This is a genomic window from Shimia thalassica, assembly GCF_001458215.1.
Taxonomy (GTDB): Bacteria; Pseudomonadota; Alphaproteobacteria; order Rhodobacterales; family Rhodobacteraceae; genus Shimia; species Shimia thalassica.
On the sequence record NZ_CYTW01000001.1, the window covers coordinates 2117638 to 2174517 of the forward strand.

The 56880-nt window shown below is 55.5% G+C and carries 52 protein-coding genes and 1 tRNA gene (1 of these 53 only partly in view); 27 read left to right on the forward strand and 26 right to left on the reverse strand.

Annotation, left to right across the window (positions count from 1 at the left end; all coding sequences use genetic code 11):
• A protein-coding gene (locus PH7735_RS09580; protein WP_058311020.1) for an indolepyruvate ferredoxin oxidoreductase family protein crosses the window boundary here: on the reverse strand, window positions 1–2403 show its 5' portion. The gene continues 1017 nt to the left of window position 1, outside the view; only the first 2403 of its 3420 coding nucleotides appear in the window; the start codon lies at window positions 2401–2403; its stop codon lies beyond the left edge, outside the window.
• 173 nt (window positions 2404–2576) lie between these two features.
• On the opposite strand from PH7735_RS09580, the gene PH7735_RS09585 reads away from it, so the two are divergent.
• From PH7735_RS09585 to PH7735_RS09620, 8 genes are all read left to right on the forward strand, one after another.
• Window positions 2577–3482: a LysR family transcriptional regulator gene (locus PH7735_RS09585; RefSeq protein WP_058311021.1), complete on the forward strand. Its 906-nt coding sequence runs from the start codon at window positions 2577–2579 to the stop codon at window positions 3480–3482.
• A 437-nt stretch (window positions 3483–3919) separates the two neighbouring features.
• Window positions 3920–6091, forward strand: coding sequence for a mechanosensitive ion channel family protein (locus PH7735_RS09590; RefSeq protein WP_233488286.1), 2172 nt, complete (start codon window positions 3920–3922; stop codon window positions 6089–6091).
• An 85-nt stretch (window positions 6092–6176) separates the two neighbouring features.
• Window positions 6177–7289: a BamA/TamA family outer membrane protein gene (locus tag PH7735_RS09595; protein ID WP_058311023.1), complete on the forward strand. Its 1113-nt coding sequence runs from the start codon at window positions 6177–6179 to the stop codon at window positions 7287–7289.
• 82 nt (window positions 7290–7371) lie between these two features.
• Window positions 7372–9531 (forward strand): phosphoribosylformylglycinamidine synthase subunit PurL, encoded by a 2160-nt coding sequence (gene purL, locus PH7735_RS09600; RefSeq protein ID WP_058311024.1) that lies wholly within the window; start codon window positions 7372–7374, stop codon window positions 9529–9531.
• Between the two features lie 230 nt (window positions 9532–9761).
• Window positions 9762–9989, forward strand: a complete 228-nt coding sequence (locus PH7735_RS09605) for a BolA/IbaG family iron-sulfur metabolism protein (protein WP_058311025.1) — start codon at window positions 9762–9764, stop codon at window positions 9987–9989.
• The gene (locus tag PH7735_RS09610; protein ID WP_058311026.1) at window positions 9989–10222 is read left to right on the forward strand and encodes a hypothetical protein; all 234 of its coding nucleotides are present in this window, start codon (window positions 9989–9991) and stop codon (window positions 10220–10222) included. Before PH7735_RS09605 ends, PH7735_RS09610 begins: the two co-directional genes overlap by 1 nt.
• Window positions 10219–10581: a Grx4 family monothiol glutaredoxin gene (gene grxD / locus PH7735_RS09615; RefSeq protein ID WP_058311027.1), complete on the forward strand. Its 363-nt coding sequence runs from the start codon at window positions 10219–10221 to the stop codon at window positions 10579–10581. The genes PH7735_RS09610 and grxD overlap by 4 nt, the downstream gene beginning before the upstream one ends.
• A 6-nt stretch (window positions 10582–10587) precedes the next feature.
• Complete coding sequence (locus PH7735_RS09620; RefSeq protein ID WP_058311028.1) at window positions 10588–11028, forward strand: hypothetical protein; 441 nt, start codon at window positions 10588–10590, stop codon at window positions 11026–11028.
• Here PH7735_RS09620 and PH7735_RS09625 read toward each other — a convergent pair.
• Genes PH7735_RS09625 through PH7735_RS09635 form a run of 3 tightly spaced genes read right to left on the reverse strand, consistent with a single transcriptional unit; the run spans window position 11025 to window position 12488 of the window.
• Window positions 11025–11363: an MliC family protein gene (locus PH7735_RS09625; RefSeq protein WP_058311029.1), complete on the reverse strand. Its 339-nt coding sequence runs from the start codon at window positions 11361–11363 to the stop codon at window positions 11025–11027. The two genes, PH7735_RS09620 and PH7735_RS09625, sit on opposite strands and share 4 nt — an antisense overlap.
• Window positions 11363–11758 (reverse strand): cell division protein ZapA, encoded by a 396-nt coding sequence (locus tag PH7735_RS09630; RefSeq protein ID WP_058311030.1) that lies wholly within the window; start codon window positions 11756–11758, stop codon window positions 11363–11365. Before PH7735_RS09630 ends, PH7735_RS09625 begins: the two co-directional genes overlap by 1 nt.
• A complete protein-coding gene (locus PH7735_RS09635) occupies window positions 11751–12488 on the reverse strand; it encodes a coiled-coil domain-containing protein (protein WP_145865291.1) in 738 nt (245 codons plus the stop codon). Before PH7735_RS09635 ends, PH7735_RS09630 begins: the two co-directional genes overlap by 8 nt.
• A gap of 269 nt (window positions 12489–12757) precedes the next feature.
• Between PH7735_RS09635 and tkt the strand changes: the two genes are divergently transcribed.
• Window positions 12758–14776: a transketolase gene (gene tkt / locus PH7735_RS09640; RefSeq protein ID WP_058311032.1), complete on the forward strand. Its 2019-nt coding sequence runs from the start codon at window positions 12758–12760 to the stop codon at window positions 14774–14776.
• Window positions 14777–14842: 66 nt separating this feature from the next.
• Window positions 14843–15388 carry a hypothetical protein gene (locus tag PH7735_RS09645; RefSeq protein ID WP_058311033.1) on the forward strand — a complete coding sequence of 182 codons (546 nt, stop codon included), beginning with the start codon at window positions 14843–14845 and terminating at the stop codon, window positions 15386–15388.
• 43 nt (window positions 15389–15431) lie between these two features.
• Here PH7735_RS09645 and PH7735_RS09650 read toward each other — a convergent pair whose 3' ends face one another.
• From PH7735_RS09650 to PH7735_RS09670, 5 genes are all read right to left on the reverse strand, one after another.
• Entirely contained in the window at window positions 15432–16235 is an 804-nt protein-coding gene (locus PH7735_RS09650; RefSeq protein WP_145865292.1) for an acyl-CoA thioesterase, read from the reverse strand.
• Window positions 16236–16334: 99 nt separating this feature from the next.
• Window positions 16335–17312: a DUF808 domain-containing protein gene (locus PH7735_RS09655; RefSeq protein WP_058311034.1), complete on the reverse strand. Its 978-nt coding sequence runs from the start codon at window positions 17310–17312 to the stop codon at window positions 16335–16337.
• A gap of 139 nt (window positions 17313–17451) precedes the next feature.
• Entirely contained in the window at window positions 17452–17943 is a 492-nt protein-coding gene (gene coaD / locus PH7735_RS09660) for a pantetheine-phosphate adenylyltransferase (RefSeq protein ID WP_058311035.1), read from the reverse strand.
• Between the two features lie 335 nt (window positions 17944–18278).
• A complete protein-coding gene (locus PH7735_RS09665) occupies window positions 18279–18713 on the reverse strand; it encodes a CBS domain-containing protein (protein ID WP_058311036.1) in 435 nt (144 codons plus the stop codon).
• A gap of 59 nt (window positions 18714–18772) precedes the next feature.
• Window positions 18773–19669 carry a LysR family transcriptional regulator gene (locus PH7735_RS09670; RefSeq protein ID WP_058311037.1) on the reverse strand — a complete coding sequence of 299 codons (897 nt, stop codon included), beginning with the start codon at window positions 19667–19669 and terminating at the stop codon, window positions 18773–18775.
• Between the two features lie 103 nt (window positions 19670–19772).
• Here PH7735_RS09670 and PH7735_RS09675 point away from each other — a divergent pair, with 103 nt between their 5' ends.
• The 3 genes from PH7735_RS09675 (at window position 19773) to PH7735_RS09685 (ending at window position 22391) form a co-directional block, all read left to right on the forward strand.
• Window positions 19773–21272, forward strand: coding sequence for a CoA-acylating methylmalonate-semialdehyde dehydrogenase (locus PH7735_RS09675; RefSeq protein WP_058311038.1), 1500 nt, complete (start codon window positions 19773–19775; stop codon window positions 21270–21272).
• Window positions 21273–21349: 77 nt separating this feature from the next.
• Window positions 21350–21766, forward strand: coding sequence for a hypothetical protein (locus PH7735_RS09680; RefSeq protein WP_058311039.1), 417 nt, complete (start codon window positions 21350–21352; stop codon window positions 21764–21766).
• 205 nt (window positions 21767–21971) lie between these two features.
• On the forward strand, window positions 21972–22391 hold the full coding sequence (locus PH7735_RS09685; protein ID WP_058311040.1) for a hypothetical protein: 420 nt from the start codon (window positions 21972–21974) through the stop codon (window positions 22389–22391).
• 43 nt (window positions 22392–22434) lie between these two features.
• On the opposite strand, the gene PH7735_RS09690 is transcribed toward PH7735_RS09685, so the two are convergent.
• Window positions 22435–22881, reverse strand: coding sequence for a DsrE family protein (locus PH7735_RS09690; protein ID WP_058311041.1), 447 nt, complete (start codon window positions 22879–22881; stop codon window positions 22435–22437).
• Between the two features lie 171 nt (window positions 22882–23052).
• Here PH7735_RS09690 and PH7735_RS09695 point away from each other — a divergent pair, with 171 nt between their 5' ends.
• The 4 genes from PH7735_RS09695 (at window position 23053) to PH7735_RS09710 (ending at window position 27930) form a co-directional block, all read left to right on the forward strand.
• On the forward strand, window positions 23053–24186 hold the full coding sequence (locus PH7735_RS09695) for a carboxylate-amine ligase (RefSeq protein WP_058311042.1): 1134 nt from the start codon (window positions 23053–23055) through the stop codon (window positions 24184–24186).
• 321 nt (window positions 24187–24507) lie between these two features.
• The gene (locus tag PH7735_RS09700) at window positions 24508–25548 is read left to right on the forward strand and encodes an enoyl-CoA hydratase/isomerase family protein (RefSeq protein ID WP_058311043.1); all 1041 of its coding nucleotides are present in this window, start codon (window positions 24508–24510) and stop codon (window positions 25546–25548) included.
• A gap of 3 nt (window positions 25549–25551) precedes the next feature.
• Entirely contained in the window at window positions 25552–26424 is an 873-nt protein-coding gene (mmsB, locus tag PH7735_RS09705; protein ID WP_058311044.1) for a 3-hydroxyisobutyrate dehydrogenase, read from the forward strand.
• 150 nt (window positions 26425–26574) lie between these two features.
• On the forward strand, window positions 26575–27930 hold the full coding sequence (locus PH7735_RS09710; protein WP_058311045.1) for an MmgE/PrpD family protein: 1356 nt from the start codon (window positions 26575–26577) through the stop codon (window positions 27928–27930).
• A gap of 11 nt (window positions 27931–27941) precedes the next feature.
• Here PH7735_RS09710 and uvrA read toward each other — a convergent pair whose 3' ends face one another.
• Window positions 27942–30800 (reverse strand): excinuclease ABC subunit UvrA, encoded by a 2859-nt coding sequence (gene uvrA, locus PH7735_RS09715; protein WP_058311046.1) that lies wholly within the window; start codon window positions 30798–30800, stop codon window positions 27942–27944.
• A 154-nt stretch (window positions 30801–30954) separates the two neighbouring features.
• Here uvrA and PH7735_RS09720 point away from each other — a divergent pair, with 154 nt between their 5' ends.
• Window positions 30955–31314, forward strand: a complete 360-nt coding sequence (locus PH7735_RS09720; RefSeq protein ID WP_058311047.1) for a rhodanese-like domain-containing protein — start codon at window positions 30955–30957, stop codon at window positions 31312–31314.
• A 6-nt stretch (window positions 31315–31320) separates the two neighbouring features.
• Here the strand turns inward: PH7735_RS09720 and PH7735_RS09725 are convergent, their stop codons facing one another.
• Entirely contained in the window at window positions 31321–31881 is a 561-nt protein-coding gene (locus PH7735_RS09725) for a methyltransferase domain-containing protein (RefSeq protein WP_058311048.1), read from the reverse strand.
• 17 nt (window positions 31882–31898) lie between these two features.
• The gene (gene lpdA, locus PH7735_RS09730; protein WP_058311049.1) at window positions 31899–33293 is read right to left on the reverse strand and encodes a dihydrolipoyl dehydrogenase; all 1395 of its coding nucleotides are present in this window, start codon (window positions 33291–33293) and stop codon (window positions 31899–31901) included.
• Between the two features lie 148 nt (window positions 33294–33441).
• On the opposite strand from lpdA, the gene PH7735_RS09735 reads away from it, so the two are divergent.
• Window positions 33442–33879: a PilN family protein gene (locus PH7735_RS09735; RefSeq protein ID WP_058311050.1), complete on the forward strand. Its 438-nt coding sequence runs from the start codon at window positions 33442–33444 to the stop codon at window positions 33877–33879.
• A 25-nt stretch (window positions 33880–33904) separates the two neighbouring features.
• Here PH7735_RS09735 and PH7735_RS09740 read toward each other — a convergent pair whose 3' ends face one another.
• The 5 genes from PH7735_RS09740 to PH7735_RS09760 form a co-directional block, all read right to left on the reverse strand.
• A complete protein-coding gene (locus PH7735_RS09740; protein ID WP_058311051.1) occupies window positions 33905–34483 on the reverse strand; it encodes a DUF924 family protein in 579 nt (192 codons plus the stop codon).
• A 188-nt stretch (window positions 34484–34671) separates the two neighbouring features.
• Complete coding sequence (locus tag PH7735_RS09745) at window positions 34672–35943, reverse strand: MFS transporter (protein ID WP_058311052.1); 1272 nt, start codon at window positions 35941–35943, stop codon at window positions 34672–34674.
• Between the two features lie 135 nt (window positions 35944–36078).
• Window positions 36079–36846, reverse strand: a complete 768-nt coding sequence (locus tag PH7735_RS09750; RefSeq protein WP_058311053.1) for a L,D-transpeptidase — start codon at window positions 36844–36846, stop codon at window positions 36079–36081.
• A 173-nt stretch (window positions 36847–37019) separates the two neighbouring features.
• Entirely contained in the window at window positions 37020–38069 is a 1050-nt protein-coding gene (gene queA, locus PH7735_RS09755; RefSeq protein ID WP_058311054.1) for a tRNA preQ1(34) S-adenosylmethionine ribosyltransferase-isomerase QueA, read from the reverse strand.
• A 9-nt stretch (window positions 38070–38078) separates the two neighbouring features.
• Window positions 38079–41396, reverse strand: a complete 3318-nt coding sequence (locus PH7735_RS09760; protein ID WP_058311055.1) for a YhdP family protein — start codon at window positions 41394–41396, stop codon at window positions 38079–38081.
• Between the two features lie 147 nt (window positions 41397–41543).
• Between PH7735_RS09760 and PH7735_RS09765 the strand changes: the two genes are divergently transcribed.
• The 5 genes from PH7735_RS09765 to PH7735_RS09785 all read left to right on the forward strand — a co-directional run bounded on the left by PH7735_RS09765 (window position 41544) and on the right by PH7735_RS09785 (window position 46890).
• The gene (locus PH7735_RS09765; protein WP_058311056.1) at window positions 41544–42005 is read left to right on the forward strand and encodes a peroxiredoxin; all 462 of its coding nucleotides are present in this window, start codon (window positions 41544–41546) and stop codon (window positions 42003–42005) included.
• Window positions 42006–42025: 20 nt separating this feature from the next.
• Window positions 42026–42838 carry a ferritin-like domain-containing protein gene (locus tag PH7735_RS09770; RefSeq protein ID WP_058311223.1) on the forward strand — a complete coding sequence of 271 codons (813 nt, stop codon included), beginning with the start codon at window positions 42026–42028 and terminating at the stop codon, window positions 42836–42838.
• A gap of 154 nt (window positions 42839–42992) precedes the next feature.
• Window positions 42993–44306, forward strand: a complete 1314-nt coding sequence (locus PH7735_RS09775) for a M23 family metallopeptidase (protein ID WP_082645170.1) — start codon at window positions 42993–42995, stop codon at window positions 44304–44306.
• The gene (locus PH7735_RS09780) at window positions 44296–44805 is read left to right on the forward strand and encodes a bactofilin family protein (RefSeq protein ID WP_058311057.1); all 510 of its coding nucleotides are present in this window, start codon (window positions 44296–44298) and stop codon (window positions 44803–44805) included. The genes PH7735_RS09775 and PH7735_RS09780 overlap by 11 nt, the downstream gene beginning before the upstream one ends.
• A gap of 162 nt (window positions 44806–44967) precedes the next feature.
• The gene (locus tag PH7735_RS09785; protein ID WP_058311058.1) at window positions 44968–46890 is read left to right on the forward strand and encodes a DUF3604 domain-containing protein; all 1923 of its coding nucleotides are present in this window, start codon (window positions 44968–44970) and stop codon (window positions 46888–46890) included.
• 70 nt (window positions 46891–46960) lie between these two features.
• Here the strand turns inward: PH7735_RS09785 and purN are convergent, their stop codons facing one another.
• Window positions 46961–47554: a phosphoribosylglycinamide formyltransferase gene (purN, locus tag PH7735_RS09790; RefSeq protein WP_082645171.1), complete on the reverse strand. Its 594-nt coding sequence runs from the start codon at window positions 47552–47554 to the stop codon at window positions 46961–46963.
• Window positions 47551–48597 (reverse strand): phosphoribosylformylglycinamidine cyclo-ligase, encoded by a 1047-nt coding sequence (gene purM, locus PH7735_RS09795; RefSeq protein WP_058311059.1) that lies wholly within the window; start codon window positions 48595–48597, stop codon window positions 47551–47553. Before purM ends, purN begins: the two co-directional genes overlap by 4 nt.
• A gap of 221 nt (window positions 48598–48818) precedes the next feature.
• Between purM and PH7735_RS09800 the strand changes: the two genes are divergently transcribed.
• Window positions 48819–48895: transfer RNA gene (locus PH7735_RS09800), tRNA-Ile, on the forward strand.
• A gap of 537 nt (window positions 48896–49432) precedes the next feature.
• Here PH7735_RS09800 and PH7735_RS09805 read toward each other — a convergent pair.
• On the reverse strand, window positions 49433–49777 hold the full coding sequence (locus PH7735_RS09805; RefSeq protein WP_158503210.1) for a hypothetical protein: 345 nt from the start codon (window positions 49775–49777) through the stop codon (window positions 49433–49435).
• 177 nt (window positions 49778–49954) lie between these two features.
• On the opposite strand from PH7735_RS09805, the gene PH7735_RS21160 reads away from it, so the two are divergent.
• Both PH7735_RS21160 and PH7735_RS09810 read left to right on the forward strand, forming a co-directional pair.
• Window positions 49955–50080, forward strand: a complete 126-nt coding sequence (locus PH7735_RS21160; protein WP_267885804.1) for a hypothetical protein — start codon at window positions 49955–49957, stop codon at window positions 50078–50080.
• Window positions 50081–50379: 299 nt separating this feature from the next.
• Window positions 50380–51213, forward strand: coding sequence for a DUF2189 domain-containing protein (locus tag PH7735_RS09810; protein ID WP_058311061.1), 834 nt, complete (start codon window positions 50380–50382; stop codon window positions 51211–51213).
• 237 nt (window positions 51214–51450) lie between these two features.
• On the opposite strand, the gene PH7735_RS09815 is transcribed toward PH7735_RS09810, so the two are convergent.
• The 5 genes from PH7735_RS09815 to PH7735_RS09835 all read right to left on the reverse strand — a co-directional run bounded on the left by PH7735_RS09815 (window position 51451) and on the right by PH7735_RS09835 (window position 56229).
• Window positions 51451–53091 (reverse strand): acyl-CoA synthetase, encoded by a 1641-nt coding sequence (locus PH7735_RS09815; RefSeq protein WP_058311062.1) that lies wholly within the window; start codon window positions 53089–53091, stop codon window positions 51451–51453.
• A gap of 3 nt (window positions 53092–53094) precedes the next feature.
• A complete protein-coding gene (locus tag PH7735_RS09820; protein ID WP_058311063.1) occupies window positions 53095–53895 on the reverse strand; it encodes an enoyl-CoA hydratase in 801 nt (266 codons plus the stop codon).
• 11 nt (window positions 53896–53906) lie between these two features.
• On the reverse strand, window positions 53907–54356 hold the full coding sequence (locus tag PH7735_RS09825; protein ID WP_058311064.1) for an OsmC family protein: 450 nt from the start codon (window positions 54354–54356) through the stop codon (window positions 53907–53909).
• 76 nt (window positions 54357–54432) lie between these two features.
• Complete coding sequence (locus PH7735_RS09830) at window positions 54433–55575, reverse strand: glycine cleavage T C-terminal barrel domain-containing protein (protein WP_058311065.1); 1143 nt, start codon at window positions 55573–55575, stop codon at window positions 54433–54435.
• A gap of 165 nt (window positions 55576–55740) precedes the next feature.
• Window positions 55741–56229 (reverse strand): Lrp/AsnC family transcriptional regulator, encoded by a 489-nt coding sequence (locus tag PH7735_RS09835; protein ID WP_058311066.1) that lies wholly within the window; start codon window positions 56227–56229, stop codon window positions 55741–55743.
• Window positions 56230–56880: the final 651 nt, after the last annotated feature.

Consider the following 56880-nt stretch of genomic DNA (forward strand, 5'->3'; position numbering starts at 1 on the left):
AAGCGTTTTGGACCCAGCACTGACCACCAGATCACCACCGATCAAGGCATCGCATTCCCCTGTCGCCACACGGATCGCGCTGATATCCTCAGGTGTTTCCGCCAAACGGCAATGAATGTGAACCGCGCCGCCTTTTTGGGCCAGACCCGCCATTTCCATCATGCCTGCAGCTTTGCCGTCGATCTGGGCCGCCTGCGCCAGAACCGCGCCGATTGTCACGACCCCTGTTCCGCCGACACCCGTGATGACCACATTGTGGGTGCCCTCAATCGGCTTGATCTCGGGATCGGGCAAATCAGGCAGATCCAGCGAGGTCGTCGCCTCTTTGCGGATAGTCGCCCCTTCAACCGTCAGGAACGACGGACAGAACCCGTTCACACAGCTGAAGTCCTTGTTACAGGACGATTGGTTGATCTTGCGTTTCCGGCCAAGCTCGGTCTCGACAGGTTCGATGGAAATACAGTTTGATTGCACACCGCAATCGCCGCATCCCTCGCAGATATCCGTATTGATAAAAACGCGACGATCCGGATCAGGGAACAGTCCCCGTTTGCGGCGGCGGCGCTTTTCGGATGCACAGGTCTGAACGTATAGAATAACAGATACACCCTTGATATCGCTACACTCTTCCTGAACAGACATCAGGTTTTCGCGCTCATGAAAGCTGATACCCGATGGGAACAGGCTTTGGTCCAACTCTTCCTTTTCGTCATACACAACGGCAAGGTTCTGGACACCCATCGCCTGTACTTCTGCAGCGATCCGCTGAGGTGACAGGTCACCGTCATTTGCCTGTCCGCCCGTCATGGCGACGGCATCATTGAACAGGATTTTGTAGGTGACATTGGTGCCCGCAGCCAAAGCCGCCCGAATGGCCTGCACGCCCGAATGATTATAAGTGCCATCGCCAAGGTTCTGGAAAACGTGGTCCCTGCTCGAGAACGGAGATTCACCGATCCAGTTTGCCCCCTCGCCGCCCATATGCGTGAAACCCGTGGTTTCGCGGTCCATCCACTGAACCATATAGTGGCATCCAATTCCGGCATAGGCGCGGCTGCCGTCTGGCAATTTGGTCGACGAATTGTGCGGACACCCCGAACAGAACCACGGGGTGCGTGTTGCAATATCTTCTGCGTTGTCGGCGCGCTGTGCCTGCGCAAGTGTTTCGAGACCCGCTTTGATCCGGTCCGTACCGCGGCCCTCGTCGATCAGGATGTCGCCCAGTTTTTGGGCGATCATGATTGGATCAAGCGCCCCGCGTGTTGGGAACAACTCTTCTCCATGCATCGATCCGGCACCACCGCCTTTGTGCCAGCCATAGACCCGGCGACCGCGGCGGTCGTCAAAAATGGCTTCCTTGATCTGCACTTCGATCAGCTTGCGTTTTTCTTCGACCACAACAACAAGATCCAACCCTTCGGCCCATTCCGAAAAGGTCTGCATATCCAGCGGGAACGTCTGCCCCACTTTATAGGTCGTGATCCCAAGACGCTCGGCCTCGGCCTCGTCAATCCCGAGAAGGTCAAGCGCATGCACAAGATCAAGCCAGTTTTTGCCAGCCGCAACAAAACCGATCTTTGCACCCGACGTGCCCCAGATGCGTTTGTCCATTTTATTGGCCCGCGAAAACGCCTCGGCCGCAAAACGTTTATAGTCGATCATCCGTGCTTCTTGAGCGTGCGGTGTATCGATCAGGCGGATATTCAAACCGCCCTCGGGCATTTCGAAATCGGGCGTCACAAAAGACAGGCGATGCGGATCACCATTCACAACCGATGTGGCCTCAATGGTGTCTTTCATCGTTTTCAGACCGACCCACACACCGGAAAAGCGTGACAAAGCAAGACCATAAAGACCATAGTCCATGATCTCTTGCACACCCGCAGGCGACACAATCGGCATATAGGCATCCACCAAAGCCCATTCGGACTGGTGCAAAACGGTCGAACTTTCGCCAGTATGGTCATCGCCCATCGCCATGAGAACACCGCCATGCGTGGATGTGCCCGCCATGTTGGCGTGGCGCATGACATCGCCGGTGCGATCCACGCCGGGGCCCTTGCCGTACCAAAGACCATAGACGCCATCAAACTTGCCTTCGCCGCGCAGTTCGGCCTGCTGGGATCCCCAGAGTGCCGTTGCCGCGAGATCTTCGTTCAGGCCCGACTGAAACAGCACGTCCGCTGCTTTCAGTTCCTTTTCCGCACGCATCATCTGGCTGTCGACCGCACCCAGAGGCGAGCCGCGATACCCGGTGACATAGCCTGCAGTGTTCAATCCCGCCTGTGTGTCACGCGCCTTTTGCATGAGCATCAGGCGGACCAACGCCTGTGTACCATTTAGAAGGACCTGTTCTTTCGTCAGGTCAAACCGATCATTTAGCGATACTTTTTGAATACTCATCAAACGCCTCCCCGCGCAGATTTTCTCTTGGCATAATTATAGGGCATTATTAGGTCATAATTTATGACCTATCAAGAAATATTTACATCACACATGCACCTTCTCCTGTTGAGACGGTTTCGTTTTGCGATGGTTTCGCCTAAACAAATCTAAGCGAAACGAAAGTTGCGAATATGGATTGGGACAAGCTTAGAATATTTCATGCGGTTGCCGACGCCGGCAGCCTGACACATGCTGGCGATACCCTGCATTTGTCGCAATCCGCAGTGTCCCGACAGGTTCGGGCACTGGAAGAAAGTCTCAACACAACCCTTTTTCACCGTCACGCACGGGGACTGATTCTCACCGAACAGGGTGAACTTCTGTTTGATGCGACCAGCGCCATGATCAAGCGACTGGATGCCGCCGCAGCGCGCATCCGCGATTCAGAAGAAGAAGTGTTCGGTGAGCTGCGCGTCACCACGACCATCGGGTTCGGAACGCTCTGGCTGGCCCCGCGCCTTCCCAAGCTCTATGAAGAATACCCCGACCTGAACATCGACCTCATGCTTGAGGAAAAGGTGCTGGACCTGCCAATGCGCGAGGCCGACGTCGCCATCCGCATGAAAGAACCCTCTCAGGCCGACCTGATCCGCAAGCGTTTGATGAGTGTGCACATGCGTCTTTACGCAACGCCTCAATATCTGGCGCGCAAAGGGACACCCGAAACGATGGGTGATCTCAATGACCACAGGCTCATTTGTCAGAACATCAACTCTGCCCAAGTGGGCGCCGGGGCAAATCTCGTCCAGACCCTGCTGAGCAACGATATCCCGTCCGTATTATACGTGAACAACTATTTCGGGGTGCTTCAGGCTGTTCTGCATGATCTCGGGATTGGTGTTCTGCCAGACTATGTGGTTCAGGATTTCCCGAATCTGGTACGCGTGCTGCCAGAAGTGGATTCGGGCGAAATTCCCGTTTTCCTCGCTTATCCAGAGGAATTACGGCAATCCAAGCGAATTGCGGCATTTCGTGACTTCGTGCAGGAAGAGATCATTTCACATCGCAAACAGTTGAGAGAACAGGGTAATCTCTGAGCTATGCGCTGAGCGCATGGCCGACATGCTGCAGGTGCGGCATTCTTTCCCTTGATCGATTCAAAACTGATGCCTATTTCATCCCTTGAAGGCGGTGATTGCTTACTAGCGCATCACCTTCACCTCCCTGTTGGACTTCGGCCGAGCTTATTGCTCGGCCTTTTTTTGCCCGACGCATAAAAAATGCGCCTATTCCGCATAGTCTCCCTATCCGAATGCATAGTGTTCTTTTCCAATTCTTCATCCTGCTCTCGGAAAAACTAATGCAAATCGGCGACCGGCTGCTAAGATGTGCGTAATATCGGAACAGTCCATATAGGTCCTTAATGACACGTTTATTTTCACTCCTCGCCTTTGCGATCTTCATATCGCTTGGGTCAGAATCCTTGGCCCAAGTGCCTCTCCCCAGTACCAGCAGCGGTTCGGACACGGCCGAAATGGCGACAACTGTCCCCGAAGACATCACAACTGACGAGATTAACTCGATGGTTGCACGCATGTCCGACGACGAAGTCCGCAACCTTCTGCTGTATCAGCTGGATGCCGTAGCCGCCAAAAACGAAACCGTTACCCCCACTCTCAGCACGAGCGAGCGGGTCGCGAAATTGTGGACCGCGTTCACAACACCCACAGTCGATGCCGTCAAGAAACTGCCGGTCGTAGGACCCAAAATCGGTGAGGCCTTCTCGAACTTCTCGGCCTCTTACGGTGGCGGCGGCGCCGTGATGACCATGCTGGGTCTGATTGCCCTTGTGATCGCAATTGCGCTGGGGGTCGAATTTGCGGTCCGAGCATGGCTTGCCCGTTCAAGCAGCGTAACCGCTCAAGACAGTACCGAAACAGGTCTGCGCGAAGCGGTGGTTTTCCTTCTTAAACGTTTCATGCGCGAAATTTTCGGGTTGGTGGTCTTCTATGTCGTGATCCGGACGCTGGGACGCACCGTCCTGTCGCCGCAACAATTGGCCTTTGCCGGTCCTTTCGTTTTGAACCTGATCTGGTTGCCACGTCTCACAGGCGCCTGCTCGCGGTTCATTCTGGCACCGCACCGGTCTGACCTCAGACTGGTGAATGTGAACGACCAGTGGGCAAAGTTCCTGCACCGCAACATCATCGGGCTGTTCTTTCTGGCCGGCTTTACCCTTTTCTTCACAGGGTTCTCGAACAGCAACGGTGTACCGACCTCCGAAACCCGAATTGGGTTCTGGCTCGACAGCCTGGTCTATGTCTACATCATCTTCATCGCCCTGACCGCACGTGAGGGATTGATCGACCTGATGCGTGGTACCGATCCGGACCGCACCGTCGCAGATGAAACCTTTGCCAAATTCTATCCCTACTTCGCAGTAGGCGTTGCCGTTGCGACATGGGTCCTTGTCAGCACCCTGATCGGCTTGCAGCAGATTTCCGCTCTGGTTCACGGCGCGCATTACCTCACAATGTTCCTGTTGCTCATGGCGCCTGTTATCGACACCGCCATTCGTGGTCTGGTACGCCATGTGGTGCCGCCGATGCGTGGTGAAGGCCCCGCAGCCGAAGGTGCCTACCTGTCGACAAAGCGCAGCCTTGTTCGGATTGGTCGCGTGATTGCGGCAGGCATCATTATCGTGATGATCGCCAATGCCTGGGACTTTAGCGTTGGTGCGCTGATGCGCGAAGGTGTCGGCATTGCTGATAACGTCTTCGGCTTCCTGATGACCGCTGTTGTGGGCTATGTCGCCTATGAAGGCGTATCGCTGTGGATCAACAGCCGTCTGGCCGCTGAGTTCACCGCACTGGGCATGAGCGAAGAAGAGGCAGACGCCGAAATGGGCGGCGCAAGCGGCTCACGCCTGTCGACCGTTCTGCCGCTCATGCTTTTGACAGCGCGTATCGCGATCATCGTTGTGTTTGGTCTTTTGGCCATCGGCAACCTTGGCATCGATATCACGCCGCTTCTTGCAGGTGCCGGTGTTATCGGTCTGGCCATCGGCTTTGGTGCCCAGAAACTTGTGTCTGATATCGTCTCGGGTGTCTTCTTCCTTGTGGACGATGCGTTCCGTACCGGCGAATACGTCGAGATTGACGGCACAATGGGCGCCGTTGAAAAGATCTCGATCCGCTCGATGCAGTTGCGCCACCACCGCGGGGCCGTTCACACCATTCCATATGGCGAGATCCCCAAGCTGACCAACTACAGCCGTGACTGGGTGATCATGAAACTCAAGTTCACCGTGCCGTTCGACACCAACCCCAACCAGATCAAAAAGATCTTCAAAAAGATCGGTCAGGAAATGCTCGAAGATCCGCTCTTCAAAGACGACTTCCTGCAACCGTTCAAATCGCAAGGTGTGTTTGACATTGATGACGTGGGTATGGTGATCCGTGGTAAGTTCATGGCGAAACCCGGCAAACAGTTCATGATCCGCAAGGAAATCTTCAACAAGATTAAGGCAGCCTTTGCCGAATCGGGTATCGACTTTGCCCGTCGTGAAGTCCGCGTTGCCTTGTCTGACACGGACACCCATGAAGACCTGTCAGAACAGCAACAGGCGGCCATCATGGGCGCTGCGGCTGCAACGGCAAGCCAACAGGAAGAAGCCCCGGCGGCGGCGCCAAAGGGCCCTGATTGATCAGGTTGACGACGTAACATCCTTGACGACACTGACTTGCCCGGGCCAAACCCCGGGCAAGTCTCTTTTTAAAAGCTGCCCTGCCATGAACCTCATCAAAGCCATCCCCTTGATTGCGTCCGGTCTCTTTTCTGGTTTTGCCACCCCTGGTCTGGCCCAAACGGCAATGGCAAAACCCGCCCAAAAGATTGAGGCCGCAACTCTTGATCACGAGTTCGGGTTTTCGGCAGGATCTGTTGTTGTAGCCCCTATCCCGTTCAACAACCCTTTGATTGGCGCAGGCCTCGCAATTGGCGCGGGCTATCTGTATCAGGCAGATGAAGACAGCAACACTTCGGTTCTCGGGCTTGGCGCGCTTCACAGTGACAATGGCACCACCGCCTATGGGCTCAGCGGTTCCTTGGCATGGGATCACAACACATGGCAGTTGTCTGCGACCATCGCAGAGGCAGACCTGAACTATGACCTTTATGTCTTGGGGCTTCCCGTACCGCTTAACCAAAAAGGGATCCTGTTTAGCGGCGAACTTTTGTACGGTGTGACGCCCGATTTGTCCTTTGGGGGCAAGCTTCGCTATCTGGACACAACGATTTCATCCGGCAGTTCCTCTGCCTTACCCATCTCGGTGTCGCCTGACGCGGATCTGGAAACGGTTAACCTGAGTTTTTTGGCGCGCTGGGACACACGCGAAAACACGCTTTACCCCGTTCAAGGCCATATCCTTGATTTCGAACTCATGGCAGGCGAGGTCCTTAACAGCGCCTCGACCCGTCAATATGGCAAGGCGGTGCTGAATTTTTCTGCCTACCGTCAAATTCAGGAAAAAACGGTTGTCGCAGCACGCGCCACAACATGCGCGGCTTCGACGGACTCGCCCTTCTTTGATTTGTGTTCGCTGGGTGGCACGGATGCATTCCGCGGCTTTTCATCCATGCAGTATCTTGGCCCGCGCAGCCTGTCTGCCCAGATTGAAGTGCGCCAGAATTTAAGTGAACGGTTTAGAGCGGTTGCCTTTGCCGGCGCAGGCATGACCGGACAAGAGTTCACCTCGCTGAGTGCAGGGGGTGTCCATGTCGCCGGAGGTCTGGGCATGCGTTTCAAACTCAGCAAAAAATTTGATGCCGATTTCTCGATCGACTTCTCTCATAACGACGAAGGGGAAAACCTGACGTATATTTATGTGGGTCAACGTTTCTAACTGCGGCGCCTTTGCCCTTTCCCTTATGGCCGGACTGACCTAAAAGCCCTGTGACATGCCATCTTTGGGGAATCTTAGGACCATGCAGGAACCGGCCATTACAACCGATCTCATCGAAGCCCACGGATTGAAGCCCGACGAATACGAGCTGATCCTCGAGATCATCGGCCGCGAGCCAACATTTACCGAACTTGGTATTTTCTCGGCGATGTGGAACGAACACTGCTCGTATAAATCGTCGAAAAAATGGTTGCGTACGCTGCCAACCGACGGCCCTCAGGTGATCTGCGGCCCCGGCGAAAATGCCGGTATCGTTGACATCGGCGACGGCGACGCCGTGGTTTTCAAAATGGAAAGCCACAACCACCCGTCTTATATCGAACCCTATCAAGGCGCGGCCACGGGCGTTGGCGGCATTCTGCGTGACGTCTTCACCATGGGGGCTCGCCCGATCGCGGCGATGAACTCTCTTTCCTTTGGCGAGACCAGCCACCACAAAACACGACAGTTGGTAAACGGTGTTGTGGAAGGTGTTGGCGGATACGGCAACTGTTTTGGTGTCCCGACCGTTGGCGGCGAAGTCCGCTTTCACCCTGCTTATAACGGCAACTGCCTTGTGAATGCCTTTGCTGCCGGGATCGCAAAAAGCGACGCAATTTTCTATTCCGCCGCATCGGGCATCGGAATGCCGGTTGTTTACCTTGGTGCGAAAACCGGCCGTGACGGTGTGGGAGGTGCAACCATGGCTTCGGCAGAGTTTGACGACACCATCGAAGAAAAGCGACCAACCGTTCAGGTGGGTGACCCCTTCACAGAAAAACGCCTGATGGAAGCCACGCTCGAACTGATGCAAACCGGCGCCGTGATCTCGATCCAAGACATGGGTGCGGCTGGTCTGACCTGTTCGGCTGTGGAAATGGGCGACAAGGGCAAACTGGGCGTCAAGCTCAACCTCGAAGATGTACCCCAGCGTGAAGACAACATGACAGCCTACGAGATGATGCTGTCAGAATCCCAAGAACGCATGCTGATGGTTCTGAACCCGGAACTCGAAGCAGAAGCCCGCGCGGTTTTCGAAAAATGGGATCTGGATTTTGCCATCGTAGGTGAAACACTGGCAGAAGACCGGTTCCTGATCCTGCACAACGGCGAGGTCAAAGCCGATCTGCCATTGTCGCCACTGTCAGGCCGCGCACCAGAATACGACCGCCCATGGATCCCCACACCCGAGGCTGAAGAACTGGCCGATGTACCACAGATCGATCCGATTGACGGTCTGAAAGGTCTGATTTCCTCGCCGAACTATGCAGGCAAACAATGGGTCTACGAACAGTATGACACCATGGTTATGGCCGACAGTGCCCGCCTGCCCGGTCAAGGCGCCGGAATCATCCGCGTGCATGGCACCGACAAAAAGCTGGCCTTCACCAGCGACGTGACCCCGCGCTATGTCAAGGCAAACCCGATTGAGGGCGGCAAACAGGCCGTTGCCGAAGCTTATCGCAACCTCACAGCCGTTGGCGCCACACCTCTGGCATCGACCGACAACCTCAACTTCGGCAACCCCGAAAAGCCCGAGATCATGGGCCAGTTTGTTGGTGCGATCAAAGGTATCGGTGAAGCCGTTGCTGCGCTGAACATGCCCATCGTGTCGGGCAACGTGTCGCTCTATAACGAAACAGACGGGTCCGGCATCCTGCCCACTCCGACAATCGGGGCCGTTGGTCTGATTGCCGCCGACGAAGAGCCGATCAACGATCTGGCCCGCGACGGCCACGTTGCACTTGTCATCGGCGAAACAACCGGACACCTGGGCCAATCCGCCCTTTTGGCCGAGGTTTTCAACCGCGAAGAAGGCGACGCGCCTGCGGTCGATCTTGACGCGGAAAAACGCAATGGTGACTTTGTCCGCGCCAACCGCGACTGGATCAAGGTGTGTACCGATCTGAGTGATGGTGGCCTTGCACTGGCGGCATTTGAAATGGCCGAAGCCGCTGGAGTCGGTGTTCAACTCGACAGCGATGATACGGCCTTCCTGTTTGGCGAAGATCAGGGCCGCTATCTGGTTGCCTGTAACTTTGATCAGGCCGAAGCCCTGATGATCAATGCCGGTCAAGCGGGTGTGACAATCACATCCGTTGGCAAGTTCACGGGTGACATGGTCTGGATGGGCAACAGTTCGGCATCTCTTGAAGAGCTGTCACAGCAGTTCCGCAGCGCTTTTGCTGATGCGGTTGCCTGATCAACAGGCCCGCAGGCTCAAAAATGACAAAGGCAGGTGCATCGCGCCTGCCTTTTGGCTTTTCCCATGTGTTTTGCCTATCCCCGTTGTCCGGCAAGCATAAATTCCAAATATGGGGGCTGGTACTCTGACAGGCTTTGCACATGCCGATTTGCTTTGTTTACCGCGATCTGCTTGCACAGGCCTCTTGTCGGCCCTAAATTCAAATGAACACCAATACGGAGATAGCAATGCTTCTTGCTTCTGATATCGAGGCCATGATCCGCGAAGGTTTCCCTGACGCCAAGATCACGGTTATGGGCGACGACGGCCAGCACTTTTCTGCTGAAGTCATCGACCAGAGCTTTACCGGCAAAAGCCGCATTCAGCAGCAGCGCGCGGTAAACGCGACGCTGAAAACCGCGATTGACAGCGGACGTTTGCATGCCCTTGCGCTGACCACCAAGGCACCAGAGTAATGAACACCGCCCTTCTGATCGTGGGCGTCGTGATCCTTTTGCTGGTTTTGGCAATTGGAAGCGAGGCTTACTTCAGAGGGCAGAAATACCGCCCCTTGTCCCAGTCCCGACCCAAGAAGGTTTCGAAACTGGTCGCCGGACAACACGCAACAGACACCTCCCTTCTTCAAGACGTTCTTGAGGAAAGAGCGCGCCAGAGCACGGCGCAGACGCATAAGGAAACGCGCAAATGAGCGATGCAAAAACGCAAATCGACGAAACCGTCAAAGCCAATGATGTTGTGCTTTTCATGAAAGGCACCAAAGACATGCCGCAGTGTGGCTTTTCAAGCCGTGTGGCTGGCGTATTGAACTACATGGGCATCGACTTTGCCGATGTGAATGTTCTGGCCGACGACGAACTCCGCCAGGGCATCAAAGACTATTCCGATTGGCCAACAATTCCGCAGCTTTACATCAAGGGCGAATTTGTCGGCGGATGTGACATCATCACCGAAATGACCCTCTCTGGCGAGCTGGACACGATGTTTGAAACCAACGGGGTCTCGTTCGACAAAGAAGCCGCTGATCGCATCCGCGAAGCCAACGCTTAATACGTCATGACAAAAGTGATCGCGAGACTCTGGTACACGCCCGGGTCTCGCATTGTTTCCCTCGACCTGTTACAGCGTCGCCTGTCCGAGAATCTGGGATGTTCGGTTGAAAAAACCGAGACCTCGGATCTTCGCATCACGGCCCCTGCATCTCTTCTGGTGCGCTTGCAAAACGATGATAAAGTCGCGCTGGAAGCCTCTGAATTATCAAAACAAATTCGGAGCGCGAGCAATCTCAAGCCAGCTTCTGACAAGTTGAACAAGGCCACCCGACGCCTCGATTTTGGCGCGCAAGATGACTGTGATCCGCAAGATCCGCAGATCAAGGGTATCCTGACCGGTCTCACCAGCGGACTGGATGGTGTGCTTGAGGATTGTGTTAACGGGCGGCTGTCGATTGCGCCGCGCGCTAAAAAGTCATTTATGCAGAAACTTCTGCGGCGCTAGGACCCCATTTCCCGACACTTGTCGAGAACTGTGGTTTCACCTTCGGATGTTTCGCGCGACAGGATCGCCTCTTTGCCCTTGGTGTGCCACACATATCCATAGGGCACTTCCGAGTACCGCACACCGGACGCAGCCGGTGTTACGGACAGGCCTGCCAGTTGATCCTGATAGTGCAAGACCACCGCCGCATCTTCACCGGTTCCGACATAGATCGCCATGATCTTTGCCGCGCCATCGCAAGTGTAAGACGCAGTGCGCATATCAATCGCGAACGCGGGGGCAGCCAACAAAAGCAGCCCCCCTGCCATGACCATCGCCTTGGACAGTGATCCCATCAAACAGACGCCTTCTCTTCTACAGAGGCTGCCAAAGCTTCGGCACGGGCGGCAAGTTCTGCCAATGTATCCGTCACTTCGGGCGGGATAACCGCCACCTGAATTTTCTCAGGCTCGGGCGCAGGTTGGTTCTGCAACGCTTCCAGTTCTTGCTGTTTAGTCGCCAGTTCGGCCTCCAGTTCGCGCAAACGGTCTTCGACACCGGCCGTCTTGTCCGCCAGCATCAGGCCCGCCATCAACAGCATACGTGCTTCGGGAATGCGACCAATCTGCGAGGTCAAAACCTGGGCTTCGTTGTCCAGCATCTTTGCTGCGGATTGCAAGAAGTGCTGTTCGCCTTCCTGACAGGCCACTTCGAACACACGGCCACCGATATGAATTTCGACTTCAGCCATCTTGAGCTTCCTTTTCCTGCGCGTCATCGTTCAGCATCGGACGCAAAGCACCCATGATGACGTCCATCTCGGCCAATTCGACTTCACGCTCGGCCTTGAGATTGCTCAGTTCAGCCTGAAGCGCCTTGTTGACCAGAGTGTGATCCGGCAACTGCTTCTCGGTCGCTTCACGCAACAGGTTGTTGGCTTCACGCAGCTGACGGCTGGTGATGCGCAGGCGCCGAATGCGCTTGGACAGGTGATTGATGACATCTCGGTTTTCATCAAGATCAAGCGTCGGAGCCGCCGGTTCCTCCGGGGCAGCCTCGGGGACCTGATTTGCGGCTTCTTGCGCGGCAGCTTCGGCCTCGCTCAGGGCCGCTTTGGCGTCTTCGATCTCTTGCCGGGCCTTTTCAAGATCTGAAACGGCCTGGGCCGCTTCGGCTTGCGCTGACTCGGCAACGGTTTGGGCCGCTTCCAGTTCCGCCTGACCGGCATCAACATAGCTGCGCGACACCTCGATTTCAGACTCGAGAGACTTCACGGTCTCTTCAAGCGATTCCTGACGCAAAACCAACGCGCGGTTTCGTTCCTGCATTTGCTCCGTGGCCAACCGCTCGTCCTCGAGCTGTTGTTGCAATGTTTCCATTTCACCAGCGTCGGCGGCTCCTCCCGGAAGCTCTTCAAGGCTGCGACCAATCCGGTCCATTGCAGCACTGATCCTGCTTTCGAGGTCGCTTATTTCACTCATCAGCCTCATCCTTTAGTTGCGAGCGCCGGGCCTATCCCCTGCCCGTTCACCGCTCGATCTTAGATCTTCAATCCAATTTGCCACCGGAATGCGCAAGACACAAATACAAAGCACGAATCGGCTGGCTGCGGACTCTCGCCGATTTTACCCAATGGAAGGCCAAATTGCGCCCCCTTTACCCTATCTGGGCCCCAAGTTGGCTTGATATTCGCACCGAGCCTGCTATTGAGCAAAAAACTCCAAGCGACCAATCAAAGGAACACTCACCCGTGGATATCGCTGCCCTTCGTGAAAAGAACCCTGAACATTGGATGAAAGCAGCGGCGATCCGCGCTTTGACTCTGGATGCCGTTGCCGCTGCCAACTCCGGACACTCCGGAATGCCCATGGGCATGGCTGACGTAGCAACCGTCTTGTTCGAGAAACATCTCAAATTTGATGCGTCAGCACCAAAATGGCCAGATCGTGACCGTTTCATTCTCTCGGCCGGCCACGGCTCGATGCTGATCTATTCGCTTTTGCACTTGTGTGGTGACGCACAGGTCACGCTGGACCAGATCAAAAACTTCCGCCAGATGGGCGCCCTGACTGCAGGCCACCCCGAAAACTTCCTTCTGGATGCGGTGGAAACCACAACCGGCCCGTTGGGTCAGGGAATCGCCAACGCCGTCGGCTTTGCCATGGCCGAGGAAATCCAGCGCGCACAATACGGTCGCAAGCTGGTTGACCACTATACCTATGCAATCGTCGGCGACGGCTGCCTGATGGAAGGCATCAGCCAGGAAGCTATCGGTCTTGCCGGTCGTCACAGCCTTGGTCATCTGGTTGTGCTTTGGGACAACAACAACATCACTATCGATGGGTCTGTTGAACTGTCTGACCGCACGAACCAGGTTCAGCGCTTCCGCGCTTCCGGTTGGCACGTTCAGGAAATCGACGGCCATGATCCAGAAGCGATTGATGCCGCGATCGAAGCCGCCAAGAAAGCCAAAAAGCCATCGATGATCGCTTGCAAAACCCACATCGCACTGGGCCATGCGGCACAAGATACATCCAAAGGCCATGGCGCATTGACCGACGCGGACCAGATGAAAGCCGCGAAAGAGGCGTATGGCTGGTCCTATGGTCCTTTTGAAGTGCCTGCCGACATCAAATCCCAGTGGGAAGCCATCGGCGCACGTGGTGCTGCTGACCGTGCAGCCTGGGAAGAGCGTTTTGCAGAAGCCTCCAAGCAAAAGCAGGACCGGTTCAACCGCGCTTATGCGCTCGACGTGCCCAAAAAGCTGTCGGCCGTTGTCAAAGCGCTGAAAAAGCAGATTTCGGAAGAAAAGCCTTCGGTTGCAACGCGCAAGTCGTCGGAAATGGCTTTGGCCGTTATCAACCCGATCATGCCGGAAACCGTTGGTGGTTCGGCTGATTTGACAGGGTCGAACAACACCAAGACCGAAGACCTTGGGGTATTTGACACCGACAACCGCCGTGGCCGCTATGTGTATTGGGGCATCCGCGAACATGGAATGGCCGCTGCAATGAACGGCATGGCTCTTCACGGTGGCATTCGTCCCTACTCCGGTACGTTCTTCTGTTTCACCGACTATGCGCGTCCTGCGATGCGTCTGGCCGCGTTGATGAAGATTCCAACCGTGTTCGTGATGACCCACGACTCGATTGGTGTTGGCGAAGATGGCCCGACACACCAACCGGTCGAGCATTTGGCGATCTGTCGTGCGACACCGAACACATATGTGTTCCGTCCCGCAGACACTGTTGAAACTGCCGAGGCATGGGAAGTTGCGATTTCCTCGAAGGAAACACCTTCGGTCATGGCGCTGACCCGCCAGAACCTGCCCACGCTGCGTACCGAGCACAAGCTCAAGAACATGTCGGCACAAGGTGCCTATGTTCTGGCCGAAGCCGAAAACAAGCGTCAGGTGATCCTGATCGCAACCGGCTCGGAAGTGTCGATTGCGATGGACGCCAAGGCCAAGCTCGAGGCCGAAGGCATCGGAACACGTGTCGTTTCCATGCCGTGCATGGAGCTGTTCGCAGAACAGGACGAAGCCTATCGTCGTCGGGTTCTGCCTGCGGGTGCTGTGCGCGTTGGCGTCGAAGCCGCAGTGCGCCAAGGCTGGGATCAGTGGTTGCTTGGTGAGCGTGCACGTCCCGGCAAATCCGATTTCGTCGGCATGGACCGCTTTGGGGCTTCTGCTCCGGCTGGTGAATTGTACGAGAAATTCGGCATCACAGCGTCTAACGTTGCAGAAAAAGCCAAAGCTTTGCTGAGCTAACAACGACGTTACAGAATTGAGAGGGCGCCCTTTGGCGCCCTTTTTCTTGTCTCAAGGTGTTTACGAATGAGAATTTTTGCCCCAATCTGTTGTGCCGCGCTTGCCCTGCTGATCTCTTGTGGCATGGCCTCTGCCGGGAAAATCACCTCGAGCACGCCCCAACCGGCCTATCCTCCGAAAGACTGGGTATTCATCGCTGATTTTCGGAATTTCCCTTATGAAATCCAGTGCCGCGAAGAAAACGGTAAAGGCACGGTCACCAAAAGTGGCTCAGGCAGCAACGTGTCTTACAAGGTCACCAATTTTGACGAGGCCGAAACCCTGATCTGTACCGTTCCCGGTGACCGGTCGTTCAAGCTGAATATGAAGTACCTTCTTGGATACGGAAACACCGAGCGGAAGATGGGCGCCGAGTACTTTGCTGGCGAAATCCGCAAGATCAACCTCAAGGTTCAATACCAAGGGCGCGGCACGACCTATCCTTCTTACAAAGCGCATGTGAAGCTGTTCACCGTTTTTGGCAAAGAGCGGGTCATCTATTCCGCTCAGGACATGTTTGCCGCCTTCTTCCCCGAGCGCGCCAACCAGCCTGCAAGACGCTGGAAGCCGTAAGTTACCCCGCCCCCATCAAGACTGGATCACAGCGTCCTGATCGTCACACAAAGATGATAACGGATTGCATCCCGTCGACGACAAGTTCGCCCTGCGTATTCCAGACCCGCATCACCTGTGAGCTGTAGCCGTTTCTGGCGGCGGACAGGTTTGTATCCATCATCCACCACCCGTCACGGGTCGTGAGATCTTCGCGCATGAAATTGCAAATCCAGTTGACCGAGGAATTCGGACCGGGCCGTTTGCAGGTGGGAAACACCGCTGGTGGCAAAATATCTGCGATCCCCAACAGATCCTCGAACGATCCCCGGCACGCCGGATCCTTGTGGCGCGCCCAGACCCGCGCATATCCACGCTCGGCCCCCATAAAGGGGCGATCCCCTTCAATCAGGCGCAGATCAAAGTTTTCAGCAAAGCGGATCGGCAGCTGCTTCATGGCGGGTGGGAAATAGGGCTCGGTGTCTTCGGGCGCCAGGGCGTCGGGCGCAGGAAGATCAGAAGACACATGGCTGTCCTGACTATGGCCAAAGGTAAAGGTCGCCACCGCAGCCGGTTTGCCGTCCACATCGCTGCGCACAAAGACCGTTGTAATGTTCCGCCCTTGCCGCAACACCTCGACCGAGATTTGCGGTGGCGCCGTAACAGGGGCCGTGAAATTCACCATCACAGAGCGCAACGGGGGCAGGTCCGGATACCTCAGACGTGCCGCACGCAGCAACAAGGCCGCCGTGAAACCGCCATAGGCAGTACGCCCCTGTTTCCAGTTCTCGGGAACAGGCGCCGAATACACCCCGTCCTGTTCGGACAGGGCATCCATCACTTCGGTGAACGTCGCTTCTTTGATCATGAGCCTATCTCTTCACGCTTTTGACCAAGCCTAGCTGCGCGTTTCCTCGCGCGCAGCAATTACCATCCGTCACAAACGTTTGAGAAAGGCGAGATCCGTTTAGTGAGAGGCGGGTTTCTCTTTGCGGAACAGGCCGACCAGAGGCGAAATCACCTTGGTGGTAATCGGAATAAGCACAAAACCCAATGCCAGACCAAAGATCCCGTCCATTGTGGCCTTGGAAACCCATTCGACAAAGCCTGTCCAGGCCTCGGGGACGGCATGACCAATGGCATAAGCCCAGTCATGAATGTGATGACCCAGCCAGCCAACGCCAAGCTGCTCCATGCCGTGGATCACAATCGACCCGCCAACCCACAACATCGCTGCCGTGCCCACAACGGTGAGAAGCTTCATGAACTTGGGCATGACCATAACAAGCCATCTGCCAAAGCCGCGCGTTATGGAGAAATTGCCATTTGCATTCAGCCACAGACCAAAGTCGTCCATTTTGACGATCAGGGCCACCGATCCGTAAACCGCCACCGTGATCCCGACACCGGCAACGGCCAATGTGGATGCTTCCATCCAGAAGTTGCTTTCGGGAATGGCCGCCAGAATGATTGTCATGATTTCTGCGGACAGGATGAAATCTGTTTTGATTGCGCCTGCCGCTTTTTCTTCTTCAAGATGTGCGGGATCGCCGGGCTTGTCTTCCTTGAAGACCTGATGCGCCTCTTCGTTATGGAAAAGGACATGAGCGATCTTTTCCGCCCCTTCAAAACAAAGATAGGCCCCGCCCAGCATCAAGAGCGGTGCAATCAATCCCGGAGCAAAATTTGCCAACAGCAGTGCTGCAGGTAACAAGATCAGCAGTTTGTTCTTGATAGATCCACGCGCGATTTTCCAGATGATCGGCAATTCGCGCTTTGCTTCAAAGCCATGGACGTACTTTGGTGTCACGGCGGCGTCGTCGATCACCGCCCCCGCAGCTTTTGCCCCGGCCTTGGCGGCCTGTGCCGCAACATCATCAATAGACGCAGCCGCCACTTTGGCAATGGCTGCCACATCATCAAGCAAGGCCAACAAACCACTCATACACAGATCTCCTGAAACTGACGTGTTCGCACACTAACGCAACGACGCGGGTTATCAACCTCTGCGAACAGATGCCACGGAAAACAGCTCGGGAAAACACGGGGTTGCCCCCGCGTGTCTGGCTTTGTTGACGCCGGAGTTAGCCGAAGCGTTCGATCAACGAGTCATTGACCATCGGGGTGACGAATTTCGACACATCCCCACCAAGCCGCGCGATTTCCTTGACCAGCTTCGAGGCAATCGCCTGATGCTGCAAGTCCGCCATCAGAAACACAGTTTCAACAGTGTCATCCAAAGCCCGGTTCATGCCAACCATCTGGTATTCGTATTCAAAGTCGGTAACAGCCCGCAAGCCACGAATAATCAACTGGGCACCAACATCGTGGGCACAATTGATCAACAGGTTTTCAAAGGGATGCGCCACAATTTCTGTGCCCGTTTCCTCGGAAAGCTTGGCGCATTCGGCCTCGATCATGGCGACGCGCTCTTCCAAAGTGTAAAGCGGGCCCTTGTCGCGATTGATCGCGACCCCAATGACAAGCTTGTCAACAAGCACTGCCGCCCTACGTATAATATCAATATGACCCAGTGTGATCGGATCAAACGTACCGGGATACAAGCCAACGCGCATTTGCATTCTCCACGCATTTCAATTTAGGGGCACGCAACATTATTGCGTATGAAAATGCAAGTGCAACAGAATGTCACCCGTAGTCTTACGGGGCGTCATTGGGCGGACAGGGTCACCAAGACACCTCTGATTTCTGCGCAGGACGAACGACGCATTTGTTCGCCCAGACAGGGCAATCAAAGCAATCAGTTTCAAAGGATCAAAACACGCATTTGTTCAGAGTGTCCCCAACCTCCCAATGCGTATCTTGTGTGACTGACGCCCCTGCAATCACGGGCCACCGCGCCGGCCGACTTCCTCCCCTCAAAAGACGGCTCGACGGTGGCCAAGTGGGCCTAGTGGCCCATGATCATGCCTTCCAGAGCGTCTTTTTCCATCTTGAGTTCGCTCAGCCGCGCCTTGACGGTATCGCCAAGCGTGACAAGTCCGATCATCTCTCCGTCTTCGACCACCGGCATGTGACGGAAACGTCCTTCGGTCATTCTTTCCAGAACAACTGTGGCATCGTCTTTCATTGTGCAGGTCACAATGTCGGACGTCATATAATCGTCCACCTTGTCAGACAGACATCCCGCGCCACGTGCGGCAACTTCACGCACGATGTCGCGCTCTGAAAGGATGCCATCCACGCTTGTTCCGGTCGCAGAAACAACAACAGTACCGATCCCTTTTTCCGCCAAAATCTTGGCCGCATCAGAAACCAAAGTACCGGGTTTAACCGTCACAACCTCTTGATTGCCTTTGGATTTCAACACCTGATGTACGAGCATTAAGGCCCTCCCTTAATAAAATTTCATAAACACAAGCGTTGCCGCAATATTCTGAAGTGTCAAGTTTCCGCTTCCAGCTTTTGCACCGCAATACGCATTCCTTCGCACAATGCCTCTGAAAACCGGTTCAAACGCTCGAGGCGTTTATCATCTTCATGGCGCACCAAATAAAAGGACCGCGTCAGACTGAACTCTTCTGTCAGGATTTTGCGCACGCCGCGATTGAAAGGAATAGAGAAGTCATGAACGATCCCGACCCCTGCCCCGATCCGCACGCAATTGATCTGAACCGAAACCGAATTCGAAGACAAAGACGGCTTTTCAAGCCCCGCAGCGCTGAGGTAATCCAGTTCCTTGTCAAAGATCATGTCGGGGATGTAGCCGACAATTTTGTGGTCCTTCAGATCTTCCAGTGAATTGATGGGCGGCGCGTTGCGCAGATACCAGCGGGCCGCAGCCAGATGCAGTTTATAGTCGGTGATTTTTTGCACCATCAGACGTCCTGCGGTTGGCGGGCTTACCGCGACCACCATATCGGCTTCTCTCTTCGACAGGCTAAAGACGCGCGGCAAGGCCACGATCTGCACATCAAGATCGGGGTTTTCCTTGGCGATTTCGGCGCAGACCTGCGGCAACAGGTAATTTGCCGCACCGTCCGGTGCGCCGATACGGATCTGGCCGGACAGTTGCCCCGCCTCTCCGCTCAGCTCTTCTGCCGCCACTTGCATGGTTTGCTCGATCCGCATCGCGTGCTGCATCAACCGCTGTCCGCTGTCGGTCAGCGCGTATCCCGTCGGCGACTTTACAAACAAAGGCGATCCAAAGGCCGTTTCCAGCCGCCCGACACGCCGCCCGACAGTAGCCGGATCCACTTTAAGCCGTCGGCCCGCCGCAGACAGGCTCTCTTCTCGGGCCACAGCGAGGAAAATTCGCAGGTCATCCCATTGGGGTTCCATTTTACCCTCCCGAAAAAATGCAAAACAGTTTTGAAATCTTGCCTCTTTTGCAATGATTTTTGCAAGCCTATTCTGCGTTCAACATCTTTCAGGAGGATTCCCCATGCAAGAATTGACCCATTACATCAACGGCGAGCACGTCAAAGGTACGTCTGGCCGTTTCTCGGATGTCTTCAACCCCGCGACCGGCGAAGTTCAGGCAAAATGCCCGCTGGCCAGCAAAGAAGAGCTGGACGCCGCTGTTGAAATCGCCGCTGCCGCACAGCCCGCATGGGAAGCCGTAAACCCGCAGCGCCGCGCCCGCGTCATGATGAAGTTCGTTGACCTCTTGAATCGCGACATGGACAAGCTCGCCGAAGCACTGTCGCGCGAGCACGGTAAAACCTTCCCCGACGCCAAAGGCGACGTTCAGCGTGGTCTGGAAGTTGTGGAATACTGCATCGGTGCCCCGCAAATGCTGAAAGGTGAATTCACCGACAGCGCCGGCCCCGGCATCGACATGTACTCCATGCGTCAGGCGCTTGGTGTGACTGCGGGCATCACCCCGTTCAACTTCCCCGCCATGATCCCGATGTGGATGTTCGCGCCTGCCATCGCCTGTGGGAACGCCTTCATCCTGAAACCATCTGAGCGTGACCCCTCCGTGCCTCTGATGCTGGCCGAACTGATGGAAGAAGCCGGTCTGCCCAAGGGCATCCTGCAAGTTGTCAACGGCGACAAAGAGTCGGTGGATGCGATCCTTTATAACGACACGATCCAGTCGGTTGGCTTTGTTGGCTCGACCCCGATTGCCGAATACATCTATGGCACCGGTTGTGCGCAAGGTAAGCGCGTCCAGTGCTTTGGCGGCGCGAAGAACCACATGATCATCATGCCCGACGCCGATCTGGATCAGGCCGCTGACGCGCTGATCGGGGCCGGTTATGGCGCTGCTGGCGAACGCTGCATGGCAATCTCGGTTGCTGTTCCGGTTGGCAAAGACACCGCAGACAAGCTGATTGAAAAGCTGATCCCGCGCGTCGAAACCCTCAAGGTTGGCCCCTACACTGCTGGCGACGACGTGGACTATGGTCCGGTTGTGACTGGTGCGGCCAAAGCCAACATCGAACGTCTGGTTCAAACCGGCGTTGATCAGGGTGCGGATCTGGTTGTGGATGGCCGTAACTTCAGCCTGCAAGGCTATGAGGACGGTTTCTTTGTCGGCCCGAGCCTGTTTGACAACGTCACCACCGACATGGACATCTACAAACAGGAAATCTTTGGACCGGTTCTGTCGACTGTGCGCGCAGAAACCTACGAAGAAGCGCTGTCTTATGCGATGGATCACGAATACGGCAACGGCACCGCGATCTATACCCGCGATGGCGACACCGCGCGTGATTTTGCCAATCGTATCAACATCGGCATGATCGGTATCAACGTGCCAATTCCCGTGCCTTTGGCCTATCACACCTTTGGCGGCTGGAAGAAATCTGCCTTTGGTGACCTGAACCAGCACGGTCCGGATGCCTTCAAGTTCTACACCCGCACCAAAACAATTACGTCGCGTTGGCCGTCGGGAATTCGTCAAGGTGGCGAATTTAACTTCAAACCTATGGATTGATCTGAGGATCGAAACATGTTTTCAAAAAGGGGCGGTTTACCGCCCCTTTTTTTCGTGAACTGGAGTCTGCAGTCAAAATGCCCGTTTCATTTCGCATCCTGAAGTCACACAAATTGGTCTATGTCCGCTATGAGGGCCACGCCAATATTGACGAAACCATCGCGAGTTTTGAACAATATGCATCGCACCCCGATTGCGAACCCGGTCAAAACCAGCTGATCGATTTAAGCGGGCTGACCGGCTATGACAAAGACTTTGCGCGCATGATGGAAACGCAAGCGCAAAAAGCGGACGTTTTTCTGGCCGAGGGGGCCCAACCCATGGTCGTTTACCTGTCGCCAACAAAAATCAGCCAGAAAATGTCGGCGATGATCGTGAAGTCGTGGGAACCCTTTGTCGCCATCATTCCGATCATTGTTCAAAGCGTCTCGGAAGCCTGCGACATCCTCGGGGTGCACAGCGTGGATCTCAAAGAGGCGCTCAAAGTCGCCTGATACGCGGCTCGTTTGGTCCGAAATAGCACCGCAATCCTTGATGCAGCGACGGCAACTTTGAAGCCGAAAGCATAACTTTGTCCAAACTTTCAGCAGTTTTAGACCTGTTTTGTGATTTCACCACAAATTGGTTACAAAAATCTACTCATTGTGCGGCAAATGGATATGGTGAAGTCGCTTCGCCACACTCTGACCGGAAGACCCGATGCCCGTATTGCTCAAGGTCCATCAACCTAAAAATTTGCTGTATGTCCGGTATTCCGGGTTCGCGGGTATTAGCGAGAGTATGCAAGCCTTTTCGACCTATATGTCGCGTCCCGATTTTCAATCCGGTCGTGATCTTCTGGTGGATCTGTCCCACCTTACCGGCCACGAAAAAGCTTCTCCTCATCTGATCCGTCACCATGCCCAGATGACCGAAGTGTTCCAGTCCAAGGGACGCCGTCCTTTGGTCGTGTTTTATGCACCCACACGTGTGGCCCAAGGCATGGCACTTTTATCTGCACGCCCTTGGGATCAACTCGACATTATCACCCCCGTTATTCTGGAACAGGAAATCGATGTTCTGGAAATGCTGGGTGTTACCGAGCCGAATTTGGAAGCCTTCCTGCAAGAAACCCTGTGAAACAACGGCGCCCAACAGCGCCGCTGTAGGTGATATCTAACCGTTACCAGCCCAAAGTTTTCGTATTTGGGTCAAACAACCAGCTGGAAACAAGGTCTGTATTGCCCATCGTCACACCGTCGATGTAATCCGCTTTGGTAAGGCCGGCCGCTTTTGAACAGGCACCACACATGATGACGGTTCCGCCATCGGCGATAAAGGCCGTCAGCATATCCTGAATCGATGTGCCTTGCTCTGCCATCAGGCCATGCACATGACTTGGCCGTTTCTTGTCCGCGAGGTACACCGCGCGCACATTCATCCAGATTGCTGCATCATACCCTTGTTTTTGCGCTTTTTGATGCGAAAACATGATGGCTTTTGCTGCGGCCCAGGTGTCATCTGTCGTCAAGCTCACAAACAAACGCGGCTTTCCCTCTTCGGCAAAAGCGGCCATCGGGCCGAGTACCATCGCCAGTACAAAAACCACATTTTTCAAAAGTGCTCGCATGTTCTTCTCCTCGTATCTGCGCGTTGCAGTATTCGTATTCTCATTTTTACATATATTAAAGATCGAACATTACAGCGCAGGAGGGTTATTCTGACGCAGCCCCTACAGGGTTTGCTTGATATCTTGCGTCAATCCTGCTGAACTTGGGCAAACAAGGCTGGGAGGGCTGCCATGTCTTTGAAAGAACCGGATTTTACCATTGGCGTCGAAGAAGAATATCTTCTCGTGGACAAAGACAGCCTTGATTTGGCCCCTGCCCCCGAAGGTCTTATGCAGGCCTGCACAGCCGAACTCGAGGGTCAGGTCAGCCCTGAATTCCTCAATTGCCAGATCGAAATCGGCACCACGGTCTGCGCAAATGTGGGCCAGGCCCGCGAAGATCTCAAACGATTGCGCAGCACCGTCGCGCGTGTTGCAGGCCGGTATAATCTCGCGCCCATCGCGGCCTCTTGCCATCCTTTTTCCGATTGGCGCAATCAACACCACACAGACAAAGACCGATATAACGCCCTGCGCGATGATCTTGCGGGGGTGGTTCGCCGGATGTTGATCTGTGGCATGCACGTACATGTTGGTATCGAGAACGCGGACCAGCGCGTAGATCTCATGAACCAGCTCAAATACTTTTTGCCTCACCTCTTGGCGATCAGCTGCTCTTCTCCCTTCTGGCAGGGCGAAGATACCGGACTGAATTGTTACCGCCTCACAGTCTTCGACAACCTGCCGCGGACGGGATTGCCCCCCCTTATGGAAGGTTGGGGCGAATTTGAACGCTCTGTCGCGGCCATGACAGATATCGGGGTGATCGAGGATGCTTCGAAAATCTGGTGGGATTTGCGGCCCTCGTCACGTTTTCCGACCGTTGAAAGTCGGATTTGCGATGTGTCCCCCGCTCTAGAGACAACGCTGACCATCGCCGCGCTGACGCAGGCTTTGACGCGGATGTTGTGGCGGCTGGCCACATCGAACCAACGCTGGCGGCTCTACGACAACTTCCTGATTGCTGAAAACCGGTGGCGGGCCCAAAGATATGGCGTGAACGAAGGCCTTATTGATTGGGGACGCCGCGAAATTGTCCCCTTTAGCGAACTGGCCCATGAAATGGTCGAGCTGGTGGAAGAAGACGCAGCCGCGCTTTCGTGCTTGGCCGAAGTGGAAAATTCGCTTGCGGTTCTGACAACTGGAACAAGCGCAGACCAGCAACGCGCGGTTTATTACGATGCGGTTCAGGCCGAGTATTCGCATGACGAAGCCCTGCAAAAGGTGGTCAGCCACTTGATTGAACAGTTTCACGTCGATCTGTAAACGGCGTTTTTCAACAAAGGTGGGGTCTGCAAAAATGCGGATCTGTTTTGCTTTTTTGAGCGCTGACACCTTTGTGCAATCATTGTATTATTTAACAATCGTTCAATTGCGTGTTTTGGGAGGCACAAGATGGATAATGCACTGACCGGAAAATTCGACCGAAGCCTGCGTGTACATAAGTCCCCCAAATGCCCAAACGACCTTATGCGCCGGAACGTGTTACATCGATGTTGACCGGCGCCACCTGCCCTCTTTTCCGCACCCGTTCGGAGTGCTGAGCTTTCCCTCTTTCAGATACTTTTCAAAGGAATTGCCCCCATCATGAGCGATATCTCCATTCGCAAAACCGGCAAGACCGGCCGCATCACGTTTACCCGTCCCAAGGCGTTGAACGCGATGAGCTATGACATGTGCATCGCCATCGAAGACGCGCTGGATGCATGGGAAAAAGACGACGATGTGAAGATGATCGTCATCGACGCCGAGGGTGACAAGGCATTTTGCGCAGGCGGTGACATTGCAGAACTCTATGACACCGGAAAAGCCGGAAATTTCGCATTTGGGCAAACTTTCTGGTCCGATGAGTACCGAATGAATGCAAAAATGTTTGAATTTGGCAAGCCTGTTGCCAGCTTCATGCAAGGATTCACCATGGGTGGCGGCGTTGGTGTAGGCTGTCACGGGTCGCATCGCGTGGTCGGAGACACAAGCCAGATCGCCATGCCCGAATGCGGCATCGGGCTGGTTCCGGATGTCGGCGGGTCTTATATCCTTGCCCATGCACCGGGACGTCTGGGCGAATATCTGGGCCTGACAGCGGCGCGCCTGAACGCGGCGGATGCAATTCTCTCCGGCTTTGCGGACTATTACATCCCAGAGGCCGATTGGCCCGCGTTGATTGCGGATTTGGAAACCACTGGGGACTGGACGCTTATTGACGAAGCGGCCCAAGACGCCCCGGCCGGTCCACTGACCGCAATGCAAGATGACATCAATGCAAACTTTGGCGGCGAGGCTCTGGGCGATATCGTGAACGCATTGCAAAATGACGGATCGGACTTTGCGTCGGGCGCGTTGAAAAAGCTGTCCCGCAATTCACCGCTTGCGATGGGGTGTGCTCTTGAAATCATCCACCGCGTGCGCAGTGCAAAAGACATCCGCTCAGCGCTGGAACTGGAATACCGCTTTACATACCGCGCAATGGAACACGGGGATTTCCTTGAAGGGATCCGCGCACAAATCATCGACAAAGACCGCAATCCGCAATGGCAGCACGCCTTCGAAAGCCTGCCTGCCGTTGCCGTGAGCAAAATGCTCATGCCGCTTGGGGACGCCAAACTGACATTTGAAAAGGGAGAGTAAGCCATGAAGATCGGATTTATCGGACTGGGCAATATGGGTGGCCCAATGGCCGCCAATCTGGCCAAAGCAGGCCACGACGTAACTGGATTTGACATGGCAGAGGTGTCGATCGAAGGCGTTTCCATGGCAGAAACGGCCGCCGCATCGGCAACTGGCGCAGACGTTGTCATCACCATGCTGCCCAACGGGCAAATTCTGCGTGCGGTTGCCAATGAAATCGTTCCGGCCATGTCACAGGGCGCCGCTCTTGTGGATTGCTCGACCGTTGATGTAGACAGCGCCCGCGCCGTTGCAGAACAGGCCGACGCCGCAGGTTTGCTGGCCGTTGACGCACCTGTTTCCGGGGGCGTGGGGGGCGCCGCAGGCGGCACGCTGACCTTTATGGCGGGTGGCAGCACCGACGCCTTTGCCAAAGCAGCCCCGCTCTTCGACATCATGGGCCAGAAGGCCGTGCATTGTGGCGAAGCCGGCGCAGGTCAGGCCGCCAAAATCTGTAACAACATGATCCTTGGCGTCACCATGATTGCCACCTGCGAAGCCTTTGCGCTTGCTGACAAACTGGGTCTTGATCGCCAGAAGATGTTTGACGTTGTGTCGACCTCTTCGGGATACAGCTGGACCATGAATGCCTATTGCCCTGCTCCGGGAGTTGGTCCGCAGTCGCCGTCAGACAATGACTACCAGCCCGGCTTTGCCGCTGAATTGATGCTCAAGGATCTGCGCCTGTCTCAGCAAGCTGCAGAAAGTGCAGACGCAGACACACCAATGGGTCAAATGGCCCGTGATCTTTATGCGCTATACGTTGAAAACGAAGACGGTCTTGGCATGGACTTTAGTGCCATGCTGCCACGTTTCGAAAAACGCGGCCGGTCGTAAGAAAAGACGCGCCCGGAGCATTCCGGGCGCCTCCACCACCCTGCCGACACCCCATGAGCGCTGCACCAGTCTCATTTCGGGAATGTCGCAAACAGGCAAGATCACCGGTTTCGGGCACTTACTCTGAAGGTGTCATACCGGAGCTTTCCAATGCAGCCATCTTTCCAAGAATTTTCAGCGTCCCTGTCTTACAAAGATGTGCCGCCCGATGCGTTGCGCGTCTTGAGACGCAGTTTTCTGGACACGATGGGCGTGGCCGCGGTGGGGTCCACTCAAGATATGTCGCAAATTGCCAAAAAAGGTGCCACGGCCCTTTTTGGCGCAGGGGGCGCTGGCAGCGCTCGTATCTTGATGGATGGCACGAAAGTCAGCCCAACCGGGGCCGCGATGGCCGGCGCGTTCACGGTGGATAGCATTGATGCGCATGATGGCACCTCGCCCTGCAAAGGCCACGCGGGGTCCGCAGTTTTCCCCGCGCTTTTGGCGGTCGCAGACGCCGAGGCCTCCTGTGGCAGACCGCTGGACGGAAAACAGTTCGCGACATTGCTGGCGGTCGCCTATGAGGTCAGCTATCGCGCGGGCTTGGCGCAGCATGCCACATGCGCCGATTATCACACCTCGGGGGCATGGACAGCGGTGGGTGTTGCCACCGCGACCGCCAAGCTTTTGGGATGTAACACCACCGAGATCGCGCATGCCGCCGGAATCGGGGAATACCACGGCCCCCGCAGCCAGATGATGCGCTGTATTGATCACCCGACTATGGTGCGGGACGGCGTTGGATGGGGCGCCCCTTCTGGCGTGACCGCTGCCTATCTGGCCCAGCAAGGGTTTACCGGCGCGCCGGCCTTGACCTGCGAAGGGGAAGACGCCGCCGAATTCTGGAGTGATCTAGGCAGCCGCTGGAGGCTTGTAGAAGATACGCACTATAAACCTTATCCCTGTTGTCGCTGGGCGCATCCCGCAATGGATGCTGCCGCCGAACTGATGACCCTTCATGAGATCCATCACATGCAGGTGGAGTCGGTCGAAATACGCACCTTTCACAATGCCACGCGGCTGGCGGGACAAACGCCAGACACACCCGATGAATTTGCCTATGCAATCGCGTTTCCCGTCGCCGCCCTCATCGTAAGAAGACAAGTCGGGGTGTCGGAACTGGCCCCCGAAACCCTGAAAGATCCAGACATTCTTCGCATCAGCAAAGCCACGCAACTTATTGATGATGAACACTTTACAAGAATAAGCGTTGGCAAAAGATGGGCACAGGTCACCCTTGTCCTGAAAGACGGAACACGCTTGACCTCAGAGCCTCGGACCCCGCGTGGAGACACCGATCTTCCACTCTCAGATCAGGATATCCTTGAAAAATTCCACCTGTTCAGTGATCCGGTTCTCGGGTCCGCAAGATCAAAGCGCATTGCAGATATGTGCTCTGAATTTGATACGCTGTCGACGGACCAATTCGGGGCGTTGCTGGATCTGGTTTTGACCGACCCGAACTGAAATCTTGCCGGTTATTCTGCGGCGACGCGTTTCGCCGACAGGATATCCTTGAGGTAATGGCCCGTGTGGCTGCGCGGTTCTGCGGCGACATCTTCCGGCGTTCCGACGGCAACAATTTCACCGCCGCCATCTCCACCTTCCGGTCCTATATCGATGATCCAGTCGGCCGTTTTCACCACATCCAGATTATGCTCGATCACGATGACAGTGTTGCCCTGCTCTACCAGTTCATGCAGCACTTCCAACAGCTTGCGCACATCTTCAAAGTGCAGACCTGTTGTCGGTTCATCCAGAATATAGAGCGTGCGCCCCGTCGAGCGTTTCGCCAGTTCCTTGGACAGTTTCACCCTCTGCGCTTCGCCACCTGACAAGGTCGTCGCTTGTTGTCCGACCTTGATGTAATCAAGCCCAACCCGCGAGAGCGCCTCCATCTTGTCCCGGATTGAAGGCACAGCTTTGAAAAAGTCGCGCGCATCTTCAACCGTCATATCCAGCACATCCGCGATGGATTTTCCTTTGAATTTGATCTCGAGCGTTTCGCGATTATATCGGGCGCCCTGACAGGTTTCACAGGTCACGTAGACATCTGGTAGAAAGTGCATCTCGATTTTGATGACACCATCGCCCTGACAGGCCTCACAGCGCCCGCCCTTGACGTTAAAGCTAAACCGGCCGGGTTTGTAACCGCGGGTCTTGGACTCGGGCAAGCCCGCAAACCAGTCGCGAATGGGCGTAAAGGCCCCCGTATAAGTCGCAGGGTTCGACCGCGGAGTTCGCCCAATGGCGCGCTGGTCAATGTCGATCACCTTGTCCAGATGCTCGAGCCCTTTGATGGTTTCACAGGGCGCAGGTGTCTGACGCGCCCCGTTCAGACGCATGGACGCGGTTTTGAACAGGGTTTCGATGGTCAATGTCGATTTTCCACCGCCCGACACACCGGTCACGCAAACGAATTTGCCCAATGGGAACTCTGCCGTGACATCCTTGAGGTTGTTGCCTGTGGCCTTCACCACCTTCAGTGATTTGCCCTTGCCCTCGCGACGTTCTGCCGGAATGGAGATTTCGCGCGTTCCGGACAGATATTGTCCGGTGACCGAAGCGCTGTCTGCCTGAATTTCCAGTGGCGTGCCTTCGCTCACAACTTGACCGCCGTGCACACCCGCACCCGGCCCGATATCGAACACATAGTCCGCTTCACGGATGGCTTCTTCGTCATGCTCGACCACGATCACGGTATTGCCTTGATCGCGAAGGGACTTCAACGTTCCCAAAAGGCGGTCATTGTCGCGCTGGTGCAAACCAATCGAGGGTTCATCCAGAACATAGAGAACGCCGGTCAAACCCGATCCGATTTGCGACGCAAGCCGGATGCGCTGGCTCTCTCCACCAGATAGAGTTCCACTTGAACGAGACAGCGTAAGATATTCTAATCCAACATTATTCAGGAACCCAAGACGCTCGCGAATTTCCTTTACGATCGCGCGTGCAATCTCTTGTTTTTGTGGTGTCAGGTGGTTGGGCACATCTTCGATCCAGGCCAAAGCCTCGCGGATCGACATCTGCACCACATGCCCGACATGCAAGCCAGCGATCTTGACCGCCAAAGCCTCTTCCCGAAGACGAAAACCGCCGCATGATCCGCAAGGTCGGTTGTTCTGATAGCCTTCGAATTCTTCGCGTATCCAGTTTGAATCGGTTTCCCGATACCGCCGCTCCATGTTGGGGATGACCCCTTCAAACACGCGGGTCACCTGATACACGCGCCCGCCTTCATCATAGCGGAACTCGATTTCTTCATCACCAGAGCCATAGAGGAACACCTGCTGCACCTTCTTGGACAGCTTTTTCCACGGCGTATTCTTGTCAAACTTGTAGTGCTTGGCGATTGCTTCGATTGTTTGCAGGAAATAGGGCGACTTGCCCTTGCGCCATGGGGCCAATGCCCCATCATAAATCTTGAGAGTCGTGTCCGGCACAACCAGACGTTCGTCAAAGAACAATTCGACCCCAAGACCGTCACATTCCGGACAGGCCCCAAAGGGCGCGTTAAACGAAAACAGGCGCGGTTCGATTTCGGGGATAGTAAATCCGCTCACGGGGCATGCAAAGTTTTCGCTAAACGTCATGCGTTCGGGGTCGCCTTCGCGGGGCGCGGTTTCCAGAACCGCAATGCCATCGGCCAGATCCAGCGCGGTGCGCAAACTATCTGCAAGACGGGTCTGCATGCCATCCCGCACCACAAGACGATCTACAACCACATCAATGTCGTGGCGGAATTTCTTGTCCAGAGTGGGCGGCTCGTCCAGCTCGTAGAATTCACCGTCAACCTTCACACGCTGGAAACCCTGTTTGCGCAACTCAAGGAACTCTTTGCGGTACTCGCCTTTGCGGTCGCGCACGATGGGCGCCAGCAAATAGCCGCGCGTGTCTTCGGGAAGGCTCATGATCCGGTCAACCATGTCCTGCACCTGTTGCGCCTCGATCGGAAGGCCGGTCGCAGGCGAATAAGGTGTGCCGACACGCGCAAACAACAGGCGCATATAGTCGTAGATTTCGGTAACCGTACCGACCGTCGAGCGCGGGTTTTTAGAGGTCGTCTTTTGTTCGATAGAAATCGCAGGTGACAGGCCGCTGATGTGATCCACATCCGGCTTTTCCATCATGTCAAGGAACTGACGCGCATAGGCAGAAAGCGATTCCACATAGCGACGCTGCCCTTCGGCGTAAATCGTATCAAACGCCAACGAGGATTTACCCGACCCGGAAAGCCCCGTAATCACAACGAGTTGGTCTCGTGGAATATCCACGTCGATGCCTTTGAGATTATGTTCGCGCGCGCCACGAACCTCGATGTTTTTCAGCTCAACCATTTCAGCCCCCGGATACAGTGCCCTAGAAATAGGTGAGATAGGGCGAGTATCCAACCAAAAAATGTGAACAAAGTGTGAACTTTTAACAAAGTTGTTGTATTCCACTTATGGAATGTTACTTTGATGAGAGCGAAATGTTGCGATTGAGGTCAAAATGTTCTTCTTCAAAAAACCTGCACCAACCGGATTGTCCATTGCCGATGCAGTCCAACGCGCCAAAAACGGAGATTTGGTACTTGTCGATGTGCGCGAGCATGAAGAAGTCGCCGCCACCGGCAAGGCCAAAGGCGCGTTGCATGTTCCTTTGATGCGGATGCGGGATATGGCCGATCCCCGCCATCACGACTATAACTCGGTGCTTCGAAATGATGCGTGTATTGCCGTCTATTGTGCCTCTGGTGGGCGATCCCATTCTGCGGTGCAAATGATGCGCAAACTGGGATACGCCGATGTTCACAACATTGGCGGCTTTGGTCACTGGGTTCAGGCAGGCGGCGCCATTGACGCCCACTGACCTACATCACGTTTTGCGTGCAAGTGCCCATGAACAAATGGGAAAACTGGGATCATTGGTAAGGTCGTCCGTTTCCGGATCATAGGGCGGCGGCCAAGAACCATGCATGTTGCGCAGCCCCGCAGCCCGATTGCCCCATTGCTCGGCCCGAATGTCTTCTTCCTTGAAACCGACCTCGACCAGCAGGTTTTTCAGACCCCGCGCCGTCCATCGAGAACAATCGACAGGCGCGGCATGCAGGGGAATAAAGAACGGAACCGCCACCCAGAAATACCCGCCCGGCCGCAACATGTCATAGACATTCACCGTCGCCATATAGGGTCGGTCCAGATGCTCCCAGACCTGATTGGCGAGAATGAGATCAAACTGCCGGACCTTGCCCAATTTGTTCAGAAACGGCCCCGCACAGACATCGAATTTGGGATAGCGAAACGCGCGATAGCTTTTGTTTGGAAGGCCACGTCCCCACTTTCCGGATATCTCGCAGATATCCAGATTCTCGAGATTCAGCTCAAACAACCAGCGACGACTGGTTTTCTGCATAACAATGCGGTTCAGACTAGCCATAATGATGTTTCTCTGTCTCAGAAATGCAAGGCACGGCCATAGGCATCCAAGACGCTTTCATGCATCATCTCGGACAAGGTGGGATGCGGGAAAACGGTTTCCATCAACTCGGCCTCGGTGGTTTCAAGCGTGCGCCCCACCACATAGCCCTGGATCAACTCTGTCACTTCCGCGCCGATCATATGCGCCCCCAGAAGTTCCCCTGTTTTGGCATCAAACACGGTCTTCACCATGCCTTCGGGCTCTCCAAGGGCGATGGCCTTGCCGTTCCCCACAAAGGGAAAGCGTCCGACCTTGACGTCATACCCAAGCTCTTTGGCCTTGGCTTCGGAATACCCGACACTGGCGACCTGAGGCTGACAATAGGTGCATCCAGCAATGCTTTCGGGTTTTACGGGATGTGGTGACTGGCCTGCGATCAATTCGGCCACCATCACGCCTTCGTGGCTTGCCTTGTGGGCCAACCATGGCGCGCCCGCGATATCCCCGATTGCAAAAACGCCCTCAACCGCGGTTCGGCAATACGCGTCAGTCAAAACATGGGTGCGATCAATTTTGACGCCCAAAGCCTCAAGCCCGAGACCTTCAACATTGCCGACAATCCCTACCGCAGAAATCACGGTGTCAAAGTCGTGCTTTTCAATCTTGCCGCCGATTTCAATATGCGCCGTCACCTTGCCCTTGCCACGATCAAGCTGTTTGACCATGGCTTTTTCTTTGATGGTCATGCCCTGTTTGACGAACTGCTTTTTGGCAAAGGCGCTGATTTCGGCGTCTTCCACAGGCAGAACGCGATCCATCACTTCGACCACCGTCGTATCGGATCCCAGCGTGTTGTAAAAGCTTGCAAATTCAATGCCGATTGCGCCGGACCCGATCACCAACAGCTTTTTCGGCATACGCGGCGGCGTCAATGCATGTTTGTAGGTCCAGACCAGATCACCGTCTGCCTCGAGTCCGGGCAATTCACGCGCCCGCGCACCAGTGGCCAGAATAATGTTGGGCGCCGACAGCTCTTGTGTGCCCTTGTCGGTTGTCACGCTGACTTTGCCTTTGGCTGGCACCGACGCCTCGCCCATGACAACCGTGACTTTGTTCTTTTTCAAAAGATGGCCCACACCGCCGGAAAGCTGTTTGGCCACGCCACGCGACCGTTTAACGACGGCATCCAGATCATAATCAATCTTGTTTGCCTTTAGGCCAAATTCCTTTGCCCTGTGCATAAGATGAAAAACTTCGGACGAGCGCAGCATCGCCTTGGTAGGAATACACCCCCAGTTCAGGCAAATCCCCCCAAGATGCTCGCGTTCGACAACAGCAACTTTCAGCCCCAGCTGCGCCCCCCGTATCGCGGCCACATAACCGCCGGGTCCGGCACCGATGACGATCATATCGAAATTGCTGGTTGCCATTGTGATCTCCTCCTGATGGTAGGACCGAGCCTAGATCACTTGGCCAACCACATCAACGCATCGCAGAGGCAATTCCTGGCTTTGATTTATCGCGCGATCAAGGCATTCTGCAAAAGACAGAAACCTTTCGAGTCCGGGACCCTGCCCCATGAAAATTGTTAAAGACCTATTGTTGGCCCTGATCAACGCCACGTTGCTTTTAGCCGCCGTTTGCCTGTTCTTCTTATGGCAGATTTCAAACACTGTTGAGCGTGCCTCGGGCGCGTTTGCGGAAAACCTTCAGGTGCTGAAACCCGTGACGTCCGAACTAAAATCCCTGAAAACAGAAGTTTCGGCGTTGCGAGGCGATTTGCAAGCCATCGCCTCTAATTCCGAAGACTTCACATCGGAAAAAGCACAGCAATTGCAAGGACGTATCAGCACAATTCAAAATCGTCTGGATGATATGCAAAAGAACGTGCATGGCGTCATGAGCAAGGCACAAGCCGCGCCTGAGCATCTTGTCGAAGTGGCCGTAACCAAGGCCACCACCGACCTCAGCAATATGATGTTCGATCTGCGCGGATGCACCCGCCCGGAAAGCTAACACGCAAAAAGAAGAAGGCGCCCGATCAGGACGCCTTTTGCAATTCTTGAACCGTGTAGCCGTATCCGCCCTGATCGACATATTCTTTTTCCGGCCCCGTAAAAGAGCGTTGAAGAGCGTCGTTGCGATAGGGAAAGCGACCGAACAGGCGGATCACTTCGCGATGTGCCCGCGCATGGATCATATTGCTTGCCCCTGTTTGCGGCATCCGGTCCATCATCATGCGAACACAGCGTTCCTGATCACACAGGTTTTCCGAATGCATCAACGGTAGATAAAAGAACTGCCGGGCAGGTTCATCTATCTTGAGATCCCATTTCTGGTGCATCGCCGCCTTGGCCGCAGCCAATGCCGCGCGATCAGATGCAAACGCTTTGCCCGTGCCCCGGAACATGTTGCGCGGCAACTGATCGTTCAGGATGACATAGGCCAATGCCCCGCTTGGATATGTGAGCCATTGTGCAAAACTGCCATCCTGCGCGGCTTTCCAAGTATCGAGAAACCTGTCCCGGATCGTTTGATCCAGATCGTCATCAATTGCATACCACCCTTCGGGCCCGACTTCATCGAGCCAGAAAGCCAAAATGTCTTCAGGTCCAGCCATACCCTGTCTCCTAACCCACCGCCGGCCAATACCGACACAAAAATGTTACACAGAATTCTGGCAGAATTCGAAGTAACAAATTGCGTCAATCGCGACACAAAGTGTCTCAGTTTAGTGAACACGTCCCTCTTGGCGTGTGGTTTTTAAAACAGAAACAATTCAGAGACTTAATTGCCGAAGCCTTACTATTAATCTCGGGATTCGCTGGCCAGCTCCTCTTCCTCGAGCGCGGTTTCGATCGCGATCTCCTGAACCACTTCAAGGGCAACAGGCGACGCCGATGGCATGACCGGCGAATAGGCCCCTGTGTCTTCGACGGCGATACCTTCGCGACGGGTCATCCGGAACACGGCGTACCCTGCTAACCCAAGCATCAGAATGGCGATCACAAGGAAGAACCCAGAAGGACCAAAGACCTCCATGATCCAACCTGTCACGATCGGGCCCGAAATCGCGCCCAGTCCGTTAATAAAGACCATACCTCCGGATGCGGCGGCCATCTCGTCTACTTCGAGAAAGTCGTTCGTGTGCGCAATCAGCAAGGAATAAAGCGGGTTCGAAAAGCCCCCGACCAAGGTTGCCGCAAACAACAACAGCCAGAAATTCGCGCCATAAACCATGCCAATCACTGCGCCCACACCGCCAGCAAAACCCGCAAAAGCGATCAAAACCCGTCGGTCCATTCTGTCAGACAGCCATCCCAATGGGTATTGGATGACAGTTGCACCGACATAAAACGCCGCAACAAAAATCGAAATTTCAGAGACCGACAAATCGATCGAGGCCCCGTAAACCGCCGACATCCCGAACTGGGCCGAGAACACGCCGCCCAGCAACACCATGCCCACCGTACCAAGCGGAGACTTCTGCACCAGTTCGCGCAGCGTCATCGCCTTTGTCATTTCAAACGCGGGGGTTGGTGAAATGCTGAGCAGAATGGGCGCGAAGGAAATCGAAACAAGCACGGATGGAATGATAAACAGAACAAATCCGGATGGATCTGCCGTCACCAAAAGCGCCTGCGCTACAATCACGCCGATCATCTGCACAATGAGATAAAGCGAAAGCGCCTTGCCGCGGGTTTCATTTGTCGCCGCGTTGTTCAGCCAGCTTTCCGCCGTGACATACACGCCCGAAAAGCAAAACCCGATAATGATACGCCCCACCGTCCACACCCATGGGTTTGCAAAGGTGGGGTACAGAATCAGAACTGCCGAAATGAAAGAGGCCAGCGCCGCAAAGACCCGGACATGCCCGACGCGCCGGATCATTTCCGGTGCCATGCGAGATCCCCCAAGGAACCCGACAAAGTAGGCAGACATCACAATAGACATCTCCCACGTGCCAAAACCTTCGATCTGGCCGCGAATACCCAACAAGGTGGATTGCAGGCCGTTGCCAACCATCAAGAGCATCATCCCAAGCAGAAGTGCCCAAGAACCAGAGAGGAATTGAACCATCGGGGTCTCCAAAAGATATCAATGTGAATCAAAGAAGCCCCTCATCACACGACAAAGGGCGCCTTGTATGCTCTGTCTGCGACCAGCGTAACACATTTGCGGCATCGGGCAGAAACGCCTGCCCTTGCCAGTGCCTTATTCTTCGGTGGTTTTGGCTTCTTGTGCTTCAACCGCAGCATAGACAACGTCGGGATCTACAATTGTAGGCGGAAGTTCGACACCGCGATTGGCCAGTTCTTCGCCTTCGGCGGCAACGGATTCATCATAGGTCCGCACAACCACGTCTGTGCCCATTGGTGCGCGTTCATACAAATCGATCACATCCTGATTGAACATCCGGATACAGCCAGCAGTGCTTGAGTTTCCGATGGATTGAAGATCGTTTGTCCCGTGAATTCGATAACGTGTGTCACGCCCGCCGCGATAGAGGTACAGCGCACGTGCGCCCAGCGGGCTGGCGACACCACCCGGAATACCACCTGCAAAAGGTCCATACACCTCGGGTTCGCTTCTCAGCATATTGGCAGTGGGCGCCCATCCGGGCCATTCTTCCTTGCGCTTGATCGTTGCCTGTCCTGTGAAACCGCGCCCTTCGCGTCCTACCGCAATGGGATAGCGCGTGGCGCTGCCCCCGTCGCCGACAAGGTACAGAAACTTGGCATAGGGATCGACCACGATCGAGCCGGGCGCCTCTGATCCTTCATAGGCCACCGCCGCACGACGGTTCGGTTCATTCAGATATTCGGCAGGAACCGCAGGCAATGTAATCTCGCCATCGGTCAGCACATCATACTCTGCCGGTGTAGCAGAGGGACTTTTGCCGTTTTCATAGGGCGCGCCGCATGCTGCAGCAAGGCTCAGACAGCCCAGAATAATCATAGTTCGAAAAGGTGCATAGAACATATTGGTATCCGCAATCTTCAAGGCTGGCGACGGATCGCACGTGTGCGTCCTCACCCAATTAAGGACAGGTTACGCGCAGACCAAAGCTTGTCGCAAGTCTTTGCTGATCTTGCGAAAAAACAATCACCCGAAATGAAAGAGGGCCTTACCCCGTCCTGATCGCCTTTTCCCCTCTAGGGCAGCAACAAAGACGCATCCCCATAAGAAAAGAAACGATAGTCCTCTGCCACGGCATGATCATAGATCCGCGAGATCCGGTCCTGCCCCATGAGCGCGGAAACAAGCATCATCAAGGTCGATTTTGGCAAATGGAAATTTGTCATCAGGGCATCTGCGACGTGAAAGTCGAAACCGGGGTATATAAAGATGTCCGTACCCCCATCCCAAGGCTTGATCTCGCCATCACGTGCTGCGCTCTCGATCAGGCGTAACGCGGTTGTGCCAACTGGAATAACGCGACCACCGGCGGCTTTGGTGGCATTGATCTCGCGCGCGGCCTGTTCGGACACATGTCCCCACTCGGAATGCATTTTATGGTCTTTCACGTCATCGACCTTGACCGGCAAAAAGGTCCCCGCCCCGACGTGCAGAGTGACATATGTGAAGGTGACGCCATGCGCGGCCAGCTTTTCCAGCAAGGCCTCATCAAAATGAAGCGATGCAGTGGGCGCGGCAACCGCGCCTGAATTTCGCGCCCAAACCGTTTGATAATCCGTTTTGTCCTGCGCGTCGGCAGCGCGTTTGGCGGCAATATAAGGGGGCAAGGGCATGTTTCCCGCCTCGGCCAGTGCCGCATCAAAGTCGTCGCCTTGCAAATCAAACTGCAAAACGCCCTGCCCGTCTTCTTTTGCCACAAGAGTTGCCCGCAGCGCGTCGGAAAACACAATGTCTTCGCCTTCCTTGATCTTCTTCAAGGGCTTCAACAACGCCGACCATTGCCCGCCAGAGCGTGGCTCAAGCAATGTGACCTCGATCCTAGCTTTGCTGGGGCCTTCGGTGCCCGTATCGCGGTGACGGAAACCGCTCAACCGTGCAGGAATGACTTTGGTATCGTTCAGAACAAGCCGGTCGCCCGGGCGCAGCCAATCGGTGATATCACGCACCACGGCATCGGTAATCTGATCCCCTTCTGCCACGAGAAGCCGTGCCGCGCTGCGCGGATTGGCAGGACGGGTGGCGATCAACCGGTCGGGCAGATCAAAGTCAAAATCGGAAAGGTGCATGATACGAGGTTACCGGTTGTCTTGTGGCTGCCCCGGCGCGCCAGAGGGTTCGGTTTGGGGCTGCTGTTGTGGAACTGAAAGCGTGTTGTCCTCCATAGAAGGAGGCGGGCGGCGGAAAATCTCTCGAAAAAAGCCGGGCGTCAAGGCCGATAGAGGGTTCACAGCAATTGAATAAGCGTCAATCGGGCCTTTGACCTGGTAATTGAACGCGATCAGCCCCTCACCTTTCTTGGAAATCACGCGCCCCATTTGGTTGACGACAAACAAGGGGGATATCGCACCCTGCATATCAAGGAAACTGTCCGCCAACCGGTAATACCCATCCGCCGAAATGCCCATTGCAGGGCCCACGGCACTGGATTGTCCCAGCACAAGCCGAGTGTCTGACAGCTGGAACCGCCCGACGATTTCGTTGAACAGTATGCCTGGACCGCTCATCTGATCCAGCAATCCAACAACACTCACCGCATTGAGCAATTCTGCAATGACAGGCAGTTCCTGCACTTTGATGTTGAGAACCTGAAAGCTTCCATCCCAAACATCACGGTCGGGGTTTGGGGCCAATCGAAGGCTAAGGGTGCCGCCCGTCGCGGCATCCAGCAAATTCATGGCCATCAGAACCCGCGCGGCATTATCGGCAACGACATGAACGCCCGTGCCGCCGTTTTCCGGATAGATTTCACCACGAACAGGCGCCGCCCCGTTCAGGTTGCCGGTGAAAGTACCACGCATGCCGTCGTTTGTAGTAAGGTTCGCCGTCACATTGGAAAGGGCAATGGTTTCCGAAACGCGCGCTTCATCCAGTTGGGCCGTGATGGGACCAGAGGCAGCGTTAGCTTCGTCTGCCCCTTCGCTATCAAGTCCCGCCGGCAGATACCGCATGTCAAACACGCCACTGCGCATCACAACCGCGGGGGCATTGCCCTGCCCGCGCCCGACAAGCTGTGCCGCGCCGCGCAGCCATTCCCCCACACGGAACGCAGTGAAATCGGTGAGCTTCATGCCACCTTCAGGGGTCAGTTCTACATAGCCTTCTGCCTCGATCCCCGGAGCGGTGATTTCAAAGGCGTCAATTGTTGGTGGCGATGTCAGCGTCAAGTTGACCTTGGCCTGCCCAGACACAGAGGCGGGTTTGGCCCAGCCCAGCTGCGGGACGCTCAGACGTGCGCCGACAAGGTCAGACGTGATCACCATTGCCGGTGGTTGCCCCTTGACCATATCAATCCGGATGTCGGCTTTGGCTTTGTCACGGACCGTTCCGTCCGGAAATCCGATTTCGAATTCTTCAATGGCAACAGGGCTGATTTCGGACTGCCCTGTAAGTGTACTTTTTCCATCCGCCTTTTTGCCGATCGCGGTTTCCCAACGCGCGGTTGCGGGCAGCGCCCCCAGCGCACCCACGGCATCGACGACAACGTGCTCGTGCGTTGTTCTGACCTTGACATCGCCAACCATCTCTTTGCCTTTGATGAAATGGTCCGTGCGCATGCCTTCGCCTTTGGCGAAGATTTCAAAGGTCAGGTCTTCGGGCGCGATCTTTGGCTTCAAAATCATGCGCAGCGTACCTTCTGCACGCAGTTCCCCCTGCGCCAGATCCACCGGCAGATTGGCCTTGGTCATGACCTGTAGCGGTTCGCGTTCAAGCAAGGAAAAGAACGCCGTGACAGGTCCGTTCGCCTTAAGATGCACCGTGCCCGGGGAAGGTCTGAGCTTGGTGTTCTCGACAACAAACGTGGTTCCGGAACCATCAACAAGACCGCCCTGATCGGCCTCGACCCAACCCTGTTCCGCAGTCACATAAAACTTGTCGTGGATCAGCGTGGCAAACCCCGCGACATCTCGCACATGGGGCATGGTCTTCATAAAGCGCACTTCTGCATTATCGACAAGAAAGTTGAGAAAGACTTCGGGCTTGTCGTCCGGTCTTGATTTCAACCGAAACACGAGATCCTTGAAGTCACCGGCAAACAGGTTTTCCCGGAACCATTTGTGCAAACGGGGTTTTACGCCATCAGGCCAAATCGCCATCAGATCCGCACGGTTATAGCTGTTGAGCGATCCGGCGAGGTGATAGACCCAGTCACCCTTTTCGACAGACAGCCCGCCTTTCAACGCCAGTTGTCGTTCGGGCTGGTTCAAGATCAACTGTCCCAGGGTGACCTCGAACGGATCAAGGCGCAGTCGAAAATCAACATAAGCATCATCAAGAGCCAGCGTCACAGCGCTTTCTTCTGTCGGAGTCACCTGCACGTTATGCAGCCCAAGCTGAAAGACGGTTTCCTGTGGCAAGCCTTGTTTGAAGTCCCCCAAAACGGCCTGCCCCTGGGCATTGAAAGTCACCCAGTCGGACGAAATCGCCAATCGGTCCAGCGTGACAATATTCTGATCAGGGCGATACGTCAGATGCGTCAGGGCAGATTGGATAGGAATGGGGTTTTCCGCGCCTTCAGGACGCAAAAAACCTTCCTCCATTGCGAGGCTGACCGTGGTCGGACCAAGGCGGCCCTGAGGGTCTATAAAGGCCCGAAGAGAGCCGGAGATCGGCGCACGGATCGCGCCCAACCACGCCAAAGCGGCCGATTGCGATGCGATTTCTTCGGCTGGAAAGGAATCAAAGGTCAAAATGGCGCGCGCTTCTTGCGTGTCATAAGATGTCTCGAGTGCAAGATCGACGGCCGAGGCATATCCACGTCCGCCCAGCAACGCCAGATGCGCCCCGAAGGTGATCAGCGGCCCGTCCCGTTCCATGCGGGCTTCGGCCCCGTCAACATTCCACGCCCGCCCCGAACGCAAATCTTCGTAGCGCAGGCTCATCGCTTCGATGGAAACACGGTCCAACTGAGCGAAAAACGGCTGACTCAACAGGTTTTCGATCTCTTGCCCTACGCCCGCAAGCGCGGACTGGGCATCAATGCCCCCCATCCCGAGCCCCTGATCGCCGAAGGCAAGATCAAACGCGCCGTCTTCGCTGCGCCGCAAAGCAAGAGACAGACCCGCAACCCTGAGGTCTGTTGGCACAACCAGACCGCTGCCGAGATCAGACAGGGAAAACGTCGCATCCATTTCTTCAAGGGAAATGGTGCTGTTGGTCTCGGAGTTGGAAAGTGTCACATCCCGCAGCGTGACGCGCGGACGCAGCTTGTCCTCAACAACAAAAAAAACACCGTCTAGGCTAATGTTTATACTGTCAAAATTATCATTGAGAGCCACCTCAACACGCGAAACGATCCATGTCGGCAGGGCAACAGATCGCCCCATCAGGATAAACAATCCGATGGCCGCAATCAGACCAAGAAAGAAAACAGTCTGAATGGCAACAAGGCCCACACGCTGTCGAGGCGGTGGACGATTTGGTTTTTCGTCAGGTTTGTTTTGCTGCTCGGTCAGCGCTACGTCTCGTCTTGTGTCTTTTGGGGTTGCTCACCTGCCCCCAGCATATACCTTAACGCCGCCCTACCCAAGGAGTCTTGAAAGATGTTTGACGTCGCCGACCTTGCCCCGGAATTTTCCCTGCCTGCCTCAGATGGCACCAACTTTGATTTGGCCGCTCAGCGCCCTGCGCCGGTTGTGCTCTTTTTTTATCCCAGAGACAACACGGCCGGCTGCACGAAAGAAGCAATCGGGTTCACAGAAGCGCTTGCCAATTTTGAAGACGCGGGTGCCCGGGTTTTCGGCATTTCCAAAGACTCTCTGGCCTCGCATGAGAAGTTCATCACGAAAAAAGAGCTCGGGATGGCTTTGCTTTCTGATGAAAACAGCGACGTCTGCGAACGCTATGGCGTTTGGAAAGAAAAGAAGATGTACGGCAAAACCTTTATGGGCATCGAACGGTCTACCTTTCTGATCGACTCCGAAGGAAAAATCGCGCGCATCTGGCGCAAAGTCAAAGTCGACGGCCATGTCGCCGACGTATTGGAGGCTGTGAAAGCACTGTGACCCAAAAAACTCTGGCGGAAATGGCGGTCGAGGTTCTCACGACCGCCGATGGTCGCGAAAAAACCGCCCTGTCGCACAAACATGCCGCAACCTGGTTCGCCGCCAGAGAGGCAGGCACGCCCTTGGAAATCGGGCATGCCGTGCCGCCGATGCGTCCGTCGCGCCCCGAAAAACCAGAGCTTCTGTCGCCCCGGGATGTGCCGCGCCGCCGCCCGGGAAGCCCGCAGGGCCGGATTGCCTTGCTGCACGCTGTGGCCCATATCGAATTGAACGCCGTGGACCTGCATTGGGACATCATCGCCCGCTTTACGGACGAGCCAATGCCGATTGGCTTCTATGATGACTGGGTCAAGTCGGCAGATGAAGAATCCAAACATTTCAATCTGATATGTGATTGCCTTGAAGCAATGGACAGCTTTTATGGCGCCCTTCCGGCCCATGCGGGCATGTGGCAAGCCGCAGAAGACACCGCAGGGGATTTTCTGGGCCGGCTTGCGGTTGTTCCGATGGTTCTCGAGGCGCGCGGTCTGGATGTCACCCCCGGCATGATCCAGATTTTCAAACAGGCCAAAGAAAAACAGACCTTGGAAGCGCTGGAAATCATCTATGCAGAAGAAGTCGGCCATGTCGCCTATGGGTCAAAGTGGTTTCATTTCCTGTGTGGGCGCAACAACTTTGATCCAAAAGATGTCTTCCACGATCTGGTGCGTCGGTACTTTCACAGCGCACTCAAGCCCCCGTTCAACGAAGAGAAGCGCGCAGAAGCCGGCCTGCCACCGGATTTTTACTGGCCACTGGCGGAAGAAACCAAAACAAAGACCCGCGTTCGATAGGCGGGTCTTTGCCAAATTTTTTGCCTCAATTTCTCCTATCCCTCTGCTGCGACGTCAAAAACCTTGCCCACGACTCTCCGTACGGTTAAGAACGGCAGCGGTCGCGATGGGGACATGATCCGGCCACACGGGAAGGAACAGAGGAAACATAAACGTGCGGACTCGATTTGCGATCAGGCTTCATCAATTTCTGGAAAAGATCTTTCCTGAACGCCGCCTATTCCTTCGTTCAGACACCGACGCCCGATTTATCAGACTGCGCCCGTCGACCCAGCTGATTGCCTTGGCAGGAAGCGCCTTTATCGTGGCATGGGCGATTATCGCAACTGCGGTTCTGTTGATGGATTCCATCGGCGCCGGAGATTTTCGCGAACAGGCCCGTCGGGACCAGCAGACTTATGAAACACGGCTGAATGATTTGTCCGAAGAACGCGACTCGCGCACCAGTGAAGCTTTGGCTGCACAGGCACGGTTTAACGCGGCTCTGGATCAGATTTCCGCCATGCAATCCGAACTTCTTGCCTCCGAAGCACGGCGTCGCGAGCTTGAAACCGGGATTGAAGTGATCCAATCCACCCTTCGCCGCACCATGAAAGAACGTGAAACGGCGCTTGATGAGGTGGAAACCCTGACCGCATCTGCCAACGGCGCGAGCACGGCCATTGCGGATGGCAGCCCCGCAGGCAACGAAATGATGACCCTGCTCTCTGGTGCGCTGGAAGAAACCGCAAAGCAGCGGGATCAGGTCATTCAGGACGCGACTGCCGCCTTGAAGGCCGCAGAGGAAATGGAACACGAGCTTGCCCTCATGGAGGAAAAGAACGACCAGATTTTCCGCCAGCTTGAAGATGCGATGACGGTGTCGGTTGAACCCCTCGAAAAGATGTTCTCGGCGGCGGGCCTCAGCACAAAGTCCCTGATGGAAGAAGTGCGCCGCGGCTATAATGGTCAAGGTGGCCCGATGATGCCGCTCAGCTTTTCGACCAAAGGCGGCGAGCTGACCAAAGAAACCGTTCGCGCCAATCGCCTGCTCGATCAGCTGGACCGCTTGAACATGTATCGCATTGCCGCGGAAACCGTTCCGCTGGACATCCCGATCAAGTCGGCCTTCCGCTATACAAGTGGATATGGCATGCGCTGGGGCCGGATGCACAATGGCACCGATTTCGCCGGTCGCCACGGAACGCCGATTCTGTCGACGGCTGATGGCGTTGTCATTCATGCGGACTGGCAGTCGGGATACGGAAGGCTGGTAAAAATCCAGCATGCGAACGGAATTGAGACGCGATATGCCCATCTGGCAAGAATCCGCGTAAAGAAGGGGCAAAGGGTCTCGCGCGGAGAACGCATTGGTGATATGGGCAATTCCGGAAGGTCTACCGGCACCCATTTGCACTATGAAGTGCGTGTTAACGGTAGAGCCGTAAACCCGATGAAGTTTATCAAGGCTGGAAAGAATGTTTTCTAAAAGCAAAATCAACGAACCCGCTCCGAAATCTGCTGATCCGGCCAAGCCTGCTGCTTCGACCGCTCCGGCAAAATCTGTCCCACCTGCGCCAAAGCAGAATGCAAGCGTAAGCCCGGCCCCGAAAGCCAAGCCACCTGCATCGATACTGTCGTCTGACCTGCACGTCACAGGCAACATGAAGACAACTGGTGACATTCAGGTTGAAGGCACTGTCGAAGGCGACATCCGTGCGCATCTTCTGACAATCGGCGAAAGCGCCACCATCAAAGGCGAAGTCATCGCAGACGATGTTGTGATCAACGGCCGTATTGTGGGCCGTGTACGTGGTCTCAAAGTGCGTCTGACATCGACCGCCCGCGTCGAAGGCGACATCATCCACAAGACAATCGCGATCGAAAGCGGTGCGCATTTCGAAGGTTCGGTTCAGCGCCAGGACGATCCGCTGACCCGCAGCAGCGATGCGCCCAAGGCCGTTGCCAAGGCACCTGCTGCCGAATAAGCCTTTCGCGGCAAACACTTTTTAGGGCGCCATTCCTTGCGGGATGGCGCCTTTATTCGTTTTTTGACATTTGTCGGACGCGTGTTAGTCTCTCGGTATAGTTGAATTACAAAATTTGACATGATCGCATGATCTGTTTGCAATGCGATCTGGGGAGGGAACATGAAGCTATTTTCCATCAGTGCCGCAGCGGGTTTGCTGCTTTCATCGTCCATGGGCTTTGCACAGGTGACACCGTCACATGAATCTGTCGAAGGCAGTTTTCCGGCAAAACCCTATTCACCATATGCCAATCGTACGATACCCGAGCGCCCGTTGTGGGGCGACACACACCTGCACACGGGCCTTTCGCTGGATGCGGGGGCCTTTGGTAACATTCTGGGCCCCGACGACGCATGGCGGTTTGCCAAGGGTGAACAGGTCACATCCTCCACAGGACAACCGCTGCGCCTCAGCCGCCCACTCGACTGGATGGTACTGACAGACCACACCGATTTGATGGGGTTTGCACCTGATCTTCAGGCCGGAAAACCCGGCGTCCTTGCCGACCCCAAAGGGCTTGAATGGTACGAAGGATATTCAGAGGGTGGTGAAGCTGCGGCAAAGGCCGCCTTTGATATCATCACAAACTTCTCCCAGATGACTCTGCCCGAAGTGCTGCTTGAATCTTATAGCCCCGGTGCGGATGCATTTGCTTTCACGTGGGAAAAAATCGTTCAGGCCGCCGAGACACACAACGACCCTGGCAAATTCACAGCCTTCATCGGCTTTGAATGGACCTCGGTTCCCAAGGGCTTCAACCTGCACCGCAACGTGATGCTGCGCGACGGGCCAGTACGGGCGCTGCAAGTTGTGCCGCCTGTGACACAGCCCCCTTATGGCAACACCGATCCAAAGTCCCTGTATCAGTGGCTTGAGGACTATCAGGCCAAGACCGGCGGGCGCGCTGTCGCCTTTGCGCACAACGGCAACCTGTCTAACGGCTGGATGTTCCCTACCGAAGAAACCTATCACGGTGGCAAGGTTGACGAGGAATACGTAAAGAACAGGGCGAAATGGGAACCCCACTATGAGGTCACCCAGATCAAGGGCGACGGCGAAGCCCACCCCTATCTCAGCCCGGATGACGAGTTTGCCGATTACGAAAACTGGGATGTCGGCAACCTTGATATTACACAGCTCAAGACCGACGACATGCTTGGCGGTGAATATGCCCGCGAGGCGCTCAAGCTTGGGTTGGCACTGGAAGCCAAGTTTGGCGTGAACCCGTATAAGTTCGGCATGGGCGGCGCGACTGACAGCCACACATCACTGACCACTGCGGAAGAAGAAAACTATTTCGGGAAATCCGTGAGTGCCGAACCCTCTGCGACGCGGGTGCTTCACCCCTTTGTAGAAAGCGAGCTGGGATCGTTTGAAGGGCACACACTGGTGGCCTCCGGCTATACCGCTGTATGGGCGACGGACAACACCCGCAGCGCCATCTTTGATGCGTTCAAACGCAAAGAGACCTATGCCACGACTGGCCCGCGCATCGCGCTGCGGTTCTTTGGGGGCTGGGACTTTGACGAAAATGATCTGCGCACCCGTATGCCCGCAGACATTGGATACACCAAAGGCGTTCCCATGGGATCAGACCTGCGTCCAAGAGAAAGCGACGCAGCGCCCAGCTTTATGGTCTACGCCCTGCGTGATCCTATCGGGGCCAACCTTGACCGTGTTCAGGTGGTCAAAGGCTGGATGGAAGCTGACGGAAGCCTGAAAGAACGCGTCTATGACGTTGTCTGGTCTGATGCCCGCGAACCGGGATCGGATGGCAAGCTGCCGCCGGTTGGCAACACCGTCGACATGGAAGCGGCCACATGGACCAACACCATTGGTGCGTCCGAGCTCGCCACGATCTGGACCGACCCGGACTTTGATCCGGCAGAGTCCGCGTTCTACTATGTGCGTGTTCTGGAAATTCCGACCCCGCGTTGGGTTCTCTATGACAAGGTACGCTATAATCTGGAACTGCCTGAAGAGGCCGAGCTGATCCATCAGGAGCGCGCCTATTCTTCACCGATCTGGTATTCACCGTCCTAAAGACTGGCGGAGACTCAAACAAAAAGGGGCGCATGATTTGCGCCCCATTTTTCGTGCCGTTTGTGGCCAGTCAAAGGTAAATCGGGGTCATGTCGCCGGATGCAAACCGTCGCAGCACCGCCGGGTAAAGCTTGTGTTCTTGCACAAGAACACGTGCGGCAAGATCATCAGCGGTATCCCCGTCAACAACCGGCACACGCGCCTGCCCCAATATGGGCCCATCGTCCAGCGCAGGCGTCACGAGATGCACAGAACACCCGTGTTCCGCGTCACCGGCCTCGAGCGCACGCGCATGGGTGTGCAACCCTTTGTATTTCGGCAAAAGCGAAGGATGAATGTTCAGCATCCGCCCTTCCCAAGGTGCCACGAACACTTCTGTCAAAACCCGCATGAACCCGGCCAGGCACACGATGTCGGGCTGCACCTGTTCCAGTTCGGCCTGCAATGCCGCTTCAAAGGCCACACGATCCCCCTTAAAGGGCCGGTGATCGACCACAGCCGTGGGAACCCCCATCTCGGCGGCCTTTTTCAGGCCACCCGCAGTCGCATCATTGGCAAGCACAAGCACTGGTTCGGCAGGATGGTCGCCAGACATCATGTCTTCGACCAGGCGCACCATGTTGGACCCGCCCCCCGAAATGAAGATGGCGACCCGTTTTTTCACAGCAGGCTGCCCGAATACCGCATGCCTTCTCCACCTGTAACAGTTCCCATACGGTAAACTGTTTCACCCTGCTCGATGAGCAAAGCTTCAAGCGCGTCGGCCTGTTCGGGATCAACCGACAGGATCATGCCAACGCCGCAGTTGAAGGTTTTGAGCAACTCGGATTCCGCCATGCCACCTGTGGCCGCCAGCCATTTAAAGACCGGTGGCAAGTCCCAAGCATTCAGATCGATGTCGGCGCCAAGATCATCCGGCAGGACACGTGGCAGGTTTTCGGTCAGACCGCCGCCAGTGATATGGGCCAGAGCGTGAACGCCCCCTGCCCGTACAGCTGCCAAAGCCTGTTTTACATACAAACGTGTCGGGGCCAGAAGTGCCGCGCCCAAGGTGCCTTCGTCAAACGGGCATGCATCGTCCCAGCCAAGACCGGAAATCTCGACCAGCTTGCGCACAAGACTATACCCGTTGGAGTGCACACCGTTCGAGGCCAACCCCAAAAGGACATCGCCCTCGGCAACATCTGCCGGTAGGTCCGCGCCACGTTCCATTGCCCCAACAGAGAAACCGGCGAGATCGAAATCGCCGTCGTCATACATGCCCGGCATCTCGGCAGTTTCACCGCCGATCAGAGCACAGCCCGATTGGAAACAGCCTTCGGCGATCCCTTCGATAATCCGCGCGGCCTGATCCGTCTCGAGCTTGCCTGTTGCGAAATAGTCGAGGAAAAACAATGGCTCGGCGCCCTGACAAACAAGATCATTCACGCACATCGCAACAAGATCAATGCCAACGCCGTCTACATTTCCGGTATCGATCGCGATACGCAGTTTGGTGCCAACCCCGTCGGTCGCCCCCACAAGGATCGGATCCACATAGCCCGCGGCCTTGAGATCGAACAAGGCACCAAAGCCGCCCAAACCGGCCATAACGCCTGACCGGTTGGTCCGTTTTGCTGCTGGTTTGATTCGGTCCACGAGCGCATTGCCCGCATCGATATCCACACCGGCGTCCGCGTAGGTGATACCGTTTTTACCTTCGGTCATGATGCACTCCGTCCTTTGAAGTGTTTCGAGGCCCACCTGCACTGCCGGTTCGGCCCGAAACGCCCATAACAATGTCAATTCTTGCGTTTTTCAACGATTCCGCCTCTCAGGAAAAGGCCGAAACATCTTAGCTTGCGCAGGCACTAGACCAACTCGCACTTGGAAGCAACGGTAAGCCTTGACGCGAGCGCATCTTCTGATAGCAAAAGGCCCACAAGGTAGGGCCTGTAGCTCAACTGGTTAGAGCAGAGCGCTCATAACGCTTTGGTTGCGGGTTCAAGTCCTGCCGGGCCTACCAATACAATCATAAAAAATTGAAATTAATCACTTTTTCAGAAATTTTTGCCCACTGGTGTCAGGTGCGAAAGAAAAGGTGGGAAAATCCAGCCAGAATAATCCAAAGTTTTGTCATCGCGACTTAAAGATTTCCCCCCCAAGACCGGACGCGAAAAAGCCCAGATCCGCGCCGTTATTTTCAATCATATTGTGTCCCACGCCGCCGCCCCAAGCACACCCCATAAATATCAATAGGTTGCAAAAGACGCGCCCCATAACGCTAGTCTTGAATCCCAATTATCCACGAGAAGAAGTCAGAGGAACAAAGAAGGTTTCGCGTTTGCTGATGGCCTATCCGTTGTAAACGTAGATCAACCGGCGTTTTTCCGGGATCACAATCAGCATTCCGATCCGGCCATGAGAAAAATAAGATCCTGAGGAAAAAACTGCTTCATTCGCCAAAAGCTCGATTTCAGCGTCAAACGGGATCCAAAAACCGTATTTTGCCATGTATGCGGCGATGCTTGGGCATGTCGGATGCTGAGTTATTGAGTAGAAATCACTCAATCCAGTGCCGCAACGTGCAGGGTCTGCCCAGGGTTTCCGTTTCTGGCACGGGTGTGGAGTGCCATTCATCATACCGTCCCTGCCATCCTGACCAACTGTTGGATGATAGGTTTTGGAGCCATTTTATTCCGCCCGCCTGAAGCGCTTCATAAGTAGCCTCGGGCATATCATAAACGATGATGCCGGTCTCGTTTCCGCCCGGCCCGAATCCCCAAGCTTCCTCGGCAACATAGATAATGCGCCAAACACCCATTTCCTCAGGGACAAACCGCAAATGATGCCGATAGAGGAACCCCTTCCATGCAAGGGCGGCGATACCCAAAACAATCATAAGCAATACAAGGGCTCTTTTAAGCATATTGTCAAAATCCGTTTAAAACAGGGCTGCATCTATGCGTGAGGTTTATGGAGCAAAACATCCAAGGGAGAAACCATCACTACGATTTTCAGGTGTGGGTCATGGCCAGCACAGCCCCCCATTGAGGTGTTCTGCGGACTTGAAGACCGGCTCCAGATGCGCCTTGATTTGGCCCCGCATGACACCCACGGCATCAAGCAACACGTTGAAAAAATGACGTTTTTGAAGGCGCAACGCGGCAAAGGATACTTCGACACATCGACCGACGGTGCGCGCAGCTGATCAGCCCCACCAAAATCATAAAAATACCTTATTATTATTCTACAACTCTGCCGCAGAGGCTGGCGCGTTATTTCCCGCCCTGTATGCACTTTGGTTCCCACTTTGAATCTCTCACCTTGTGGCCAAACTGCGATAGTTTTTTTTCAGGTCAAGAGATCCCTCTGGATTGGTGCTTTACTCATTTCTTGCTCTTGCGCGTGACCTGATACAAACTTCTCTAGACAAGTGAGAGGTCTGTTTTCGGCCGGTCCGGCCGATAAACGGATCAACGCGGCACCAATCACACAGAGGAGCGCGTCATGACATCTGAGATCACAGGGACACCACCAACCAATCCGACGCCCCCTCCTCAGGGCATGCCAGAGACCAACATCGTGACTGTCGATGACATCACCGCGTCGCTCAAGGCCGGGTTTTCAGACTTCTTGGCACGTCCTGTTATGAGCGGTTTCTTTGGTCTGTTTTATGCAGTGTTCGGAATACTGTTTGTGTGGTGCCTCGTCTCGCTTGGTAAAATCTGGATGATAATCCCCGCAATTGTCGGGTTTCCGCTGGTCGCGCCGTTTGCAGCAGCTGGGCTTTATGAAATGTCGCAGCGCCTGCAGACAGGAGAGAGCTTCGGCTGGTCTGAAATCCTTTCGGTCATGGTCCAACAACGAAAGCGCGAAATGGGCTGGATGGCGTTTACCACCCTGTTCATCTTCTGGGTCTGGGTTTACCAGGTTCGGCTTTGGCTTGCGATTATCCTGCAGGATGCGTCCTTTTCGGATTTTGACGGGTTCATGCACACTGTTTTCTTCACGCAAGAGGGCTGGATATTCCTGATCGTGGGCACTTGCGCGGGGGCCTTACTGTCTGCTGCTCTGTTTTCGGTAACCGTCGTCGCGATGCCGATGTTGCTCGAACGCGACGTCGATTTCGTTACCGCAATGCTCACATCCATTCGCGTCGTCAGGGACAATCCGGTGGTCATGCTCACATGGGCGGCCATCATTTCGGCCACCATCCTCTTGTCGTTGGTTCCGGCCTTTTTGGGCTTGATCTTCACGCTGCCGATCCTTGGTCATACGACATGGCACCTTTATCAGCGGGTCGTGCAGCCAATGGAAAATGAGTCAATCGCGGCTTCGTGAAAAAGTCCTGAGATCCGCGAGTTCCGGTATGAACTCTAAAGTGTGAACGGCCCAGAGCTGCCATTGAGGCGGGCCGTAGCGAATGGCGGCTCCGAGCCCACTTTACCCAATGCTGCAAAGTGCGAGAATGGCTGCTATGTGACCCAACGGATCAAAAATTCAGAGATGATACGGCCATCGCCTAGGGAGCTGTCACAGCAATCAATGACTATCTGTCGAAAACTCACGGGCGTTGGCTCATGATTGTGCTGCGAGCTCCTTTGCGTGCTCACGCAGCGCAAACTTTTGAATCTTGCCGGTCGACGTTCTGGGAATGGTTGTCACGACAAACCGACCGGGAACCTTGTAGGCTGCCAGCCTGCCACGGCACCATGTCCGCAGCGTCTCGGCGTCAATCTCCTGGCCCGGCGTCAGTTCGATGAACGCGCAGGGGGTTTCGCCCCATTTCTCATGCGGCATGGCGACAACAGCGGCAATCTCGATGGCGGGGTAGCTGTAAAGCACTTCTTCGACCTCGATCGAAGAAATGTTCTCGCCGCCCGAAATGATAATGTCCTTTGAGCGGTCCTTGAGCTGGATATAACCATCGGGATGGATCACGCCCAGATCGCCGGAATGGAACCAGCCGCCCTCAAAGGCCTGCTGCGTGGCAGAGGGGTTACGGAAATAGCCCTTCATCACGACGTTGCCGCGGAACATGACCTCGCCCATCGTCTCGCCGTCGCGTGGGACGGGCTCCATGGTTTCAGGATCAAGCACATCGAGCCCCTCAAGAGGCAGATAGCGCACGCCCTGGCGTGATTTCAGCCGCGCTTGTTCTTCGCCGGGTAGGGATGACCAGCTTTCATGCCAATCGTTCACCACGGCAGGGCCGTAGGTTTCGGTGAGCCCGTACAGGTGGGTTACGTCAAAGCCTGCGGTTTTCATATCAGCCAGCAGCTTTTCGGGGGGCGGTGCGGCGGCAGTGAAAAATTGCACAGTGTGATCGAGCGTACGCTGGACGTCCGAAGGTGCCGAGATCAGCAGCGACATGATGATCGGTGCGCCGCAGAGGTGGGTGACTTTTTCATCAGCGAGCGCGTTCCAGATCGGCTCGGCCCGGACTTGGCGCAGGCAGACATGTGTGCCGATGATCGCCGAGAGCGTCCATGGAAAGCACCAGCCGTTGCAGTGGAACATTGGCAAGGTCCAAAGGTAGACGGCATGCTTTTGCATCGACGTGGTCAACGCATTGCCTTGGGCCAGCAGATAGGCACCGCGGTGGTGCGAGACGACACCCTTGGGATCGCCTGTCGTCCCTGAGGTGTAGTTGATCGAGATCGCGTCCCATTCATCTTCGGGCATGAGCCAGTCAAACGCAGGATCGCCTCCTGCGACGATGTCTTCATAGTCTGGCCCGTCAAACGCCATGCGCGCGCCGTCATATTCAGGGTCATCCACCAAGATCACTAGAGGGTCGACCTCGGCCAGCACCAGCGCCTCTTGCATCAGCGGCAGGAACTCGGCATCAACGATGACGAGCTTCGACATCGCATGATCGAGCTGAAAGGCGATGATCGCCGCGTCCAGCCGCGTGTTGATCGAATGCAACACACCGCCGCACATGGGCACGCCATAGTGGCATTCGAGCATGGCTGGTGTGTTGGGCAGTATGGCCGAGACGGTATCGCCCCGCCCGATGCCTTTGTCCGCGAGGGCCGAGGCAAGCTGTCGCGCGCGGGCATAGAAGCTGGCATAGCTGCGCCGCAGGGGGCCATGGATGATGGCAGTATGTACGGGGAACACCGTGGCGGCGCGTTCAAGGAAGGTGAGCGGCGTCAGCGGCTGGTGGTTGGCCGGGGTGCGGTCCAGGTCGGTGTTGTAGGGGTTTGCACTCATTTTTTAAGCGTCCTGCCACTGGGGCGCGCGCTTTTCGATGAAGGCGCCGATGCCTTCCTCGGCGTCGCGCGCAAGCATGTTATCGACCATCACTTGGGACGCATAGTCATAGGCCTCCGCCAGCGGCATTTCGCGTTGTGCATAGAAGGCGCGCTTTCCGGTGGCCAGCGTCATCGACGACTTAGAGGCGATCTTGCGGGCCATTTCCAACGTCGCCTCTTGCAGCATGTCTTCGGGCACGGCGCGATTGACGAGACCCATCTCGGCGGCGCGGGCGGCAGGCGTCATGTCGCCTGTCAGAAGCATTTCCATCGCGTGTTTGGCCGAGACATTGCGCGACAGGGCGACCATGGGTGTCGAGCAGAAGAGGCCGATGTGAACGCCCGGCGTGCTGAACTGGGCCGTGTCCGCCGCAACCGCCATATCACAGCTGGCCACGAGTTGACAGCCCGCCGCGGTGGCGACGCCTGTCACTTCGGCGATCACCGGCTTGGGGCAGTTGACGATGCCCTGCATCACGCCCGAGCACATGGACATGACTTTGGCGAAGTGCGCTTTGCCGCCATCCGCGTCTGCGCGGCCTGCTGTCATTTCCTTGAGGTCGTGACCTGCACAAAAGGCCGGGCCATTGGCGGCAAGGATGATGACGCGCACCGCTGGGTTTTTCCCGGAATCGGCGATAGCTGTGCCCAAAGCGCCCAGCATCGCTTCGGAAAGCGCATTGCGGCGGGCCACATCATTAAACGTGAGACGAAGGACGCCATCATCACCCAGATCAGAGAGGAGAATGTCTGTCGTAGTCATGGGGCGCTCCTTTAGCGGATGTTGATCTCGACGCTGTCAGCCAGCGTGTTGGCGATAAAACAATAGCGGTGTGCGCGGTCCTGCATCTGGGCCAATTGCGCATCATCCACGGCAAAGCCGGTGTCAAAGCGCACCACCGGGTGCAAGTCGATTCGCGTGACCGACATCTGGCCCTTGGGGTTCTTGCCCAGATGCGCTTCGGCATAATCGTGATAGCTCGCCACGGGCCAGCCCGCCTTTGCCGCCAGAGCCAGGAAGGTCATCATATGACAGCTGGAGAGCGCGGAGGCCAGCGCTTGCTCAGGGTTGGTGTTGGCAGGTTCGCCGCCCCAGTCGGGCGCGGAATCGACCTGAACATCATAGCCACTGTTGTATTGGACGGTATGCTCGTTGGAGTATTTACCGGTTTGCAAAGCGGGCTCGGCGCGCTGCCAATGCAGCTCGATGGCAAGATCGGACATATCTTAGGTCTCTTGTTGGGCGAGAAGAAGTTGGGCGCGCGCGTCTTGATGCGCGCGCCGGGAAAGACGAGCAGCCTTAGGCCGCGGCGATCTTTTTCTTCGGGTCGTAGAAGGGGCGCTCCACGATCGTTGCGGGTGTCGGACCCGACTTGGTGACAACCTCAACCTCTGCGCCGATGTTGGCGCACTCGGCGTCGACCATCGCCAGCGCGATGTTCTTCTTAAGACGCGGCGAGTAGACCGCCGATGTCACCTTGCCGATCGCGTCGCGGCCGAAGTTGATCTGCCAGAAAGTCGTGTTCGGGCCGGTAAGCGGGTCGCAGTCGATCACGAGGCCGATCTGCCGGCGCTTGGGGCCTTCTTCCTTGATGCGGCGCAGTGCGGCCTTGCCGATGAAATCAGCTTCCATGTCGAGGTTCACAAGACGGTCAAAGCCGAGCTCGTAGGGGTTGGTGTGGATGTCGGCATCGGCATGGTAGGATAGCATGCCGCCCTCGATCCGGCGGATCGACGAGGTGTGCCCCGGCTTGAGGCCATGCTTCATGCCGGCGGCCATGATCCGTTCCCAAAGCTGATCGCCTTGTGAGCCGTCACGCAAGTAAAGTTCGTAGCCCAACTCACTTGACCAGCCTGTGCGCGAGACGATCAAAGGGATGCCATCCAGATCCACTTCTCGCAGCCAGTAGTATTTCAGGTCCATGATGTCTTCACCGAAGAGCTCTTGCATGATGAGACCCGAGTTCGGTCCCTGAAGTTGAAGCGGAGAGACATCAGGCTCGCAGATCGACACGTCCATGCCAGAATGCACGGCCACGCCCTGCGCCCAAAACAGGATGTCGCTGTCAGCCAGCGAAATCCAGTAGTGGTTTTCTGCAAGGCGCAGGAGGATCGGATCGTTCAGAATGCCGCCATCTGCGTTGGTGATCAGAATATACTTGCACTGGCCCACAGCCATCTTCGACAGATCGCGCGGGGTCAGCAACTGGACGAATTTCGCAGCGTCCGGCCCGGTGATCTCGACCTGGCGCTCGACGGCCACATCACACAGGATCGCCTCGTTTACGAGGTTCCAGAAGTTCTGCTCCGGATCGCCGAAATCACGGGGAATATACATATGGTTGTAAACAGAAAACCCCTTGGCGCCCCAGCGAACTGTCGCGTCAAAATACGGAGATTTGCGAATTTGTGTGCCGAAGCCAAAGCCGTCTGATTGTGTCATGTTTTCGCCCTCGTAGCAGGTGGTCTGACAGACCCGTGAAGTGGTAAAACCTGCTGGTGATATAGATCGAAAAACTTGGAGATACTGGACTTAAAAAAGCGCGTTCACAGGCTGAACGGCCTAATAAACCCGCGGTTTTCAGACTGTTCAGGCTGCGCCTGTTTTTCATGATCTGTTTGCGACAAGTTTTGCCAGATTTGGCCGACTCGTCTTGACCTGCCGTGTTGCGATGTAGGTCATGTAGCGGTCGATTTGCAGATCGGCTGACAGCATCTCTTCCATCATCGCTTGAAACGCAGCCAGGCTTGGCGTTGCGGTCTTCAACACATAATCCATCCCGCCACCTGTCGCGACGCAGTCTGTCACCTCATCCAAGCCCTGAATATGGGCTTCAAAGCGTTCGAAATCCGTCTTGCGATGATGGGTGAGCGAGACCGTCACGACGACTTGGGTGAAATCGACAATGCGCTCTAAAGCGAGCGTTGCGTGATACCCACGAATGTAGCCTGCAGCCTTTAGACGATCGAGCCGCGCCCAGCAGGGTGTTGGCGACAGGTTCACCAGCTCGGCCAATTTGGTTTTGCTCAGTTGTCCATACTGCTGAACAGCACTCAGAATGCGGATATCTGTTGCATCAAGGCTGAGTTTTTTCATGAGACAGTTACTCCGTTGGAGTGCAAGGCATAGTCTGACAATTGCCCAGGTTTTGGAAGATGAAGACATTTAGACGGTGAATGCCGAAAAATGCATCTCGTTTTCCGCCCCTTTCTCTCCCAAGACCGCCAATTTTGCCATTGCCACGTCTCAGGCCAGTAAACCTCCGACCCGAATTGAGGCACTGGAACACGACAAAGATCTACGCCGCGATGGGAACTTTGGCGCATCATTCGACGCAAATCTGTGCGGCAAGCAGACCTTGGCGCAGCCGCAGCGAAATGGTGCTTCGTCCGCGTTGCGGTCATTAGTGAAACTGCGGCTAATAGCCGTTTAGAGCCAAACTACTTGGTTCTGTGCTCTGCGCAAATGTCGGCTTTGTTCGGGCGGATCAACCTTTGGCTAAATCAAGCGTTGCAATGGCAAACAAGTGCGGCGGAATATTTTCGTTGCTCGCGGCACTGCGTCGAATCCATCAATCCGCCCCTTTTGCAAGTTGGGCGATTGATTGTGGCCTCTGGTGTCAGGAATGAAAGCCGGTTTGGCTCCGGCTTTTGCTCTCGAACTAAAACTCGATAATCGTTCGGATCGATTTGCCTTCGTGCATCAGATCAAAGCCCTTGTTGATGTCCTCAAGGCTGAGCTTGTGAG

Bases quoted from the DNA above. Each gene is read 5' to 3' on its own strand.
- PH7735_RS09690 (WP_058311041.1), bottom strand. From the start codon at position 22,881: ATGCGAGCACTTTTGAAAAATGTGGTTTTTGTACTGGCGATGGTACTC.
- PH7735_RS09825 (WP_058311064.1), bottom strand. From the start codon at position 54,356: ATGTCCGATCTTGCCATCGAGCTGCATTGGCAGCGCGCCGAGCCCGCT.
- PH7735_RS09605 (WP_058311025.1), top strand. From the start codon at position 9,762: ATGCTTCTTGCTTCTGATATCGAGGCCATGATCCGCGAAGGTTTCCCT.
- PH7735_RS09735 (WP_058311050.1), top strand. From the start codon at position 33,442: ATGAAAATTGTTAAAGACCTATTGTTGGCCCTGATCAACGCCACGTTG.
- PH7735_RS09810 (WP_058311061.1), top strand. From the start codon at position 50,380: ATGACATCTGAGATCACAGGGACACCACCAACCAATCCGACGCCCCCT.
- PH7735_RS09645 (WP_058311033.1), top strand. From the start codon at position 14,843: ATGAGAATTTTTGCCCCAATCTGTTGTGCCGCGCTTGCCCTGCTGATC.
- PH7735_RS09630 (WP_058311030.1), bottom strand. From the start codon at position 11,758: ATGGCTGAAGTCGAAATTCATATCGGTGGCCGTGTGTTCGAAGTGGCC.
- PH7735_RS09750 (WP_058311053.1), bottom strand. From the start codon at position 36,846: ATGTTCTATGCACCTTTTCGAACTATGATTATTCTGGGCTGTCTGAGC.
- PH7735_RS09830 (WP_058311065.1), bottom strand. From the start codon at position 55,575: ATGACACAATCAGACGGCTTTGGCTTCGGCACACAAATTCGCAAATCT.
- PH7735_RS09710 (WP_058311045.1), top strand. From the start codon at position 26,575: ATGCAGCCATCTTTCCAAGAATTTTCAGCGTCCCTGTCTTACAAAGAT.
- PH7735_RS09695 (WP_058311042.1), top strand. From the start codon at position 23,053: ATGTCTTTGAAAGAACCGGATTTTACCATTGGCGTCGAAGAAGAATAT.
- PH7735_RS09625 (WP_058311029.1), bottom strand. From the start codon at position 11,363: ATGGGATCACTGTCCAAGGCGATGGTCATGGCAGGGGGGCTGCTTTTG.
- PH7735_RS09650 (WP_145865292.1), bottom strand. From the start codon at position 16,235: ATGATCAAAGAAGCGACGTTCACCGAAGTGATGGATGCCCTGTCCGAA.
- PH7735_RS09670 (WP_058311037.1), bottom strand. From the start codon at position 19,669: ATGGAACCCCAATGGGATGACCTGCGAATTTTCCTCGCTGTGGCCCGA.
- PH7735_RS09610 (WP_058311026.1), top strand. From the start codon at position 9,989: ATGAACACCGCCCTTCTGATCGTGGGCGTCGTGATCCTTTTGCTGGTT.
- PH7735_RS09765 (WP_058311056.1), top strand. From the start codon at position 41,544: ATGTTTGACGTCGCCGACCTTGCCCCGGAATTTTCCCTGCCTGCCTCA.
- PH7735_RS21160 (WP_267885804.1), top strand. From the start codon at position 49,955: ATGCGCCTTGATTTGGCCCCGCATGACACCCACGGCATCAAGCAACAC.
- PH7735_RS09620 (WP_058311028.1), top strand. From the start codon at position 10,588: ATGACAAAAGTGATCGCGAGACTCTGGTACACGCCCGGGTCTCGCATT.
- grxD (WP_058311027.1), top strand. From the start codon at position 10,219: ATGAGCGATGCAAAAACGCAAATCGACGAAACCGTCAAAGCCAATGAT.
- PH7735_RS09725 (WP_058311048.1), bottom strand. From the start codon at position 31,881: ATGGCTAGTCTGAACCGCATTGTTATGCAGAAAACCAGTCGTCGCTGG.
- PH7735_RS09680 (WP_058311039.1), top strand. From the start codon at position 21,350: ATGCCCGTTTCATTTCGCATCCTGAAGTCACACAAATTGGTCTATGTC.
- PH7735_RS09590 (WP_233488286.1), top strand. From the start codon at position 3,920: ATGGCGACAACTGTCCCCGAAGACATCACAACTGACGAGATTAACTCG.
- purL (WP_058311024.1), top strand. From the start codon at position 7,372: ATGCAGGAACCGGCCATTACAACCGATCTCATCGAAGCCCACGGATTG.
- coaD (WP_058311035.1), bottom strand. From the start codon at position 17,943: ATGCGCGTTGGCTTGTATCCCGGTACGTTTGATCCGATCACACTGGGT.
- PH7735_RS09655 (WP_058311034.1), bottom strand. From the start codon at position 17,312: ATGAGTGGTTTGTTGGCCTTGCTTGATGATGTGGCAGCCATTGCCAAA.
- PH7735_RS09720 (WP_058311047.1), top strand. From the start codon at position 30,955: ATGTTCTTCTTCAAAAAACCTGCACCAACCGGATTGTCCATTGCCGAT.
- PH7735_RS09820 (WP_058311063.1), bottom strand. From the start codon at position 53,895: ATGACTACGACAGACATTCTCCTCTCTGATCTGGGTGATGATGGCGTC.
- lpdA (WP_058311049.1), bottom strand. From the start codon at position 33,293: ATGGCAACCAGCAATTTCGATATGATCGTCATCGGTGCCGGACCCGGC.
- PH7735_RS09770 (WP_058311223.1), top strand. From the start codon at position 42,026: ATGGCGGTCGAGGTTCTCACGACCGCCGATGGTCGCGAAAAAACCGCC.
- PH7735_RS09740 (WP_058311051.1), bottom strand. From the start codon at position 34,483: ATGGCTGGACCTGAAGACATTTTGGCTTTCTGGCTCGATGAAGTCGGG.
- purM (WP_058311059.1), bottom strand. From the start codon at position 48,597: ATGACCGAAGGTAAAAACGGTATCACCTACGCGGACGCCGGTGTGGAT.
- queA (WP_058311054.1), bottom strand. From the start codon at position 38,069: ATGCACCTTTCCGATTTTGACTTTGATCTGCCCGACCGGTTGATCGCC.
- PH7735_RS09745 (WP_058311052.1), bottom strand. From the start codon at position 35,943: ATGGTTCAATTCCTCTCTGGTTCTTGGGCACTTCTGCTTGGGATGATG.
- PH7735_RS09815 (WP_058311062.1), bottom strand. From the start codon at position 53,091: ATGAGTGCAAACCCCTACAACACCGACCTGGACCGCACCCCGGCCAAC.
- PH7735_RS09595 (WP_058311023.1), top strand. From the start codon at position 6,177: ATGAACCTCATCAAAGCCATCCCCTTGATTGCGTCCGGTCTCTTTTCT.
- PH7735_RS09785 (WP_058311058.1), top strand. From the start codon at position 44,968: ATGAAGCTATTTTCCATCAGTGCCGCAGCGGGTTTGCTGCTTTCATCG.
- PH7735_RS09585 (WP_058311021.1), top strand. From the start codon at position 2,577: ATGGATTGGGACAAGCTTAGAATATTTCATGCGGTTGCCGACGCCGGC.
- uvrA (WP_058311046.1), bottom strand. From the start codon at position 30,800: ATGGTTGAGCTGAAAAACATCGAGGTTCGTGGCGCGCGCGAACATAAT.
- PH7735_RS09675 (WP_058311038.1), top strand. From the start codon at position 19,773: ATGCAAGAATTGACCCATTACATCAACGGCGAGCACGTCAAAGGTACG.
- PH7735_RS09635 (WP_145865291.1), bottom strand. From the start codon at position 12,488: ATGAGTGAAATAAGCGACCTCGAAAGCAGGATCAGTGCTGCAATGGAC.
- PH7735_RS09835 (WP_058311066.1), bottom strand. From the start codon at position 56,229: ATGAAAAAACTCAGCCTTGATGCAACAGATATCCGCATTCTGAGTGCT.
- PH7735_RS09665 (WP_058311036.1), bottom strand. From the start codon at position 18,713: ATGCTCGTACATCAGGTGTTGAAATCCAAAGGCAATCAAGAGGTTGTG.
- PH7735_RS09780 (WP_058311057.1), top strand. From the start codon at position 44,296: ATGTTTTCTAAAAGCAAAATCAACGAACCCGCTCCGAAATCTGCTGAT.
- PH7735_RS09685 (WP_058311040.1), top strand. From the start codon at position 21,972: ATGCCCGTATTGCTCAAGGTCCATCAACCTAAAAATTTGCTGTATGTC.
- PH7735_RS09700 (WP_058311043.1), top strand. From the start codon at position 24,508: ATGAGCGATATCTCCATTCGCAAAACCGGCAAGACCGGCCGCATCACG.
- mmsB (WP_058311044.1), top strand. From the start codon at position 25,552: ATGAAGATCGGATTTATCGGACTGGGCAATATGGGTGGCCCAATGGCC.